This is a genomic window from Inhella gelatinilytica (assembly GCF_016093295.1).
Classification (GTDB): domain Bacteria; phylum Pseudomonadota; class Gammaproteobacteria; order Burkholderiales; family Burkholderiaceae_C; genus Inhella; species Inhella gelatinilytica.
This window is the reverse complement of sequence record NZ_JAEDAL010000006.1, coordinates 54,973-111,392: the sequence shown is the minus strand read 5'-3', so window position 1 is coordinate 111,392 and position 56,420 is coordinate 54,973. Positions and strand designations below refer to the sequence as shown.

General features: G+C 66.1%; 49 protein-coding genes (2 of these 49 only partly in view). 17 read left to right on the top strand and 32 right to left on the bottom strand.

Annotated features, from left to right (window positions below; translation table 11 throughout):
- Nucleotides 1-1,585 carry the 5' portion of a methyl-accepting chemotaxis protein gene (locus tag I7X43_RS12485; RefSeq protein WP_198101273.1) on the bottom strand. 53 nt of this gene lie to the left of the window's left edge, so only the first 1,585 of its 1,638 coding nucleotides appear in the window; it begins with the start codon at nucleotides 1,583-1,585; the stop codon falls past the left edge of the window.
- Nucleotides 1,586-1,604: 19 nt separating this feature from the next.
- Complete coding sequence (locus I7X43_RS12480; RefSeq protein WP_198101272.1) at nucleotides 1,605-3,548, bottom strand: methyl-accepting chemotaxis protein; 1,944 nt, start codon at nucleotides 3,546-3,548, stop codon at nucleotides 1,605-1,607.
- Nucleotides 3,549-3,912: 364 nt separating this feature from the next.
- Between I7X43_RS12480 and I7X43_RS12475 the strand changes: the two genes are divergently transcribed.
- Nucleotides 3,913-4,128 carry a cold-shock protein gene (locus I7X43_RS12475; RefSeq protein ID WP_198101271.1) on the top strand — a complete coding sequence of 72 codons (216 nt, stop codon included), beginning with the start codon at nucleotides 3,913-3,915 and terminating at the stop codon, nucleotides 4,126-4,128.
- 119 nt (nucleotides 4,129-4,247) lie between these two features.
- Nucleotides 4,248-4,463, top strand: a complete 216-nt coding sequence (locus I7X43_RS12470) for a hypothetical protein (protein WP_198101270.1) — start codon at nucleotides 4,248-4,250, stop codon at nucleotides 4,461-4,463.
- A gap of 22 nt (nucleotides 4,464-4,485) precedes the next feature.
- Here I7X43_RS12470 and I7X43_RS12465 read toward each other — a convergent pair whose 3' ends face one another.
- Complete coding sequence (locus tag I7X43_RS12465) at nucleotides 4,486-5,901, bottom strand: MBL fold metallo-hydrolase RNA specificity domain-containing protein (protein WP_198101269.1); 1,416 nt, start codon at nucleotides 5,899-5,901, stop codon at nucleotides 4,486-4,488.
- Between the two features lie 72 nt (nucleotides 5,902-5,973).
- Here I7X43_RS12465 and I7X43_RS12460 point away from each other — a divergent pair, with 72 nt between their 5' ends.
- The 6 genes from I7X43_RS12460 (at nucleotide 5,974) to I7X43_RS12435 (ending at nucleotide 10,926) form a co-directional block, all read left to right on the top strand.
- Complete coding sequence (locus I7X43_RS12460; RefSeq protein ID WP_198101268.1) at nucleotides 5,974-6,372, top strand: hypothetical protein; 399 nt, start codon at nucleotides 5,974-5,976, stop codon at nucleotides 6,370-6,372.
- A 137-nt stretch (nucleotides 6,373-6,509) separates the two neighbouring features.
- Nucleotides 6,510-6,860 (top strand): hypothetical protein, encoded by a 351-nt coding sequence (locus tag I7X43_RS12455; RefSeq protein WP_198101267.1) that lies wholly within the window; start codon nucleotides 6,510-6,512, stop codon nucleotides 6,858-6,860.
- A gap of 12 nt (nucleotides 6,861-6,872) precedes the next feature.
- Nucleotides 6,873-8,273: a TolC family protein gene (locus I7X43_RS12450; RefSeq protein ID WP_198101266.1), complete on the top strand. Its 1,401-nt coding sequence runs from the start codon at nucleotides 6,873-6,875 to the stop codon at nucleotides 8,271-8,273.
- Between the two features lie 12 nt (nucleotides 8,274-8,285).
- Nucleotides 8,286-9,701: a multicopper oxidase family protein gene (locus tag I7X43_RS12445; protein WP_198101265.1), complete on the top strand. Its 1,416-nt coding sequence runs from the start codon at nucleotides 8,286-8,288 to the stop codon at nucleotides 9,699-9,701.
- A 13-nt stretch (nucleotides 9,702-9,714) separates the two neighbouring features.
- Nucleotides 9,715-10,200, top strand: coding sequence for a cupredoxin domain-containing protein (locus I7X43_RS12440; protein WP_198101264.1), 486 nt, complete (start codon nucleotides 9,715-9,717; stop codon nucleotides 10,198-10,200).
- Nucleotides 10,201-10,269: 69 nt separating this feature from the next.
- Nucleotides 10,270-10,926, top strand: coding sequence for an MBL fold metallo-hydrolase (locus I7X43_RS12435; protein WP_198101263.1), 657 nt, complete (start codon nucleotides 10,270-10,272; stop codon nucleotides 10,924-10,926).
- Here the strand turns inward: I7X43_RS12435 and I7X43_RS12430 are convergent.
- Genes I7X43_RS12430 through I7X43_RS12420 form a run of 3 tightly spaced genes read right to left on the bottom strand, consistent with a single transcriptional unit; the run spans nucleotide 10,910 to nucleotide 15,232 of the window.
- The gene (locus I7X43_RS12430) at nucleotides 10,910-12,721 is read right to left on the bottom strand and encodes an ABC transporter substrate-binding protein (RefSeq protein WP_198101262.1); all 1,812 of its coding nucleotides are present in this window, start codon (nucleotides 12,719-12,721) and stop codon (nucleotides 10,910-10,912) included. The genes I7X43_RS12435 and I7X43_RS12430 overlap by 17 nt on opposite strands.
- Before the next feature lie 4 nt (nucleotides 12,722-12,725).
- Nucleotides 12,726-13,658 carry a M48 family metallopeptidase gene (locus I7X43_RS12425; RefSeq protein ID WP_198101261.1) on the bottom strand — a complete coding sequence of 311 codons (933 nt, stop codon included), beginning with the start codon at nucleotides 13,656-13,658 and terminating at the stop codon, nucleotides 12,726-12,728.
- A 14-nt stretch (nucleotides 13,659-13,672) separates the two neighbouring features.
- Nucleotides 13,673-15,232 carry an AmpG family muropeptide MFS transporter gene (locus tag I7X43_RS12420; RefSeq protein ID WP_198101260.1) on the bottom strand — a complete coding sequence of 520 codons (1,560 nt, stop codon included), beginning with the start codon at nucleotides 15,230-15,232 and terminating at the stop codon, nucleotides 13,673-13,675.
- Nucleotides 15,233-15,261: 29 nt separating this feature from the next.
- On the opposite strand from I7X43_RS12420, the gene I7X43_RS12415 reads away from it, so the two are divergent.
- On the top strand, nucleotides 15,262-15,774 hold the full coding sequence (locus I7X43_RS12415; RefSeq protein WP_198101259.1) for a flavin reductase family protein: 513 nt from the start codon (nucleotides 15,262-15,264) through the stop codon (nucleotides 15,772-15,774).
- On the opposite strand, the gene I7X43_RS12410 is transcribed toward I7X43_RS12415, so the two are convergent.
- The 9 genes from I7X43_RS12410 to I7X43_RS12370 form a co-directional block, all read right to left on the bottom strand.
- On the bottom strand, nucleotides 15,753-17,180 hold the full coding sequence (locus I7X43_RS12410; protein ID WP_198101258.1) for a hypothetical protein: 1,428 nt from the start codon (nucleotides 17,178-17,180) through the stop codon (nucleotides 15,753-15,755). The two genes, I7X43_RS12415 and I7X43_RS12410, sit on opposite strands and share 22 nt — an antisense overlap.
- 17 nt (nucleotides 17,181-17,197) lie before the next feature.
- Nucleotides 17,198-18,133 carry an ABC transporter ATP-binding protein gene (locus I7X43_RS12405; protein WP_198101257.1) on the bottom strand — a complete coding sequence of 312 codons (936 nt, stop codon included), beginning with the start codon at nucleotides 18,131-18,133 and terminating at the stop codon, nucleotides 17,198-17,200.
- The gene (locus tag I7X43_RS12400) at nucleotides 18,130-18,528 is read right to left on the bottom strand and encodes a GntR family transcriptional regulator (protein WP_198101256.1); all 399 of its coding nucleotides are present in this window, start codon (nucleotides 18,526-18,528) and stop codon (nucleotides 18,130-18,132) included. The genes I7X43_RS12405 and I7X43_RS12400 overlap by 4 nt, the downstream gene beginning before the upstream one ends.
- A 126-nt stretch (nucleotides 18,529-18,654) precedes the next feature.
- Entirely contained in the window at nucleotides 18,655-19,869 is a 1,215-nt protein-coding gene (locus I7X43_RS12395) for a hypothetical protein (protein ID WP_198101255.1), read from the bottom strand.
- A gap of 24 nt (nucleotides 19,870-19,893) precedes the next feature.
- Nucleotides 19,894-20,382, bottom strand: coding sequence for a hypothetical protein (locus I7X43_RS12390; RefSeq protein ID WP_198101254.1), 489 nt, complete (start codon nucleotides 20,380-20,382; stop codon nucleotides 19,894-19,896).
- The gene (locus tag I7X43_RS12385; protein ID WP_198101253.1) at nucleotides 20,379-21,023 is read right to left on the bottom strand and encodes an RNA polymerase sigma factor; all 645 of its coding nucleotides are present in this window, start codon (nucleotides 21,021-21,023) and stop codon (nucleotides 20,379-20,381) included. Before I7X43_RS12385 ends, I7X43_RS12390 begins: the two co-directional genes overlap by 4 nt.
- A gap of 56 nt (nucleotides 21,024-21,079) precedes the next feature.
- Nucleotides 21,080-22,885 carry an ABC transporter substrate-binding protein gene (locus tag I7X43_RS12380; protein WP_198101252.1) on the bottom strand — a complete coding sequence of 602 codons (1,806 nt, stop codon included), beginning with the start codon at nucleotides 22,883-22,885 and terminating at the stop codon, nucleotides 21,080-21,082.
- Complete coding sequence (locus I7X43_RS12375) at nucleotides 22,882-24,696, bottom strand: ABC transporter substrate-binding protein (protein WP_198101251.1); 1,815 nt, start codon at nucleotides 24,694-24,696, stop codon at nucleotides 22,882-22,884. The genes I7X43_RS12380 and I7X43_RS12375 overlap by 4 nt, the downstream gene beginning before the upstream one ends.
- Nucleotides 24,697-24,699: 3 nt before the next feature.
- Nucleotides 24,700-26,541 (bottom strand): ABC transporter substrate-binding protein, encoded by a 1,842-nt coding sequence (locus I7X43_RS12370; protein ID WP_310737564.1) that lies wholly within the window; start codon nucleotides 26,539-26,541, stop codon nucleotides 24,700-24,702.
- Nucleotides 26,542-26,808: 267 nt separating this feature from the next.
- On the opposite strand from I7X43_RS12370, the gene I7X43_RS12365 reads away from it, so the two are divergent.
- The 5 genes from I7X43_RS12365 to I7X43_RS12345 all read left to right on the top strand — a co-directional run bounded on the left by I7X43_RS12365 (nucleotide 26,809) and on the right by I7X43_RS12345 (nucleotide 34,625).
- Nucleotides 26,809-27,747: an ABC transporter permease gene (locus tag I7X43_RS12365; RefSeq protein ID WP_198101250.1), complete on the top strand. Its 939-nt coding sequence runs from the start codon at nucleotides 26,809-26,811 to the stop codon at nucleotides 27,745-27,747.
- On the top strand, nucleotides 27,744-28,799 hold the full coding sequence (locus I7X43_RS12360; RefSeq protein ID WP_198101249.1) for an ABC transporter permease: 1,056 nt from the start codon (nucleotides 27,744-27,746) through the stop codon (nucleotides 28,797-28,799). Before I7X43_RS12365 ends, I7X43_RS12360 begins: the two co-directional genes overlap by 4 nt.
- A 5-nt stretch (nucleotides 28,800-28,804) precedes the next feature.
- Entirely contained in the window at nucleotides 28,805-30,472 is a 1,668-nt protein-coding gene (locus I7X43_RS12355) for an ABC transporter ATP-binding protein (protein ID WP_198101248.1), read from the top strand.
- A 125-nt stretch (nucleotides 30,473-30,597) separates the two neighbouring features.
- Nucleotides 30,598-32,625 (top strand): tetratricopeptide repeat-containing diguanylate cyclase, encoded by a 2,028-nt coding sequence (locus I7X43_RS12350; protein WP_198101247.1) that lies wholly within the window; start codon nucleotides 30,598-30,600, stop codon nucleotides 32,623-32,625.
- The gene (locus tag I7X43_RS12345; RefSeq protein WP_198101246.1) at nucleotides 32,622-34,625 is read left to right on the top strand and encodes a tetratricopeptide repeat-containing diguanylate cyclase; all 2,004 of its coding nucleotides are present in this window, start codon (nucleotides 32,622-32,624) and stop codon (nucleotides 34,623-34,625) included. The genes I7X43_RS12350 and I7X43_RS12345 overlap by 4 nt, the downstream gene beginning before the upstream one ends.
- 152 nt (nucleotides 34,626-34,777) lie before the next feature.
- Here the strand turns inward: I7X43_RS12345 and I7X43_RS12340 are convergent, their stop codons facing one another.
- The 9 genes from I7X43_RS12340 to I7X43_RS12300 form a co-directional block, all read right to left on the bottom strand.
- On the bottom strand, nucleotides 34,778-36,469 hold the full coding sequence (locus tag I7X43_RS12340; protein ID WP_198101245.1) for an AMP-binding protein: 1,692 nt from the start codon (nucleotides 36,467-36,469) through the stop codon (nucleotides 34,778-34,780).
- Nucleotides 36,470-36,580: 111 nt separating this feature from the next.
- Entirely contained in the window at nucleotides 36,581-37,921 is a 1,341-nt protein-coding gene (locus tag I7X43_RS12335; RefSeq protein ID WP_198101244.1) for a hypothetical protein, read from the bottom strand.
- Nucleotides 37,922-38,014: 93 nt separating this feature from the next.
- Entirely contained in the window at nucleotides 38,015-39,322 is a 1,308-nt protein-coding gene (locus I7X43_RS12330; RefSeq protein WP_198101243.1) for a tryptophan--tRNA ligase, read from the bottom strand.
- The gene (asd, locus tag I7X43_RS12325) at nucleotides 39,319-40,170 is read right to left on the bottom strand and encodes an archaetidylserine decarboxylase (protein ID WP_246480392.1); all 852 of its coding nucleotides are present in this window, start codon (nucleotides 40,168-40,170) and stop codon (nucleotides 39,319-39,321) included. The genes I7X43_RS12330 and asd overlap by 4 nt, the downstream gene beginning before the upstream one ends.
- A 29-nt stretch (nucleotides 40,171-40,199) precedes the next feature.
- Nucleotides 40,200-40,535 (bottom strand): divalent-cation tolerance protein CutA, encoded by a 336-nt coding sequence (cutA, locus tag I7X43_RS12320; protein ID WP_198101242.1) that lies wholly within the window; start codon nucleotides 40,533-40,535, stop codon nucleotides 40,200-40,202.
- Nucleotides 40,525-41,340 carry an HDOD domain-containing protein gene (locus I7X43_RS12315; RefSeq protein WP_198101241.1) on the bottom strand — a complete coding sequence of 272 codons (816 nt, stop codon included), beginning with the start codon at nucleotides 41,338-41,340 and terminating at the stop codon, nucleotides 40,525-40,527. Before I7X43_RS12315 ends, cutA begins: the two co-directional genes overlap by 11 nt.
- A 10-nt stretch (nucleotides 41,341-41,350) precedes the next feature.
- A complete protein-coding gene (locus tag I7X43_RS12310) occupies nucleotides 41,351-42,127 on the bottom strand; it encodes a sulfite exporter TauE/SafE family protein (protein WP_198101240.1) in 777 nt (258 codons plus the stop codon).
- Nucleotides 42,127-42,837: a hypothetical protein gene (locus I7X43_RS12305; RefSeq protein WP_198101239.1), complete on the bottom strand. Its 711-nt coding sequence runs from the start codon at nucleotides 42,835-42,837 to the stop codon at nucleotides 42,127-42,129. Before I7X43_RS12305 ends, I7X43_RS12310 begins: the two co-directional genes overlap by 1 nt.
- Nucleotides 42,838-42,996: 159 nt before the next feature.
- Nucleotides 42,997-43,173, bottom strand: coding sequence for a hypothetical protein (locus tag I7X43_RS12300; protein WP_198101238.1), 177 nt, complete (start codon nucleotides 43,171-43,173; stop codon nucleotides 42,997-42,999).
- A 159-nt stretch (nucleotides 43,174-43,332) separates the two neighbouring features.
- Between I7X43_RS12300 and I7X43_RS12295 the strand changes: the two genes are divergently transcribed.
- Nucleotides 43,333-44,718, top strand: a complete 1,386-nt coding sequence (locus I7X43_RS12295) for a leucyl aminopeptidase family protein (protein ID WP_198101237.1) — start codon at nucleotides 43,333-43,335, stop codon at nucleotides 44,716-44,718.
- Between the two features lie 47 nt (nucleotides 44,719-44,765).
- Here the strand turns inward: I7X43_RS12295 and I7X43_RS12290 are convergent, their stop codons facing one another.
- Entirely contained in the window at nucleotides 44,766-45,392 is a 627-nt protein-coding gene (locus I7X43_RS12290; protein ID WP_198101236.1) for a MarC family protein, read from the bottom strand.
- 259 nt (nucleotides 45,393-45,651) lie between these two features.
- On the opposite strand from I7X43_RS12290, the gene rbp reads away from it, so the two are divergent.
- Nucleotides 45,652-45,996 (top strand): RNA-binding regulator, encoded by a 345-nt coding sequence (rbp, locus tag I7X43_RS12285; RefSeq protein ID WP_198101235.1) that lies wholly within the window; start codon nucleotides 45,652-45,654, stop codon nucleotides 45,994-45,996.
- Nucleotides 45,997-46,060: 64 nt separating this feature from the next.
- Here the strand turns inward: rbp and I7X43_RS12280 are convergent, their stop codons facing one another.
- From I7X43_RS12280 to I7X43_RS12250, 7 genes are all read right to left on the bottom strand, one after another.
- Entirely contained in the window at nucleotides 46,061-47,182 is a 1,122-nt protein-coding gene (locus I7X43_RS12280) for an HD-GYP domain-containing protein (protein WP_198101234.1), read from the bottom strand.
- Entirely contained in the window at nucleotides 47,182-51,678 is a 4,497-nt protein-coding gene (locus I7X43_RS12275) for a PAS domain S-box protein (RefSeq protein WP_198101233.1), read from the bottom strand. Before I7X43_RS12275 ends, I7X43_RS12280 begins: the two co-directional genes overlap by 1 nt.
- Before the next feature lie 9 nt (nucleotides 51,679-51,687).
- Nucleotides 51,688-52,644 (bottom strand): ABC transporter substrate-binding protein, encoded by a 957-nt coding sequence (locus I7X43_RS12270; protein ID WP_198101232.1) that lies wholly within the window; start codon nucleotides 52,642-52,644, stop codon nucleotides 51,688-51,690.
- A gap of 126 nt (nucleotides 52,645-52,770) precedes the next feature.
- Entirely contained in the window at nucleotides 52,771-53,565 is a 795-nt protein-coding gene (locus I7X43_RS12265; protein WP_198101231.1) for an SDR family oxidoreductase, read from the bottom strand.
- The gene (gene lptC / locus I7X43_RS12260; RefSeq protein WP_198101230.1) at nucleotides 53,562-54,260 is read right to left on the bottom strand and encodes an LPS export ABC transporter periplasmic protein LptC; all 699 of its coding nucleotides are present in this window, start codon (nucleotides 54,258-54,260) and stop codon (nucleotides 53,562-53,564) included. Before lptC ends, I7X43_RS12265 begins: the two co-directional genes overlap by 4 nt.
- 58 nt (nucleotides 54,261-54,318) lie before the next feature.
- The gene (locus I7X43_RS12255) at nucleotides 54,319-54,891 is read right to left on the bottom strand and encodes a KdsC family phosphatase (protein ID WP_198101229.1); all 573 of its coding nucleotides are present in this window, start codon (nucleotides 54,889-54,891) and stop codon (nucleotides 54,319-54,321) included.
- Nucleotides 54,888-55,856 (bottom strand): KpsF/GutQ family sugar-phosphate isomerase, encoded by a 969-nt coding sequence (locus tag I7X43_RS12250; protein WP_198101228.1) that lies wholly within the window; start codon nucleotides 55,854-55,856, stop codon nucleotides 54,888-54,890. Before I7X43_RS12250 ends, I7X43_RS12255 begins: the two co-directional genes overlap by 4 nt.
- Before the next feature lie 40 nt (nucleotides 55,857-55,896).
- Here I7X43_RS12250 and pcp point away from each other — a divergent pair, with 40 nt between their 5' ends.
- Nucleotides 55,897-56,420, top strand: the 5' portion of a protein-coding gene (gene pcp, locus I7X43_RS12245; protein ID WP_198101227.1) for a pyroglutamyl-peptidase I. Its footprint extends 118 nt past the window's final position; 524 of the gene's 642 nt are visible here — the first part of the coding sequence; the start codon lies at nucleotides 55,897-55,899; its stop codon lies beyond the right edge, outside the window.

The window sequence follows — 56,420 nt, the reverse complement described above, 5'->3', positions numbered from 1 at the left end:
GCAATTCCACGGCATCCAACTCGGACACCGTTTTTTCTCCCCGCTGCAAGCGGAAAAGGCGGGTGGAGGTGCTGACCAGGTCGATTTGCCGGGCCATGTCAGCGGTTGCCGCGGAGAGCTCTTCGACCAACGCAGTGTTCTGTTTGGTGGTTTCATCCAGCCGGGTGATGGCGTCGTTGACCTGCTGAATGCCTTGCTGCTGCTCTTGTGCGGCGGTCTGAATCTCGGCGAGGGCTTGGTGCACGCTGGCAACGGAGGCCAGCGCCGCATCGACCCGGGTGCGGGCCATGCTGGTCTGGCTGTCGCCGGTTGCGACCCGCTCGGTGGACTCGGCGATCAGGCGGCGAATTTCGCGAGCGGCCTCGGCGGCACGGCCAGCCAGCGCCCGGACTTCTTCGGCCACCACGGCAAAGCCGCTGCCGGCCTCGCCGGCGCGGGCCGCTTCGACGGAGGCGTTGAGGGCCAGCATGTTGGTCTGAAACGCCACGCCCTCCACGACTTGAACCATCTCGCCAATCCGATGGGTGGAGTCTTGAATCGCCGCCATGCTTTGGCTGACCTCTTGCACGCTGGTTTGGCTGTCTTGTGCCACGCGGGCGGTGTCGCTGGCCATGTCCGTGCCGCGCTGGGCCGACAGCGTGGTGTTGGCCACCGTGCCGGTGATCTCCTCCATGCTGGCGGCGGTGGACTGCAAGTTGGCGGCTTGCGCTTCGGTACGGCGGGCCAAGTCCTTCGCTTCGGTCTGGATCGCCTTCACATGCGACTGAATCTGCTCGATGTCGTAGCGGGCATCCAGCACCACGGTGCGCAGGTTCACGGCCAACTGGTTCAGCGCGGCCTGAAGCTGGCCGATCAAGCCTTCGGCGTCAACCTGCACCTCCTGGGTCATGTCCCCGGAGCCCAGCTTGCGGGCGTCTTCCAGCAGGCGATTCAGGGGCGCTTGGCTGATGCGCTGCACCACGGCCAAACCCAGGCCCGTGAACAGCAAGGCCGCGCCCAGCGCCCAGCCTTTGGGCAACCACCACGCGGCTGCCATGGTCGCCAACACGGGCCCCAGCAGCGCCAAATACAGCCAACTTTGCGGACCGGGCGTTAAGGCTTCGAGCGTGCGGCCGGCGCGGTCTACACGACGGAACTGGCCTTGCTGCAGCGTCAGCTTGCGCTCGCCCCGCGCCTTCTCGTCGCGCATCTGCGCGTAGGCGCTTTCCGCCTTCTGGATCAGGGTGCGTGGGCAGGGCACGCGCACCGACAAGAAGCCCGTGATGCGGTCGCCGTCCATCATGGGCGTGGCATTGGCCAGAACCCAGTAGTGGTCCCCGTTCTTGCGCCGGTTCTTCACGGGCCCCCGCCAGGGCAGGCCTTTTTCGATGGTGGCCCACAGGTCGCGGAAGGCCTCCTCGGGCATGTCCGGATGGCGCACCAGGTTGTGCGGTTGCCCCAGCAACTCGTCGATGGTGAAGCCGCTGACCTCGACGAATGCCTTGTTGCAGTAGGTGATGCGGCCTTTGGTGTCGGTGACGCTGACCAGCGTCTTGCCGACAGGAAAGGGGAACTCGCGGCCGGTGACAGGGTGGTTGATGCGCATGGTCGCTCGGTCTCAAGGCTTACACGTCGGTGCGGAACTGCGCGGCGATTTCGGACAGCGATCGCGCCCGCTCATTGAGCGTGGACGAGGTGGCGGCGGTTTGCTCCACCATGGCCGCGTTTTGCTGCACGTTGCCGTCGACTTCTCGGATGGCCGCCCCGAGCTCCCGAATCTGCTGCGCCTGCGTGTTGCTTTGACGCGTGATGTCGCCCATCAAAGCCGCCACGCGCTCAATGGCGTGCACCATTTCATTCATGGTGCTGCCGGCCTCGTTCACGTACTGCCCCCCCTCGGTCACGGTGTCGATGGAGGATTGAATCAGGGTCTTGATTTCCCGTGCCGCCCCGGCGCTGCGCTGGGCCAGGGCCCGCACCTCGCTGGCCACCACCGCAAAGCCGCGCCCCTGCTCGCCGGCCCGTGCGGCTTCCACGGCGGCATTCAGCGCCAGGATGTTGGTTTGGAAGGCGATGGTGTCGATGACCTGAATGATGTCGCCGATCTTTTGGCTGCTCTCGGTGATGCCGCTCATGGCGCGCACGGCCTGTTCGACCACGGCACCCCCGCGACCCGCCACCGACGCCGCGCTTTGCACCAACTCGTTGGCTTCGTGGGCGCTGGCCATGTTGGTGCCGACTGCATCTTCCAGCGTGGCGGTGCTGGCGCTGGTCTCCTCCACCACGGCGGCCAGCTGCACGCCCCGGTTGGATAGGTCGTTGTTGGCGGCGGCAATTTCGGCCACGGCGAGGCTGATTTCCTCCGCTGTCGAACGCACCTGCAGCACCAACAGGCTCAAGTCGCCCATGGCGTCGCTGAGTTGGTTGCCTGCGCGGGCCAGTTCGTCCTTGCCCACCAATTGGGCGTCCGTCGTGAAGTCACCCCGGCCGAGTTTGGTCAGGCGGCGGCCGAGCGCATTGAAGGTGCTTTGCGCGGCTGAGTAGAAGCCCACCAGCAAGTACATCCCCAGCACGATGAACGCGCTTGCCGCCACCAGTGCGACCGCAATCTGACGCTTGAGGCGCGCTTCCCGCGCATGCAGCAGGATCTCCAGCGCCTCGCCGCCCGCATCGTGCAACTCCTCAATGTGCTCCAACACGCCGTTCACTGACTTGCCCCATTCAGTGCCATTGGCCTTGGGGGCGGCACCCCAGGCGAATTCGGCGTCAATGCGCGGGGTAATTTGCTTTTCCACCAGATCCAAGGCCCCCAGTGGGAGGGCGGCGACCGCTTCCGGGTTTGCGGCCTTGGCTAGGGCGTAGGCCGCCTGGGCCCGACCGGTGTATTCATCCAGCAGGGCGTCGGCGTTGTGCATCGCCATGAACATCTCCGGATCGTCGGCGATCTGGCCATCGGCGAGGTAACGGCCCACGCTGCGCACGCGCGAGAGGGCGTCCATCAGCCGGGGCATCTCGCTGGTGTAGGTCAGCATCAGGGCGTAGGTGTCGGCGTCGGGGTCCAGCGCCAAGTTGGAGTTGTTGGCCACCAATTCCAAAAAACCGCGCACATCGGCGACCAGCGCGTTGGCTTGTTCGAAAGCCTCCTGCGGGTCCTTGGGGCTGCTGGCCTTGAGCGCGTCCCAGCGCTTGCGCAGCCCAGCGAAAGGCTCCGCCAGCCCGATGGGGTCGCCACTGGTCTTGAGGTAGGTCTCGAAACCGGCGAAATGCTTGTCCGCCTCGGCCGCAGACGCGTTGCGGCGCTCCAGTGCCCCGGCTTGCTGCGCCGTGGCGCCCGCAAAGGCCCCGCGCCAACTCATCACGGGGATGTAAGCGCCATCAAAGGCGCGAATGGCGGCGATCCCCAGCACTTCCTTTTCGGTGAAGGCGTGGGCCTCGCTGCGGTCGCTGACCACCGTGTACAGCAAAAAGAGCAGGGGGGCCAAAAAGGCCAGACAGACCACGGCGAACTTTTGCGCCAACGGCAAGTTGCGCATCAAGCGCACGGCGGGAGAAAAGAAGGTCGCCAGCATGGGGTTCACCCAAAGAAATACGGGGAGTCGGACTCCCCAGGATAGGGGGTGATCCTGCTGAGGGATTAAGGGGAAATGCGAATGGGCGCGGGCCGCGCAAGCCGGTGGGGTGCCGCCTGAATGCTTCGATTCAACGAATTTCTATCCGGAAGGGTGGATCGGTGGTATATTCGAAAGAGATTCGCGCAGGACCTTTTCCAAAACGGTCTTTCTGCAGCCCCGCTGGCCTTCCCCAGGCCTCATCTCGCGAGCGGCTCGCTACAGCTTCACCCCCTGATTGCTCTTGAGTGTTTCTCCCCTGTGGGCCGTTCAGCTCGTGGGGTGTTGGCTTTCATCCCCCTTTTTCAGTTTCAAAGGAAACACCATGACCCAACTCGTGACCGGAACCGTGAAATGGTTCAACGACACCAAAGGCTTTGGTTTCATCGCCCCCAGCGATGGCACCCCGGACCTGTTCGCGCACCACAGCGAAATTCAAAGCAACGGCGGCTTTCGCACGCTGGCTGAGGGCGCGCAAGTGCAGTTCGAAGTCAAACAAGGCCCCAAGGGCCTTCAGGCCTCCAACATTCGGACGATCTGACTCTTTGTTATCCCAGTGAACGGGGCGGTGCGCCGTCCCTCCCGAGCGGGCGGCCTGCCGCCCGACATCCCAATGCGCCAAGCCAGTTCCCACTGAACCTGGCGCACACCTCAAGCCACATGAAAAACAACAGCATTGAGGTGGGGCGTTTTTTTGTCTCACCCATGATCAAGCGCGATGTGGACGGCCAGTTCGTCGCATCGGTTTCCATTCGCTCGGGCCAAGGCCGGGCCACCACGGATCGCGTGACGCGCTTCGAGCCCCGCTTCGCCTGCGCCCAATCTGCCCTGCGGTTCGCGGTCGACCGCGGCATTGCCTGGGCACGCCTGCACTGAACCGGCGCTTTTTCGGCCCCACTCACAGCTCGAAACGCTGACCCGCGAGTGGGGCCTGAGCCGCCCAGCCCAAGGTTCGCTTGAGCTCGTCCGCAAAACCACAGGCGGTTGCGGCCTCACCGTGGACCACAAAGGTTTGCCGGGGCGGCGCTTTGAACTGGCGCAGCCAGGTCAAAAGCGCGGCGCGGTCTGCGTGCGCGGACAACCCTCCAATGGTGTGGATGCTGGCCCGCACGGGTACGTCGTCGCCCAGGATTCGCACGCGCTTGGCGCCGTCCACCAAGCGGCGCCCCACCGTTCCCTCCGCTTGGAAGCCGATCAACACCACGGCACATTCCGGGCGGCCCAGGTGGTGGCGCAGGTGGTGTTGAATGCGCCCGGCATCGCACATGCCGCTGGCTGCAACGATGACCGCGCCAGCCTTGATTTGATTCAACGCCATGGATTCGTCCACGCTCTGGGTGAAGCGAACGGAAAGGCCCGCGTGCGCTGTTTGGGGGCCAGCCAGCCGCTCCCGGGTGCCGGGGTCGAGTTGACGGGCGTGCTTGAGCGTGAGGGCTGTCACCTTGCCCGCCATGGGCGAATCGACAAAAACCTGGAGCGCCGGTAGGCGACCCTGCTCGTGCAGTTCCGCCAGGAGGGCCAGCAGCTCTTGGGTGCGGCCCAGGGCAAACGCTGGAATGATCACGTTGCCCTGTCGGCGCCGCAGCGTGCTTTCAATCACCTGAACCAGCTCGTCGACCGTTTCCTGCAGCGGGCGGTGCTGCCGGTCGCCATAGGTGGATTCCACCACCAGCACGTCGGCGGATTCGATGGGGGTTGGATCGCGAACCACGGGTCGCCCGGGCTGCCCCAAGTCGCCCGAAAACACCAGTTTGCGGGTGCGGCGTCGCTCCGTGAGTTCAAGCTCCAGGATGGCTGAGCCCAGGATGTGGCCAGCATCCCGAAACTGCACACGAACCTGGGTGTGGACAGCCAATGGTGTGTCGTAGGCGACGGGGCGCAGCTGCTCCAGGCAGGCCTGCGCTTGGGCCACCGTGTAGGCCAACTCGGCAGGGGCGGCGCGCGGCGGTTGACCGTGGCCGCGCCCCTGTCCGCGCTTGCGCTGAGCCCGGGCCCATTCCGTTTCTTGAATGAAGGCGCTGTCCAGCAACATCACTTCGAGCAGGTCCACGGTCGCGGGCGTGGCATAAATCGGGCCTCGGAACCCGTGGGCGCACAGGCGGGGCAACAGCCCGCTGTGGTCGATGTGAGCGTGGGTAAGCAGCACAAAGTCCAGCGCGCGCGGGTCGAAGGTCCACGGGGCCACATTGCGCCATCGAGCCTCGCGTCCCCCCTGGTGCATGCCGCAGTCGACCAGGAAGCGAACGGACTCGGTCTCGACCAAAAAACATGAGCCGGTGACCTCTTGAGCCGCACCGAGAAACGTGATCTGCATGGAGTTTCCTTCTGGATCCGGGGCCGGACACCGGGGCTGCCCCCAGGGGCCTGTTGGGATAGAGTTTGCGCCATGCACGCCACTTTCCGCTGGCTCTTGGTCGCTTGTCTGGTCCTCTCGCTGCCCTTGAAGGGGCTGGCGGCTGCGGGGCATTGGGGCTGCGGACTGCAGCATGCCCCCGTGGACGGGATGGTGACCGGGCTCGCGACGGGGCCTGTCCATGCGCACTTTCACGGGGAACCGGCGGAACACCCCTCCCCGGGTCTGTTGACTGCTGACGATGCCGGCGGCGAATCGACCTCGGTCAGCGGTTCCACCTGTACGCAATGTGAGCCCTGCTGTGGCGCGGCGGTCTTGCCGGTGGATTGGGCGTTGCCCTTGAGCGGGGCAGGGCCCGCAGCGCCCAAGGTCGCGGTTCGTCCCTTGACCGTGGGTGGGCGCGTCGGCCGCCTGGACCGGCCGCCTCGATGATGGAATGAACCCCCGAATCTTGGAGCCTGGAGCGATCCCGGGGCTTAAAGGTTCGGACGGGCCCCCGCAAAGCGCTGCTGCCGGCCGTGCGTCCGCGCAGTCTTTGGGGGGTGGTTTCTGTCAACCCAGAGGATGTCATGCCCACCCAAGCTCAACCCCCCGGCGGCCCATCGGGTGCAGGGGCGATTCATTCCCTTGCGCGCTGCCTGACGCTGGCCTGTTGGGTCGTGGCGCCCGTTGCTCACGCCCAGACGGCGCCCTTCGTAAAGCGCGCGGATCCCACCGATCCTCAGGCTGCCGTCGCCCCCTTGCATTACGTTGGCGTGCTCGCCACCTACCGGGCCTTGAAAGACTTGCCGCCCCTCACGTGGGAAGCGGCCAATGAGAAGACCAACCGCATCGGCGGCTGGCGCGCGTACGCTCGCGAACCACTGCCCGCGGCGGAGAACGTCCCCTCGCCGGGCCCCGATGGCCGAGCGTCACGCTGAGGAGGTCCAGCCATGAATCGCGTGAGTTTTTGGGCCGTCGTGCTGGGGGTGTTGGGCCTTTCGGGGTGTGCCAACCTGGAAAGCGGCCGTGCACTGGGGACTGTGCAGTCCCTGACCCAGGGGCACACCGGGCATCCGCTGATGATGGACCGCTCTGCAGACGACCTGGCTCGCACCCACAAGCGGGTGACGGAGCTGCTGCAGCGGCCTTTGGCCATGGATGCTGCCGTGCAAGTGGCGCTGTTGAACAACCGTGGGCTGCAGGCGCGGTTGCAATTCTTGGGTGTCACCGAGGCGGAGGTTCAGCAAGCCGCTCGCCTGCCCAATCCGGGCTTTAGCTTTGGCCGTGTGACGAAGGGCCACGAAGTGGAGTTGGAGCGCGGCCTGCATGTCAGCTTGGCTCGGTTGCTGGCCCTGCCCCTGGTCAGCCGCCTGGAAACGCGCCGGCTGGAGGCGGTCCAGCGTGAGGTGGCGATGGAGGTGCTGAGCCTGGCCGCGGACACGCGCAAGGCCTGGGTTCAAGTGGTGGCTGCCGGCGAATCCTTGCGCTACATGCGCCAGGTGCAAGAGGCGGCGGAGGCCAGCGCTGAATTGGCGCGCCGTTTGCAGCAAGCGGGGAATTTCAATGCGCTGGCGCGGCTGCGCGAGCAAGGCTTTTATGCGGACGCGGCCTTGGGCCTGGCGCGTGCCGATCAAGCGCACCGTGCAGCGCGCGAACGCTTGATTCGTCTGCTGGGGCTGTGGGGGGAGTCGTTGACCCTTCAGCTCCCCGACCGCCTGCCCGACCTGCCCGCGGCCCCGAAAGATCAACCCGACATCGAGCGCCAAGCCTTGGCTCAGCGGCTGGATGTGCAGGCCGCCCGATTCGCAGCCGAGCAGATGGCGAAGAACCTGCAGTTGACCCAGGTGACGCGCTTTGTCAGCGTGTTCGAGTTGGGTTTGGCGCGCAGCACCTCCAACGACGGGCCACGTCAAACCGGTTGGGAGATTGACCTGGAACTGCCGCTGTTTGACTGGGGCGGTGCCCGTGTGGCCAAGGCCGAGGGGCTCTACATGCAAGCCGTGCACCAAGCGGCGGCGACGGCAATTCAGGCCCGCTCCGAGGTGCGGGAGGCCTATGGCAACTACCGCGCCAGTTACGACATCGCCCGGCATCACCGCGACGAGATCGTGCCGCTGAAGAAGCGCATCTCCGACGAGCAACTGCTTCGCTACAACGGCATGCTCATTGGCGTGTTCGAGTTGTTGGCGGATGCCCGCTCGCAAATCGCCAGCGTGAACGCGTCCATCGAGGCCCTGCGCGACTTTTGGCTGGCGCAGGCCGATCTGGACATGGCCTTGGTTGGCCGTGTTGCCCTGAGCGCGCCCACCGCCACAGCTGCCCCGGCCCCCGAAGCCGGCGGCGGCCACTGAAGGACCTCCATCATGTTCAAACGACGATTCTTCTTGGGAACGGCGGGGGCCCTGGGCGCGGCAGCCTCGGTCAGCAAAGTCGCCCTGGCGGCGCTGCCCGAGCCGGTGCTGCAGAGCAAACCCGACACCATGCCGCCCCTCGAACCCCCCAACGGCCGGCCCTACCGACCGGTGCTGACGCTCAACGGGTGGACTCTGCCCTGGCGCATGAACAACGGCGTCAAGGAATTCCACCTGGTGGCCGAGCCGGTAGTGCGCGAAATGGCGCCAGGCTTCAAGGCCCATCTGTGGGGCTACAACGGCCAGAGCCCGGGCCCGACCCTTGAAGTCGTGGAGGGCGACCGGGTGCGTATCTTCGTGACCAACAAGCTGGGGGAGCTGACCAGCGTCCACTGGCACGGCCAGCGTTTGCCCAATGGCATGGATGGCGTTACGGGCCTCACCCAGCCCGGCATCCCCCCGGGCAAGACGTTTGTGTATGAGTTCGTGGCGCGACGCCCCGGCACCTTCATGTACCACCCGCATGCCGATGAAATGGTGCAGATGGCCATGGGCATGATGGGATTTTGGGTCACCCACCCCAAGGGGCGACACCCGCTCATTGACGAGGTTGACCGCGACATTTGCTTTTTGCTCAATGCCTACGACATTGACCCCGGAGCGGCCACCCCCAAGATCATGACGATGACGGACTTCAATCTGTGGAGTTGGAACAGTCGCATCTTCCCGGGCATCGATCCCCTGGTGGTGGGGTTCAAGGACAAGGTGCGCATCCGCATCGGCAACCTCACCATGACCAACCATCCGATCCACCTGCACGGGCATGAGTTCCAGGTCACGGGGACCGATGGCGGGCCCACGCCCAAGAGCACCCGCCGGTACGACATCACCGAAGACATTCCCGTGGGCGCCATGCGCCAACTCGAGTTCCTGGCGGATGAAGAGGGCGATTGGGCCTTCCACTGTCACAAGAGCCACCACACCATGAACGCCATGGGGCACAACGTGCCGACGCTGATCGGTGTCGACCACAGCGGAGTGGCCAGCAAGATTCGCAAGCTGATCCCCGACTACATGGTGATGGGCGAGCGGGGCATGAAGGACATGACGGAGATGGACATGCCGCTGCCGGACAACACCGCGCCCATGATGGCCGGCGAAGGCCCCTTTGGCGCGGTGGGCATGGGGGGCATGTTCAGCGTGGTCAAGGTCCGCAAGGGGCAGAAGAGGGGCGACTACACCGACCCCGGCTGGTTCCAACACCCCCCGGGCACGGTCGCCTATGAGTTCAAAGGCCCCTTGGCCGAGCCCGTACATGGCCGCGCCCAGAGCGTGGGTGCCGGCAGCATGCCGCGCGCCCAGTCGCCCAAGACCGAGGTCGAAGTGACGGTGCGAAAGCCCGGCGCCGGCGCCCATTCAAACCACTGAAGAAGGACCGCCGATGAAACCCGTTTTCCTTGCGCTCCTGTTGGCCCTGAGTGCCGGTCTTCCATCCTTCGCGCACGGCCCCAAGAGCCATGCCCCTGGGACTGTGGTCAAGCAAGAGCAATTGCCCTGGGGCATTGCCGCGGACAAGAAGACCCCGGCGCGCACCATCGAACTCAAGATGCTCGACACCATGCGTTTTGTCCCAGACCGCATCACGGTCAAGCAGGGCGAAACCGTGCGCTTGGTGCTGCGCAACACCGGCCAGGTGATGCACGAACTGGTGCTGGGGACGCGGCCCGTGCTCGACGAACACGCGGCCCTGATGGCCAAGTTCCCCGGCATGGAGCACGATGAACCCTACATGGCGCATGTCGCACCGGGCAAATCCGGGGAGATCCGTTGGACCTTCAATCGACCTGGGGAATTTGACTTCGCCTGTTTGATTGCGGGCCACTACCAGGCGGGGATGGTCGGACGGATCGTCGTGACGGCGAAGTAGCTTCCGCTGCGGGCCGGGTGGGGCGGACTCGCGATCTAATCCAGCTCAGTCGAACCCCCCAATCAGCCCATGTTGCGCTACGAAATCCTGCCGGTCACCCCTTTTCAACAAAACTGCTCGCTGGTTTGGTGCGACCAGACGCAGGAGGCGGCGCTGGTGGACCCGGGCGGCGAGATTCCTCGCCTGTTGGCGGCGGTGAAGGCCCGTGGGCTCACGCTCAAAGCCTTGTGGCTCACGCACGCCCACATCGACCATGCCGGTGCGACGGGCCAACTGGCGCGGGAACACGGGCTGCCCATCGTGGGCCCACACCCGGGGGACCAGTACTGGATTGATGGGTTGCCGGAGCAAAGCCGGATGTTTGGCTTCCCCCAGGCCGAGGCCTTTGTGCCGACGCGCTGGCTGGCTGATGGCGATACCGTCCAGTTGGGCAAGGAAACCGTGCAGGTGCGCCACTGCCCCGGCCACACACCGGGCCACGTCGTGTTTTACAGCCCCACCGCCCAGCGGGCCTTTGTGGGCGACGTGCTGTTCGCGGGCTCGATTGGGCGAACGGATTTCCCTGGCGGGAACTACGACCAACTCATTGCCTCCATCACGCAGCGCCTGTGGCCGCTGGGCGAGGACACGGTGTTCATCCCTGGGCATGGGCCCGAGTCCACCTTTGGGCAGGAGCGGCGTAGCAACCCCTTTGTGGCGGACGCCGCCCTCAGTCGAGGGCGGTGAAGCGCCACCAGTCGCGCGTGAAGGGGTGGCGCCGGTAGCCCACCACACCGGGCTGCGTCAGGTCCACCCGCAGGGCGTGAAAGTGCGGCAGGTAGGGCTGGTAGGCCAGCATCAGCCGGTTGGCTTCGCGCATTGCTGCCAGGCGCTCGGCGCCGTCGGGTAGCGCACGCTGGCGTGCATAGGCTTGGTCGTAGGCGGGCAGCACGAATCGGGCGTCATTGGCTTGACCGGCATTGGGCCCGTAGGCCAGCGCCAGGAAGAAGTCACCATCGGGCTGGCCCGTGCTCCAGCTGTAGCTCCACATCTGCAGCCGTCCGGCCAGCGAGTTCTTGATCAATTCGCCGAACTGCCCGCTCTCAAAGACGATGCGCAGCCCCACGGCCTTCATCTGCTTGAGCCACAGCTCATTGATCGCGCGCTGGCGGCTGTCGTTCAAGCCGGACATGCGCAGCGTGAGGGGCTGGCCGCTCGGGTGCTCACGCCACCCGTCACCGTCCCGGTCGTGATAGCCGTACAGGTCCAGCAGGGCCCGGGCGCGGGCCACATCGCCGCGGCCGTGGGGGCTGATCAGGGTGGGGTCGTAACCCACCACACCCGGCACCACCATGGACTGCGCCGCCACGCCCTGGCCTTTGAATACGGAACGCAGTTCGGCCTCGTTGTCGTAGGCCAAGGCGATGGCTCGCCGCAGTGCCACCCGTTCGGGGCTCAGACCGCCGAGGTCGGCGTCCTCGCAATTGAAAAACGTGTGGCGAACCGAGGCGTCCAGCTGGCTGCGAGCTTGCACCCCGCGGCGCGCGAGATGAGGGGCCAAACGCCCTCCGGGCATCACCGCCGGGGCCAAGGTGGGCGGTAGCTCCAGGACATCCAGCTCCTGACCATAAAAAGCCAGCCAACGCGGCTGCTCTTCCAAGATGACTTGCATCTCCACGGCGTCAACAAGGGGCAAGCGCCGGCCCTGCAGGCGGGCCAGGAGGGCCCGGTCCTCCTCCGACAGCGTGGTCGCCAGGGTGTCGAAGACCTGCTCGCGAAAGCGGGGGTTGCGCACCAGGCGAACCTGCGATCCGCGCCGCCAGCGTTGCAGCATGAAGGGCCCCGTTCCCACGGGGTGGGCGGGCAACTCATCTCCGTAGCGCTCCACCACCTCACGGGCCAAAGCCCCCGTGAGCCCGGGCACGGCGAAGAGTTGCACAAAGCGTGGGTCGGGTCGCGCCAGGCGCACCTCAAAACGGTACCGGTCCAGCACCCGCAGGCCCGCCACCGGCGCGTCGTAGTCCAGTCCGGCTTTGGCTTGAAGGGCGCGTGCGCGCAGCTCGTTCAAGCCCAGGATGCCTGCGTTCTCGAAGTGGAAGAGGTGTTCCGTGGGGTTGCTCGGGTCGAAATAGCGTTTGAGGCTGTAGACATAGTCTGCAGCCACCAGTTCGCGCGGTCGACCGCCAAAGGCGGGGTCGTCGGCGAAGTAGGTTCCCTCGCGGAGCGTGAACACAAAGCGTGTGAAGTCGTCGCTGACCTCGGGCAGGGCCGCCGCGGTTTGCGGGCGCAAGCGTGCGGGCCGCGCCAGCAGGTCGTAGGTCAGGGGGCTTTCGAAGATGTGGGCGTTGATGGTGACCGAGCTGCGGTCACTCACGCGCACCGGGTCGAACCCCACCTCCGCGATGTCGGTGCCCACGCGCAGCACCCGCTCGGCGGTCGGGCGGGGTGCCGCGCCAACTTGCGCGCGGGTCGCGAGTGGGGCAGCCAGCCCCCACGTGAGCCACGCCCGGCGGGTGCACAGCGGGCGCAACCGTTCACGCAAGGGGTCAGCCCTTCAAGGCTTCGGCGGGCGGGAAGCGGCGGTCCGGTTTGGGGGCCCGGGCGTACAAGCTGGCCACATCGGGCTGGTTGCGCTGGATGTCTTGAATGCGCTCCGGGCCGGCCGGGTGCGTGCTCGCATAAGTGGAGAGCAGTTGCAGGATGCGGCTGTCGGGGGATTGCTTTTTCTGTCCCATTTTTTTCCACAGGCTCACGCCGGCCTGGGGGTCGTAGCCCGCGCGGGCAGCCAGTTCCATGCCCACCAGGTCGGCTTCCGATTCATCTTCTCGACTGAACTTCAAGGTCAGCAACTGGGCCCCCAGGTTCATGGCGGCGTCGCCGAGGTTGCCCAGTCCGAGCAAGTTGGACAACACGCTGGCACCGACGCGGGTCGCGGCCGTCTTGCCCATGCGCTCGCGGGCGTGTTCACGCAGCGCATGGGCGACCTCGTGGCCCATGATGGCTGCCACTTCATCGTCACTCAGCTGCAGTTCGGCCAGGATGCCGTAATAAAACGCGATCTTGCCGGCAGGCATGCAAAAGGCATTCAGCTCTTTGCTGGCCAAGATGTTCACTTCCCATTTCCACTGGCGAGCGCGGGGGTTCCATTCCGCCGTGAAGGGCAGCATGCGCTGGGCGATGTAGCGCAGGCGTTGAACTTGGGGGTGGGTCCCGGGCAAGAGCGCCCGTTTTTGGTTGGCTTCGCCCAGCATGCGCTGGTACTGCAATGACGCCCCTTGCTCGATGTCCTCCGCCGGAACCAATTTGGTGAATTTGCTCCGTTCTCCGACTTGAACCCCTTCGCGCGCCCAAGCGGGCGCAGCCGCTCCCGCCACCAAGAGACCCGTGAACAACCGCCGGCCAGGCCGGCTGGCGGGGCCGCAGCAATCGCAGCGGCCGAAACCGTAGGTGGGGGCGTGATCCAAGTGCAGCGTTTCCATGGCGTGGATTTTCATCAATCGTCCGCAGCAACGGGGCCCGTGGGGGCATCCAGTCGCTCAATGGGCGGGCGCAGCCACCACAGCAGCAGCAACCCAGGCAGCGCAAACCCAATGCTCACGATGAAAAACACCGGCCAGCCCAGGCTCTCGGCCAGCACTCCGGCCAGCGGGCCGACCCACACGCGCCCCACCGCCGAGAGCGCTGACAAGAGCGCGAATTGCGTGGCCGAGTAGCGCTGTTGGCACAGCGCCATCAGGAAGGCGATGAAGGCCGCCGTGCCCATGCCGCCGCAGAGGTTGTCGAAGGCGATCACGGCCAGCAAGCCGCCGTCCAGCACGGTGGGCTGGGCCAGTTTGACCAGGCCCCAATCAAAGGCCGGCACCGTCAGGCTGCCCCAAGTTCCGCTGCCCCCCACGGCCAGGCCCCAGTAGCCCAGGTTACTCACCGCTTGCAGCACGGCAAACAGCCACAGCGCGCGCCACAGGCCCAGGCGCAGCATCAAGGCGCCACCCAGCAACGCGCCGGCGATGGAGAGCCACAGGCCGAAGATCTTGTTCGCCACCCCAACCTCGGCGGGGCTGAATCCCATGCCCGTCAGCAGGAAGGGCGTCAGCAGGCTGACCGAGAACGCGTCCCCCAGCTTGTAGAGCACGATCAGGCCCAACATGGCGGCGGCGCCCGGTTGCGCCAAGTAGTCGCGCAGCCCGCCCAGCAGCGTGTCGTAGCGCGCCCGGCGTGCGGCCCAGGCCGCCAGCGGGCCGACCAGCAGCAGGCCCAGCAGCAGCACCAGCAGGTCCACCCACTTGCCGCCCAGCGGCGTGGCGGGGGCGAGCACGGCTTTCAATGCGGGCTCCAGGCCCCGCTGGACCAGGAACACGCCCAGTGCCACGGCGGCGAGCACGGCGGCAAAACCCAGCAGGTCGCGCCGGGCGTCGGTTTGGGGCCGCTCCGCCTGCGGCAGGCGCGGGCTCAGGAGCAGGGTGACGACGGCAGCGCCCGCCATCAGCGCCGCGAAGCCCCGGTACACCGCCGGCCACGTCAGGCCGCCAGCGGTCGGGTCCACCCAGATGAAGGCCAGACCGCCGCTGACGATCATCGCCAGCCGGTACCCGAGCGTATTCAGGCTCGCGCCCAGCGCACGCTCGGGGGCCGGCAGCAAATCAGTCCGGTAGGCGTCGTAGGCCGCGTCTTGGCTGGCCGACAAAAAGGCCACCAGCAAGGCCAGCGCCGCAAAGGGGCCGAGCTGCTGGGCGGGGTCCAGTTGCGCCAACCCCAAGAGGGCCAGGGCCAGGAGCGCCTGGCTGAGCGCAATCCAACCCCGCCGGCGCCCGAACAGCGGCAGGTCAAAGCGGTCCAGCAGCGGTGCCCACAGGAACTTGAAGGTGTAGGGCAGCCCCACCAGGGTTAGAAAGCCAATCGTGGCCAGGCTCAAGCCCGCTTGAGTGAGCCAGGCCTGCATCGCCTGGCCAGTCAGCGCCAGGGGCAGCCCGGACGCAAAACCCAGCAGCGTGATGACCAGCAGGCGGTGGTAGCGGCCGAAGGCACGGAGTGGGGCAAGACGGTCGGTGGACAAGGGGCATTCCGGGAAAGGGCAAGCGCGCGATGCTACGCGCCCCGACAATCGGTCCCGTGAACGCCCCCAACCCCCAATCGCTGCGCGCCGCCCTGGGCCTTTTTGCCACCGGCGTGACCATCGTCACCGCCCGCGGGGCGGATGGGCGCTTGGTGGGGCTCACGGCCAACAGCTTCAACTCGGTCTCGCTGGAGCCACCGCGCGTGCTGTGGAGCCTGTCCCAGCGCGCCGGCTCCTTGCCCGTTTTTGCGCAGGGCAGCCACTACGCGATTCACATCCTGGCCGCCGAGCAAATTGAGTTGGCCCAGCGCTTTGCCACGCGTGACATCGACCGCTTTGCGGGCCTGACCTTTGACGAGGGCGCCGGCGGCGTGCCGCTGATCCCGGGCTGTGCCGCCGTGTTCGAGTGCGCCAACCGCAGCCAATACGAAGAGGGCGATCACATCCTCTTCGTGGGCGAGGTCGAGCGCTGCACCCACCGCCTGGGGGCGCAGCCCCTGATCTTCCACGGCGGGCGGTATTACACGGAACTGCCGTTGTAGGTTTGGCGGCCGGCCGGCAGCGGGGCCTGGCGCAGGCCGCGCCACAGCACCTGGGCGCCCAGGGCGCTCAGGAGGACCGAGGCGCCCAGGCTCAGCGCGGGCGGCAGGCCGATACGTTCGGCGCCCAGGGCCGGCAGGGCCATCAGCGCGGGCAGGAAGGGCGCGATACGGTCGACCCAGCCGGGGCCCTGGGTGCGGGCGCGCAGCAGGCTAAAGCCTTGCAGCAAGCCCAGCGGCAGGCAGGCGGCGACGTAGGCCGTGCCGTACACCAGGCTGGGCGGGTGGGAAACCGCCAGCAGCCCCAGCAGCATTGCACTGCCCAAGCTCCACAAGGCCAGGTGCTGGCGCCCCCAGTACAGGGCCAGGGCCTGCGCCTGCTGGGCGCCCTGCGGCACGCCGGGCAGCAAGACCAGCAGGGCTTGCTCGCGCCGCGTGCCCCACAGCATGCGCGCTCGGATCAAGGGAGCGCTGAGCAAGAAGCTGAAGGGGCCGATGGACAGACCGAGGCGGGCGCCCTGGCCGATCTCATCCCAGGGCGGGGCCTTGGGCAACAGGAGCAGTAGGCTGACGAGGGTGCCCACGAGCAGCATCAAAAAGATGCTGAAGATCCACAGCTGGCTGGCCCAGTGGCCGTTGCGGCTGAGCACATGGTCCAGCCGCGCGAGCACGGTGCGCGGGTCGGCCCGGCGCACCAGGGCGGCGCGGTGCAGGGCTTGTGGCCAGTCGAACAGGGATTCCAGGCGCCGCACCCAGGGCGCCTGGTGGCCATCGGGGCGGCCTTCGCGGGCGGCCCGGGCCGCCGCTTGAAGGGCTCGCTCGCGGGCATGCCGGCGCTGCAGGGTGGTGCCGTTGCGGGCGACACAGGCGGCCAACAGGAGGGCGTACGCCCCAAACGTCAGGGCTTGAATGCTGAACGGCGGGTTGAGCGAAATTTGTACATTGGGATTCCAGGAGTCCAGCAAAGCAAGCCAGACGGGAAATAGATAGATGGGCCAAAACAGCGTGGGCTCGCACACCATCCAAGCCAGCAGGACTACGCTCAGCCCCACCATCAACAACCAAGGACCCGGCCCTGTGGATGCGTAAAGGCAGCCGGCGCCCAACAGGGTTACGACCAGGCCCTGGATCAGCAGTTGGCGCCGTAGCGCCGCGTAATGACCTGGCACCAACTGCGCCAGGCGGGGCTGGTTTTGGCGCAGCAAGGCGGCTACCTGGTTCCACCACAGCACGACCAGCCAGACCAAGGCCAATGCTGGCAGCCAGTTGGAAGCCTGTGCCAGCAGCAGCACCGGCAGGCTGGTTCCGGCCAGGGTCAGCAGCAGGCCCAGGTGCTCGCCCGGGGTGCGGCGCTGCTGCCAGGGCTGGCGCCAGATCGCGACCTGCGGTGGCGGGAGAAAGCGGTGCATGGGAGGCTCCTCGGGGCTCAGGTCAGGGCTTCAAACAGGTCTTCCAGCGTGACCCCTTGGGCTTGCACGCCAGGGTGCGCCGCCGCCCCGCGCACCAAGGTGCGGCCACCGACCTGGGCCAGGAATTCCCCCCCGGCAGCCTGCAGCGCGGCCGGAGGGCCGCTGAGCCATTGGCATTCCTCGAGCAGCTCGTCCAGCGGCGCCTGCAGGCGGATGCGGCCGGCTTGCAAGAAGGCCACGTTGAAGGCCACGCGCTCCAGGTCGCTGAGGATGTGGGTGGAAAACACGACGGTGGTGCCGCGGTCCAGCACCTGCTCCACCAGCTCGCGCAGGAAGTCGCGGCGCGCCAGGGGGTCCAGGCTGGCCACGGGCTCGTCCAGCACCAGCAGCTCGGGCTCGTGCGCCAGGGCGCGGATGATGGCGAGCCGCTGCTGCTGGCCGCCGCTCAGGCGCCCGATGGGCTGGTCAGTGGGCAGCTGCCAGCGCTGCAGCAGGTGGTTCACGCGCGCCTCGTTCCAGCGCGGGTAGAAGCTGCGGAAGTAGGCCAGCATCTCCGTGGCCGTCAGCCCCTCGAACAAGTCGTTCTGCTGCGGCACGTAGCCGATGCGGGCGCGCACCGTGTCGTCGATCGCGGTGGCGGGCTGACCAAAGAGCCTCACTTCGCCGGCCAGCGGCTCGCGCAGGCCCAGCAGGGCCTCCAGCAGGCTGGTCTTGCCGGCGCCGTTGCGGCCCAGCAGGCCGACGACCTGGCCCGGTTGCAGGCGCCAGTCCAGCCCATTCAACACGGCGGGGCCGGCGTTGCCGTAGCGCAGGCTCAGGCCCGTGATGTGAACCGGGGCGGCGGTGTCCGGCGTTGCTGCCGTGGCATGCAGGCTGAGCCCGGCGGATGCCGGGGCGGCGGCGTGGCGCGGGGCCTTCCACCAGGGCAGGGCCAGGTTGGTGAGTCGGCTCATGAAGATTTCCCTTCCTCAAGAAGTTGGCGCAGCAGGGTCAGCACCTGCTCGGTGGGGACGGCGAGCTCGCGCGCCTCGGCGGCGGCGCGTTCCAGGGTGGGGCGCAGCGCTTCAATGCGCTCGGCTTTGGGGGCCGCGCCGGTGTGGCCGGCCGCAATCACCATGCCCAGGCCGCGGCGGCGCTCCAGCAGCCCCTCGGCTTCGAGCAGGCTGTAGGCCTTGGAGATGGTCATGGGGTTCACGGCCAGCGCGGCGGCCAGCTCGCGCACCGAGGGCAGCTCCTGCCCCGCTTGCCACTGCCCCGCGGCCACGCGACGGCGCACCTGGTCCATCAACTGGCGGTAGATGGGCTCGGTGGAGCCGGTGTGAATCAAAAAGGGAAGCGTGTCACCCATTCGACTAGTGTATCAATGCACCAATACACGTGTCCACATGGAAAAAGTCATGCAATAAAAAAAGCCACCCGAAGGTGGCTTGGGGCTGGGGAAAGGCCGGCGCCGTCCGGGCGCGGCCCCAGCCACTCAGGTCTTGGTGTTTGACGCGGCGGCACCGGGTGCGCGCGGCGCACCGGGGGCTCGGGCGGCGGGCTTCTGGTAGTCGGCGGGGACCTTCATCAGGCTGGCCTCGGGCTCGCCGCGCTTGAGCTTTTCCAAGCGGTAGCTGACCTCGCCGCTGCGCGGGTCGTGGTCACGGCTGGAGACGGTGAGCATCAGCTCCGGTGAGGTCCAGACCTCGCGGCTGATGACGATGGGCTTCTCGTTGCCGATCTTGCCGGCCTCGATGGTCCAGGTGGTGCGCTCCCCGTTGACCTTGACGCCGTCCACCTCTTTGGCCGGCAGGGCGGTTTGCACCCCTTCACCGCGCGGCATGAACTGGCGCCAGCCCATGGGGCCGTCAAAGGCGCCGGCCATGGGCGGCATCGGGGGCATCGGGGGCATGGGTGGCATGGGGGCCATGGCCGGGGCGGGGGGCAGCGGCGGCAGGTGCTTGGGCAGGTCGCTGAAGCGGTAGACCCGCACATCGCGCTGGCGCTGGGGCTCGCCCTCGCCGTGGCGGATGACGACTTCGTTCTCAATCACCACCTGGGGCTCACCGTCGGCCGCGGGCGTGCCGGGTGCGGCTGGCGCGGCGGGGGCTTTGGGGGCTTTGCCTTCTTTGCCTGGTGGCAGGGGCGGCACAGGGGGCTTGGGCGCATCGCCGGGGTGGCGCATGTGTTCGCGCAGGCGCTGGCTCAGGTCGCGTGCCCACTCGCCCCACTCGTGGCCCATGGCCTGACCCCAGGCGGCCCAGCCGGCCGGGCGGGCGGTTTTGCGCTCGGGGTCGAGCACCCAGGACTCGCGGCTCACCGGGTCGGTCAGGTACACGAGCTTGGTGCCGCCGTCGCGCTGCACTTCGCGCCGGGTGCGGCCCTCGCCATCGCGGCACAGGCGGGTGGTCTGTCGCTTGACGATGCGGTTGCCATCCGCCAGCGGCTGCACGGTTTCGTGAACAGCGTCCGCGCAGTAGGGCGCGCCCTTGACCACCCGCTCGCGGCCCATCTCGACATGAATCATGCCGGGCCCCTCCGCCAGGCTGTGTTGCACGCGGCGGACTTCGGCCAGCGCCTGCGTCACCTCGGCCTCGATCTCCTGGTGCAGCACGTGCGGGTCGGGCAGGGTGAGGTGCAAGCGGGTGGTCTGGGCGCTGGCCCCCAGGGCCAGGCTCAGGGTGCTGAGGGCAATCAGGGTGGGTTTCATGCGGGTCTCCAAAGCGGGGCGGGGTTACTGCAAAAAGCGCACCGCCAGCACTTGGCCGTTGCGGTGCATCATCAAATCGGCGCGCACGGTGTCGGCCGCACGGCTGGTGTCGTAGGGCAGGCCCATCAGGGCCAGGCGCTCGCGGGGGATGTCGGCGGGGACGACCCACACGGGCTCGTCGTCGCGGGCCAGTTGCTGCCACTGCTCCTCGCTGACCAGGCGCCAGAAGTCGCCGGCCGGTTGCGGGGCGGTGTCGGGGCGCGCCAGGTTCAGGGCCAACGCCAGCGCGGCCAGCGTCAAGATCACCCCCAACACCAGCAGGCCACGAGGGGTTTGGGGCCCTTCGTCCAGCAGCGCAGGGCCCAACGCAGCCGGACGCAGCAGCGGCAAGGCTTGCTGGCGCCGCCACTGGCGCTGCAGTTGCAGCAGCACGGCCGCATCTTGTTCGGGGCTGGGGCGTTGACGGCTGAGCCCCAAGCGAGCTTGCGACAAGACGTTCTTCAAGGTGTTCATGCGGGGGCTCCCCGGTGTGCTGCCAACCGCTGGGCCAATCGGGCCCGGGCCCGATGCAGACGCGTGCGCAACACGTCCTCGGTCACCCCGGCCACGGCAGCGGCTTCGGCGTAGCTGCGTTCTTGCAGGTCCACCAGCACCAAGGCTTCGCGTTGCGACCAGCTCAGCGCGCGCACGGCCTGCCAAACGGCCGCGTCGTCTTGCTGTTGCACCAGCAACGCGTCGGGGCTGTGGGCCAGCGGGTGCTGGGCTTCCAGCTCCTCGGTGTCCGGCAGGGGCTCGCACTGCTGACGCCACTGGCCCAGCAGGTGGTGGCGGGCGATGCCCGCCAGGTAGGCGCCGAGCCGGCCGCGGGCCGGGTCAAAGCCTTGCGGGGCGCGCAACCACTGGCTGAAGGCCTCCTGCATGGCGTCCAGCGCAGCAGCCTCGTCGCCGGCCAAGGCCAGGGCGTAGCGGTAAACGGCGCCGGATTCGCGGCGGTAGAGCAAGGTCAAGGCCTGCTCGTCTCCCTGCGTGAGCCGCGCGACCAGTGCAGCTTCGTCGTCATCCCCCACGCTCGTGCGGGGGGCCAGACGGGTCAGCCAACTCATCAGCATCAGCGGGGCGGCAGGTGCAAGGGCCAGTGAAAGGGTGGGTTGCATGCCCCGTATGGCGATTCGCCCCCGGGGTCGTTACTCCGGATAAACCCGGGGTGGGCTCAGGCTTTGGGCTTGCGCGCGGGGTCGATGTCGATCAGGTGCCAGAACTCGTTGCGGAACAGCGGGCGCCGGTAGCCGAGCACCCAGGGGTGGGCCAGGTCGTTGACGATGCGGTGCACGTGCACCTTCATGGGCATGTAGGCGACCTGGAGGCGCTGGATCTCGCGCAAGAGCGCCTGTCGCTCGGGGCCGTCCGGCAGGGTTTGGACCTTTTCGTACAGCCGGTCGTAAGCGGGGAGCTTGAAGCGCGAGTAGTTTTGATTGCCCGACTGCGGGCCGTACAGCCGCGCCAACATGCCGATGGGGTCGGGGTAATTCGCCGTGCTGCCCAGGAACCACAGTTGCAGCTTGCCGGCGCGCGCCTGCTTGAGCTGCTCGGGCCACTGGCCGTACAGCACCTTCATGCGCAGGCCCACGGCTTTAAGGTTCTTGAGCCACATCTCCTGGAAGCGGCGGGAGTAGTTGTCCGGCTGCGAGGCGTATTCCAGCGTCAGCGGCTGGCCGTCGGGGTGCTCGCGCCAGCCGTCGCCATCGCGGTCCTGGTATCCGTACAGGTCCAAAAGCGCATTGGCCTTGGCCGGGCTGAACTCGCCGTTCTCGCTCCTGAACGCCGGGTCGTAGCCCGTGGTGTGGGGCAGCAGCAGGCTTTGGGCGCGCACGGCCTGGCCCTTGCGAACCTGTTGCACCTCGGTGTCCAGGTCCAGCGCCAGGCTGATGGCGCGCCGCAGCGCCACGCGGTGGGGCTCAAACCCGCCGAGCTGCGGGTCCTCCATGTTGAAGAAGGTGAAGGCGCAGTCGGCGGCCTGGTGGCGGTAGTGCTGGATGCCCTGGCGGGCCAGGTTGGGTGCCAGCTTGTTGCCGGGGAAGGCAATGGGCGCGTACTCGCCCGGCACGCGCTCGATGAAATCGTGCTCACCCCCCAGAAAACTCAGCCAACGCGGCTGCTCTTCTTCAATGGGCGTGATCTCCACGCGGTCGATCATGGGCAGGCGCCGGCCTTTGAAACGGGCCAGCAGCTCGCGCCCCACGTCGTCGCGCGCTTCGCCGTCGTAGAGCACCTCGCGGTAGGTCGGGTTGCGCTCCAGCGCAATGAAGCTGGAACGCCGCCACTGCACCAGGCGGAAGGGGCCCGTGCCCACGGGGTGGGCCATGAGGTCGTCGCCGTAGCGCTCCACCACCTCGCGGGCCACGGCCCCGCGCAAGTCGTTCTGCGCCAGGATCTCCACCAGCCGCGGCCGCGGGGCCTTGACGCGAATCTGCAGCGTGTAGCGGTTCAGGGCGCGCAGGCCTTCGATCTCGCGGTCGTAATCGAAGGGCTTGCCTGGGGTGGCGGCGGCGCGCAGTTCGGTGAGGCCCAGGATGCCCTGCTCCTCCAGCTCCGGCCACATGGGGCTGACGTTCTTGGGGTCGGCCGAGCGTTTGAAGCTGTAGACGTAGTCCTGCGCCACCAGTTCACGCCGTTGGCCCTTGAAGGCCGGGTCGTCCTGGAAGTGAATGCCGGGTTTGAGGCGGATCGTGAACTGCGTGAAGTCCGCGTTGACCTCGGGCAGCGCGACGGCCGTGTTGGGCACGATCTTCACCGGCCGCGCGACGGGGTCGTAGCCGTACAGCGCTTCGAAGACGTGGCTGGTGACGAGGCGCGAGTAGGTGTCGCTGATGCGCACCGGGTCAAAACCCGTTTCCGCCGCCACCAGGGCCATGCGGAAGACTTTCTTTTCAGGCTTGACGTCCGCTTCGGGTGCTGCGTGCAGCGCAGCGGGCATCAGGGCCAAGCTGCCCAGGGTTTGGCGACGGTTGAGCGTCATGGGCGAGCGGCTTCGGGGGTGATGTCCACGTATTCCCACCAGTTCTGCCAGAACACCGGCCGGCGGTAACCCTGCAATTGCGGGCGTTCGATGTCCAGGTGGAAGCGGTGGCCCTTGTACTTGTAGGGCATGTAGACGTTGGCGAGGTCGCGCAGGCGGTCGAGCAGGACGTCGCGCTCAGGGCCGTCGGGCAGCACCCGGATCTGGGCGTACAGCGCATCCGCTTCCGGGTGCTTGAAGCGCGCGATGTTGTTGCCACCCGCGTGGCTGCTGGCCAGGCGCGAGGCCGAACTGCTGGCGTCCGGCAGGGCGGAGGAGTAGCCCACCATCCACATCTGCAGCTTGCCGGCGCGCGCGGCCTTGAGCTGCTCGGGCCACTTGGCGATTTTGAAGGGGATGCACAGGCCCACGCGCCGCATGTCCTTGTGGAACAGGTCGTCGATCTCGCGCTGGTTGCCCTCGGGCGCCGTGGCCATGCTCAGGTGCAGCGGGCCGCCATCGGGGGCCTCGCGGCAGCCGTCGCCGTTCACGTCGCGGTAGCCGTAGGTGTCCAGCAGGGCTTTTGCCTTCGCTGGGTTGTACTCGCTCATGTGACTGCGGTAGCCGGACCGGTAGCCCGTGGTGTGCGGCGGGTAGTTGCCTTGGGCCGGGATGGCCTGATTGCGCCTCACGAGTTGAATCTCGCGCGCCACGTTCATCGCCAAGCCAATGGCGCGGCGCAGGGCGACCTTTTCGGCGGTGAGGCCGCCCACCACGGGGTCTTCCATGTTGAAGAACATCAGAAAGACGTCGGAGCCCAGGGTGCTGTGCAGGCGCATCCCCTGCCGCGCCAAGTTGGGCGCCAGCAGGCCGCCCGGGGCGGCGATACCCGTGTAGGCCTCGGGCACCCGCTCGATGAAGTCCTGCTCGCCGCCCAGGAAACTGAGCCAGCGCGGCTGGTCCTCGGCCAGGATGCTGACTTCCACGCGGTCGATCATGGGCAGGCGCCGGCCCTTGAAGCGAGCCGCCAGAGTCTGGCCCTCGGCGTCGTCCGCGCTGGGCTGGGCGTCATAGAAGCGCTCGCGGTAGCTGGGGTTCTTCTCCAGCACGATCAGCGAGCCGCGGCGCCAGCGCGCCAGCTGGAAGGGGCCGGTGCCGACGGGGTGAGCCATGCTGTCGTCGCCATAGCGCTCGATGACCTCGCGCGCCACGGCACCGAACAGGTCCACCGCCAGCTCTTGCGCGAAGTGCGGCATCGGCGCTTCCAGCTCAAAGCGCAGCGTGTAGCGGTCCAGCACCTGCAGCCCCGGCAAGGGTTGGTCGTAGTCGAAGGGCTTGACGCCCGCCAGCGCCTGCTCGCGCAGGGCGTTCAGCCCCTTGAGCTTCCAGGCCTCGACGGTCGTCCAGTTGGGGCTGGCGGTCTTGGGGTCGGCAAAGCGTTTGAGGCTGTAGACGTAGTCGGCCGCTGTGAGCTCACGACGCTGGCCCTGGAAGGCGGGGTCGTCCTGGAAGTAGACCGCCGGGCGCACCCGAACCGTCCACTGCGTGTAGTCGGCATTGGGCTGCGGGAGTTCGGTGGCGGTCAGGGGTCTGAGCTTGACCGGCCGCGCCAGGTGGTCGTAGGTCACCAAGGGTTCGAAGAGGTGGGCGGTGACCACCCGCGAGTACAAATCGCTGATCTTGGCCGGATCAAAACCGGTCTCGGCGACTCGAAAGGCGTAGCGCAGCGTCTTGGGCGCCGCCACGCCGTCGGGGGCTCCGCTCTGGGCTTGCGCCGTCCCCAGACTCAGGGCGCAGACCACGCCCGCCACCCACAACCAACGGCCCGTCATGGCTCAGCGCCCCGCCTGCGCCTGCAGCGCCGGGTCGATGTCCAGGTACTGCCAGAAGTCGCGCCGGAAGATGTTGCGGTCGTGGCCGATCACCCAGGGTTGCGTCATGTCGGTGAACACGCGGTTCACGTGCACCTTGTAGGGCATGTAGGCCACCAGCAGCTTGTCCATGCGCTCCAGCAGGGCCTGGCGCTCGGGGCCGTCGGGCAGTTGGCGCTGGCGCTCGAACAGCTGGTCGTACTCCGGCAGTTTGAAACGTGCGTAATTGGCCTGACCAATGTTGGCGCTGTAGGCCAGGCCGAGGTGGTCCTCGGCGTCAGGGATGCTGGCGCTCCAACTCACGCCCCACATCTGCAGCTTGCCAGCGCGCGCGGCCTTAAGGTTCTCCGGCCACTTGGCGAGCTTGAATCGAATGCGGATGCCCAGCCGGTCCATGTTCTTCTGCCACAGCTCGGAGAGCGCGCGGTTCTGGCCGTCGGGCTGGGTGTGGTACGTGATCTCCAGCGGGCTGCCATCCGGGCGCTCGCGCCAGCCGTCGCCGTCGCGGTCCACAAACCCGTGTAGATCCAAGAGCGCCTTGGCCTTGGCCGGGTCGTATTCCCCCATCTCGCTTTTGAAGCGGGGCGAGAAGCCGAAGGTCTGCGGAGCGATCAGCCCCTGGGCCGCCTTGGCCTGACCCTTGCGCACGAGGCGGATCTCCTGGTCCAGGTTGGTGCCCAGGCTGATGGCGCGGCGCAGCGCCACCTGCGCCGGCTGAAGGCCACCCACTGTCGGGTCTTCCAGGTTGAAGTAGCTGACCACGGCATCGGCGCGCACGTAGCGGTTCATCTGCATGCCCCGCTTGGCCAGGTTGGGTGCCAACTGGCCGTTGGGCATGGCGATGCCTGCAAACTCGGCCGGCACTTCTTCCGTCAGGTCGGCCTCGCCCTTCACAAAGGCCAACCAGCGCGGCTGGCTTTCTTCAATGATGGCGATTTCGATGCGGTCGATCATGGGCAGCTTGCGGCCCTTGAGCTTGGCAGCCATGGCCTGCAGGTCGGGCCGGTCGGCCGGCGGCTCCTCGTTGTAGAACTCGTCGCGGAAGTGCGGGTTCTTGACCAGCACGATGCGACTGGAGCGCCGCCACTCGTCGTTCTTCAGCATCCAGGCGGCCGTGCCCACCGGGTGCTCCATGATCTTGTCGCCGTAGAACTCAACCACCTCGCGCGCCACGGCGCCCACCATGGGATCGGCCAGGCTGTGAATGAAGCGCGGGTTCGGGCCCTTCAGCGTGATCTGCCAGCGGTACTTGTCCAGCACCTTCAGCCCTTCCACCTCGCGGTTGTAGTCAAAGGGTTGTTTGGTCTTTAGGGCTTGCTCGCGCAAGGCGTCCAGGCCCAACACGCCGGCGTTTTGCAGCACGTAGAGGTTGCCGCTCTTGTTGGCCGGGTCGTAGTGGCGTTTGATGGCGTACACGTAGTCGGCCGCCACCAGCTCACGCTTGACGCCCTTGAAGGCCGGATCCGGCGCGAAATAGAGGCCCTTGCGCACGGTGAAGGTGAACACGCGGTGGTCGGGGCTGACCTCGGGCATTTCGCAGCCCGAGGGCTCCAGCTTGAACGGTCGGGCCAGTTGGGCGTAGCGCAGCGGCGCATCAAAAATGCCCGCGGTGATGGTGCGCGAGTACAGGTCCGTCACCTGGGCCGGGTCAAAGCCGGTCTCGGCCACCCGGAAGGCGTAGCGCAGGGTTTTGATCGGCGCTTTTTCAGCGGCCGGCGCGGCCGTTGTTGCGGGGCTGGGCTGCGCCAGGGCCGTACCCATACCCAGCGCTGCCGCCAGCGCACCTGCCCAATTCCATCGATTCACAGCACACCCCTCGCCACACACAACGCAAGCACAAGCGCCGCCCCCGCCGTTCGGTGACGACAGGCTGCGGCGCGCCGCGCGAGTGTAGGGATTTCGGGAAATCCCGGGGGCAGGGATGGCCCGAGCATGACCTCCGCCACCCAGGCTAACCCCAGCCCCCTGCATTAGGGTTCTCGCCTAGACTCGCGCCCGGCCACCCCGGTGGTCGGCACCCCGCCGCTGGCGGGGTTTGTTTTAGGGCCTAGACGTTTGCGAAGGAGCCGCCCCATGACGGCTTATTTGATCCGGCGCCTGTGGCAAATGATCCCTACGCTGCTGGGGGTCGTGCTGCTGGTGTTCTTCTTGTTCAAGTGGTTTGGCGGCGACCCGGCCGAAATCCTCGGTGGCCTCTCGGCCACGCAGGCCCAGATCGACGCCATTCGCGAGCAACTGGGGCTGAACCGCCCGGTGTGGGAGCAGCTCTGGATCTTCATCCAGCAGATCGTCACCTTTGACTGGGGCAAGAGCTGGGCCACGAACGAGGCGGTGAGCAGCCTCTTCATGAGCCGGGTGCCGGCCACGTTGACGGTCATGGTGCCGCTCTTGATCCTGGAAGTGGCGCTGGCCGTGCCGTTCGCGATGGCCGTGGCCTATGTGCGCGGCAGCCTGATCGACCGCTCGGTGATGGTGATCACGACCGTGATGGTGTCCATCTCGTTGCTGGTCTACGTGATCATTGGCCAGTACTTGTTTGCCTTCCGCTTGGGCTGGTTCCCGGTGCAGGGCTGGAGCGATTCGGTCTGGACCAACCTGGTCACCTACGCCCCGCTGCCCGTGCTGCTGGCGGTGTTCGTGGCCCTGGCACCGCAGACGCGCCTTTATCGCACCTTCTTCCTGGACGAGATCGGGCACGACTACGTGCGCACGGCGCGGGCCAAGGGCCTCTCTGAAAAGACCATTCTTTTCAAGCATGTGCTGCGCAATGCGCTGATTCCCATCATGACCAACGTCTCGGTGCTGCTGCCGGGGGTGTTCGTGGGCAGCTTCTTGCTGGAGATCTTCTTCTCCATCCCGGGCCTGGGCCGCGAGATCGTGCTGGCGGTGAACCGCAGCGATTACCCCGTCATCCAGGCTTTCGCCATTTACCTGTCGGTGATCACCATGCTGGTGAACCTGCTGACGGACATCCTCTACAAACTGGTCGACCCGCGGGTGGTTCTGAAATGAGCACGGCTGTGGTGCAAAGCAATTCGGGCAAGGCGGGCGTTTCGCGTTCGCAAGGCGTGTGGGCGGCGGCGTGGAAGCGCCTGCGGGCCGACCGCGTGGGCATGGTGTGCCTGAGCATCGTGGCGGCCTTCATGCTGCTGGTGGTGCTGGTGCTGGCGGGAGCCGTGGCCAAGGACTGGCAGTCGGAAGTGGGTGTGCCCAACGCCCCGCCGCACTGGGTGGGCCCCATGCCGGCGGAGGCCACGGGCAGCATTGCGGCGCCCACCGGGCCGAATGTGGATTTGTCGGACATCGACCCGCTCGCACCTCGCTACAAGGAGTGGGAAGAGGCGGCCAAGAAGTACCAGACCCTGGATGCCGTGCGCGCCGAGACCCTGGTGCTGGGCGGCGACCGCCTGGGCCGCGACATCCTGCAAAAGGTGATCAAGGGCGCCGAGGTCTCCATCGTGGTGGGCCTGCTGGCCGCGCTGGTGGCGACCTTCATTGGCACCTTTCTGGGGGCGCTCTCCGGCTTCTTCGGCGGCAAGGTGGGCGACCTGCTGGAGTGGGTCTACAACGTGTTCACCGCCATTCCTTCCATCCTGCTGATCTTTGCGTTTGCGGTGATCTTTGGCCGCGGCGTGCTGTCCGTGGTCATGATCCTCGGGCTCACGGGTTGGACCGGCATTTACCGTCTGGTGCGGGCTGAGTTCATGAAGCACCGCCAGCGGGAGTACGTGCGCGCCGCCGAGGCGATTGGCGCGAGCACCCCATCGCGCATGTTCAAGCACATCCTGCCCAACGTCTCGCACGTGGCGCTGGTGCAGCTGTCGCTGCACGTGGTGAGCTTCATCAAGTACGAGGTGATCCTGAGCTACCTGGGTCTGGGCGTTTCGGTGGACCAGGTGAGCTGGGGGACCATGCTGCAAGAGGCGCAGAGCGAGCTGATCCTGGGTTACTGGTGGCAGCTGGCGGCGGTGACGGGCTTTATGGCGCTCTTCGTGACGGCCTTTGCCCTTTTCACCGACGCGCTGCGTGATGCGTTGGATCCCAAACTCCGCGGGTTGGAGTGACCGAGATGTTGTTAAGCATTCAAGACCTCAAGGTCGCCTTCCGCCTCGGCAAAGAGGGCGGTCAGATGCAGCGGGCGCTGGCGGTCAAGGGCGTGAGCTTTGACGTGCCGGAGAACAGCACGGTGGCCCTGGTCGGCGAATCGGGCTCGGGCAAGTCGGTGACGGCCATGTCCATCCTGAACCTGCTCCCAGACAACGCCGAACGTTCGGGCCGCATCCTGTTCCAGGGGCGAGACCTGCTGCAGACGCCGCAGCGGGAGCTGCGGGCGCTGCGCGGTAAAGAAATCGCTTGTGTGTTCCAGGACCCGATGAGTTCGCTGAACCCGGTCTTCACCGTGGGCCATCAGCTCTGCGAACCGCTGATGCTCCATTTGGGATTGAAGCCTCGCCAGGCCTGGGCCCGCGCCGAAGAGCTGCTGGCCGAGGTGGGTATCCCCGAACCCAAGCGGCGCATGAAGGCGTATCCGCACGAGCTCAGCGGCGGCCAGCAGCAGCGGGTGATGATCGCCATCGCCCTGGCCTGCGAGCCCAAGCTGTTGATTGCGGACGAACCGACGACGGCGCTGGACGTGACCATCCAGCGCCAGGTCATGGACCTGATGGGCAAGCTCAAAGACAAGCACCGCATGAGCTTGCTCTTCATCAGCCACGACCTCGGCGTGGTGGGCGAAATCTCGGACCATGTGGTGGTGATGCGCCATGGCGAAATCCGCGAGAAGGCGCCGGTGGCGGACATTTTTGCCAGCCCGCAAGACGGCTACACCAAGGCCTTGCTGGCCTGCCGGCCCTCACTGACCGAAAACCCGGCCCGCCTGATGGTCATTGACGATCACATGGCCGGCAAGGCCGCGCAGGCGCAAGCCCAGGGCAAAGACCCCAGCGCGCCGGTGGTGCTGCAGGTCAAGGGTCTGAAGAAGAGCTTTTGGTTCAAGGAAGGGCTCTTCGGCAAGAAGGAGTTCAAGGCCGTCAAGGATGTGAACTTTGAGCTGCGCAAGGGCCACACCCTGGGGGTGGTGGGCGAGTCGGGCTCGGGCAAAACCACCATGGGCTTGACGCTGTTGCGCCTGCACGAGCCCACCGGCGGCGAAGTGCTGTTTGAGGGCAAGGACTTGCTCAAGATGAGCGGGCCCGATTGGCAGAAGATGCGCCGCCGCATTCAAGTGGTGTTCCAAAACCCCTACGCCAGCTTGAACCCGCGCTTCACCATCGCGCAGACCCTGGTCGAACCCATGGAGATTCACCAGATCGGCAAGGACCACGCCGAGCGCTTGGCCCGGGCCACGGCGCTGCTGGAGAAAGTCGGCATGCCCGCGGCAGCCCTGCACAAGTACCCGCACGAGTTTTCGGGCGGCCAGCGCCAGCGCATTGCGATTGCCCGCTGTCTGACGCTGAACCCCGAGATCCTGGTGCTGGACGAGTCGGTGTCGGCGCTGGACGTCTCGGTCCAGGCCCAGGTGCTCAACCTGCTCAAGGACCTGCAGGACGAGTTGGGTCTCTCCTACATCTTCATCAGCCACGACCTGGCTGTGGTGCGCTTCATCAGCGACGAGGTGCTGGTGATGCAAAACGGGGACGTGGTGGAGCAGGCTCCGGTGGAGGCCTTGATGGCCAACCCGCAGCAGGACTACACCCGCAAGCTGCTGGGCGCCGTGCCGCGCGGCTACCAGGGTTGAATTTCAGCTGGTCGTGTGTATTTTTCGAACGGGCTAGGGGTTAGCACGGGGCTGGGCGCTGGACGCAAGACTGTGGTCGCAGCGACACTTCCTTCCACCTGAATGAACCCTGGTCGTAGTCCCTCATGGATGGATTGACGCGTCGCTGCCGCTGGATGGTGTTGGCCTTGGGGCTGGCGCTGGGCGGAGCCGCGCACGCGCAGGACAGCTTGCGCCCCGAAATCACCCGCCTTGAGCGCTTGCCAAGTTCGGAGCGCAAGGACTTTGTCGAGCAAATCAATAAAGTTCGCAGTCAGGCCCGGGCCGACAGCGAAGAGCAATTTGACTTGCTCTTCCAGTTGGCCATGCACCACGCAGGACGCAAGCAGCGTACGGAGTTGGAGGCGCTGGAAGGCCCGCTGGCGGCGTGGCGTCAGTCGCCCAACGAGGTGCGTCGCGCCCAAGGTGAGTTGATGTGGGCCCTCGCCTGGACGAGCTACCACCTCAGCACCGGGCATTACGCGCTGGCCCAGAAGGAGATGGACTCCATCCGTCCGGAACGGTTGGCGGCACTCGCACCCAAGTGGCGGTACCGCGAGCGGTCGATGCGGGCGGGCGTGCGCGAGCTGGCGGGTCACGCCGATGAGGCCGTCTTGCTGCGCTTGGACGCCGTGCGCTTGGCCGCCGAGATGGACGAACCCTGGCGCCGGGCCTACGCGTTGTCGCGGCTTTCGACCGTGTACATCCAGGTCGACCAAATTGACAAGGCGAAAGAAACGATCGACGAGGCGCTGAAGCTGGCCAAGCAAAGCCCCGCGGATCACGACTTGCTGTCGGGCCTGTACAACGCGGTGGCCCTCATTTACCAGGGCGAGAGTGAACGCAGCGTCGCCCGCAAGGCACTGGAGACCGCCCTGCACCATGCCAAGTTGGCCGGGGACCGGGGGCAGCAGCTCTTGTTGATGGGCAATCTGGCGGACAGCTATTTGCAGGTGGGCGACTTTGCCCGCGCCTTGACGATCACGTCGGAGGTGATACCTCTGGCGCAAGAACTCGGGGAGCGCGACAGCGAGTTGCTCGCCTTGCACAACATGGGCATCGCAAAGATCGGGCTCAAGCGCATTGCCGAGGGCAAGGCCGATGTGATGAAAGTGATCGCGGTACATCGTCAGCAAGGCGCGATGTCTGACTTGGCCTCGTCCTGGCAAGAATTGGGGTTGTACCTGGAGAAGGCGGGTGATTACGCCGGGGCGGTCGAGGCGTACGAGGAGTACCGGCGGATCGCGGACACCTTGTCACGGGCGGACCAACGCAAGCGGGTGTTGGAAGCACAAGAAAAGTTTGATGCCGAGCGGCGCTCGCAAGAAACGCGCCTGCTCGAAGAGCAAACGAAGTTGCAAGGTGAGCAAATCCGGGCGCGCAATCTGCAGTTGGTGCAGTGGGGCTTGTTGCTGGCCAGCGCGGTCGCCGCCATGGTGTTGATGGTGATGCTGTTCCGTCGCATGCGCCACGCCAATCGGGAGTTGGCGCAATCGAATGCGGAGCTGGCCGTGCGCAGCGAACGGGATGCGCTGACGGGCTTGGCCAACCGCCGCTATTTCCAGCGTGAGGTGGGGCACCACGAACACGATGGGGTGCTCAAAGCCTCCCTGTTCTTGATTGACATCGATCACTTCAAGCGCATCAATGACACCCACGGTCACGCTGGGGGTGACGCCGTGCTGGTGGCGACGGCGCACCGCTTGCGCGCCGCTGTGCGGGAGCAAGACATCGTGGTGCGCTGGGGCGGAGAAGAATTCTTGATTCTGGTGAGCTCGCGCGAACCCTTGCTGACTTTGGGCCTGGCGCACCGCATTCTCAAAGGCTTGGGCGGCGAGCCGGTTGCCCTGCCCAATGGACAGGTGGTGCGGGTGACCGCTTCGATTGGGTACGCCAGTTTCCCCATCCCGGGGGGCGAGGGCGCTCCGGGCTGGGAGAAGGCCATCGATGTGGTGGACACCCTCATGTATCAGGCCAAAGGCCATGGTCGAAATCAAGCTTGGGGCCTGAATGGCGCTCGCTGCGAGTCGATGCAGTCTCTGCAGGAGGCGATGGCGGATTGGGGCGCCGCGCGCGACGACGGGCGGCTGAACTTGCAGGTCACCCCGGGCCCACAACGGGGGGGCGACGAATGAAAGCCCTCTGGATCGGCTTGGCTTGGGGCATGGCCTTAAGTTGGGCTGTTGCCGCGCCGCTGGATGCGGCCCTGGACAAGCGCGGTGCGCAATCCTTGGTCCATGCCTACGACTACCCGAAAGAGGGCTTGGCCAGCCTGCAAGAGCTGAAGGCGGAGGAAGAGGCTTCCTGGGGGGACTGGATTCCCTACCTGCAAGCCCGTGTGGGCTTGCTCCAAGGTCAGTTCGACGCGGCGCAGCAGTGGGTGCGACAAAGCCCGCGCAGCGTACGGGCACGCTTCGTTGAGGGCTTGTTGGAAGAGCGGCGCGGCCGCAACGCCGAAGCCGCCCTGGCGGCCAGCGACGTGATTCAGCGCCTAGAACCGAGTTGTGGTGCGTGGGCCGGCGTGCCGCCCAGCGGCGCACTCACTTGCGATTTCCGGCTGGCCCATGATGCGTGGCGCTTGCTGTCACGCACACAGCAACGGGGCGAGCAATTGGCCAACGCCCAGGCCTCGGTCGAAAAGGCGCTGCACCTGTCCCGTGCGGGTAAAGACGACGAGACCGTGGCGCTCGATTTGGCGGAGCTGGCCAGCATCCTCGAGATGCGGGACAAGGTGGACGAGGCCAAGAAAGTCTTGCAAGAAGCGTTGCAGCTGGCCCGTGCCACGCCGCGCATCTTGGTGCGCGTTAAAACTTACGAGGCCGATCTTCTCGTTCGCCGAGGAGGCGATCGCGCGGCGCATCGCGGTCTGCTGGAAGAAGCCATGGCCGTCGCGGAACGCGCGCAGCTGCCGCACCTGCGGGCGGGCCTGCAGGTCAGCTTGGCCGATGCCTACCTGCATTCTGACCAGCCGCAAAAGGCGCAGAAGGCGATGGAAGAGGCCTTGCCCGTGCTCGAAAAGTTGGGCGACCCGCGAACCATTCGAACGGCGCGCCACAACCTGGCGGTGGCGCACATTCAGCAGCGCCATTTCGATGCAGCCAAGGCCCAGGTGGCGATCTTGGATCGCATGACCGTGGGTCATGATGACCTGCGCTCTCGCACCGAGGAGATGCGGGAGCTGGGCGTGGCGTGGGCGCGCGCCGGCCAGTCTCGCGAGGCGCTGAGCCTGTACCACGCGGAACGCCAGTTGACGCAAGATGCCCAGCGTCAAGCGCGGGAAGCGGTACTGGCCGAATTGCGCGCCAAGTACGACGCTGACAAGCAAAAGTCGCAAGTTGAGCTGCTCCGCCGTGAAACCGAAGTGCGGGCCCAGACCCTGGACAACCAAGGGGCCGCCCGCAAGGTGACGGTGATTGCCGCGGTGCTGGCGGGCCTCTGTGCGGTCATTGCCATGCTGGCTCTGGTGCGGGTGCGTCAAGCCCATACGCGCTTGCGCGCCAATCAAGCGTTGTTGCAGGTGCTCAGCGAGCGCGACCCGATGACCCAACTGGCCAACCGGCGGCATTTCCTGGCTGCGATGCAAAAGCGAGGCGCTGAGCCCCTCACGGGCGCGCTGATGATGGTGGACATCGACCATTTCAAGCGCATCAATGATGGCTATGGGCATGGGGCTGGGGACGTGGTCATTCAGACCGTGGCCAAGCGCCTGCAGGGCACCATGCGCGACGGCGACCTGTTGGTGCGCTGGGGCGGCGAGGAATTCTTGGTTCTGGCACCCTCCATCAAACCGTCTCACATCCAATTGCTGGCCGACCGGCTGCTGCAAGCGGTGGGCAGTCAACCCGTGGTGGTGAACGGCAAGGAGCAACTGCGGGTCACGATCTCGGTGGGCTTTGTGTGTTTCCCCCTGCCGCCGGCTGATTTGAGCCTGCACTGGGAGCGTGCGGTGAACTGGGCGGATCTGGCGCTGTACGTCGCCAAGCACCGCGGGCGCAATCGCGCCGTGGGTGTGGGCGAGGCGCAAGCCGCCGACGAGGAGGCGCTGACCCGCATTGAGGCCGACTTTGAGGGCGCGGCGGCGGCGGCCCGCATCAAGCTGTTGCAAGTCAACGGGCCGTTGGGTTTGGAAGCCTGAACGCCCGGTATTCCTGTTATCCGGGATCGGCCGGGTTGGGCCCCGTGGGGCCTGATGCAGGTAGGCGCTGGATAAGAAAAAAGGGGGCCGAGGCCCCCTTTACATTTTGGGGTTGGCCCGCTCGTCGACGGGCCAACCCTCGGTTGACGCGCTCAACCTTCGATGATGATCTTCTGGCGGCTTTCGGCCCACTTCTCGTAGCGAGTGCCGTAGGTGTCGTCAATGACGTTGCGTTTGACCTTGAAGGTGGGCGTGATGAAGCCGTTTTCCACCGTCCACGGCTGCTTGAAGAGCACCAAACAGTCCATTTGCTCGTGCGGGTCCAGCTTTTCGTTGATGGCCTTCAGGTGGGCTTCGAGCGAGGCCTTCAGCTCTGCCGCCTGTTCCGGCGTCTCCAACTGTTTGACTGCGTCGGGGCCCAGCATGCCGAGCCCGAGCGGTTGGCCCATGTTGGCGCCCACGACCGCGCAGGCCTCAACGGCACCGTGCATCACCAGCTTGTCCTCAATGGGGGCCGGCGCCACGTATTTGCCCTTGCTGGTCTTGAACAGGTCCTTGACCCGGCCCGTGATGCGAATGCACTGCCGCTCATCGCGCGAGGCCTTGTCCCCGGTCTTGAGCCAGCCGTCTTCGGTAAACGCTTCGCGCGTGAGTTCCGGCTCCTTGTAATAGCCCTTCATGACGGCCGGGCTGGTCATTTGCAACTCGCCGGTCTTCTTGTCGATGCGAATCTGCACGCCGTCGTAGCCAGGGCCCACCGTCCCGGTCATGTCTTCGCCATTGATGGTGATGTTGCTGACCGCCAAGTTTTCGGTCATGCCATAGCCTTCGTTGATGGGCAGGCCAATGCGCCGGTACCAGCGCAGCAAGTCGGGCGGCATGGGGGCCGCACCGCCCGCGGCGAACTGACAGGCATCCAAACCCAGCGCCTTTCGGATCTTGCGCTTGACGATCCAATTCAGGATGGGGATGGAGAGCAGGCGGTTGAGTTTGGCTTGGGGCATCTTGGCCAAGATGCCTTGCTGGAACTTCACCCACAGGCGAGGGACGGAGAAGAACACGGTGGGACGGGCGCGCTGCAAATCCTGCGTGAAGGTTTCGAGCGACTCTGCGAAATACACATGCATGCCGGTGATCAACCAACCGTGCTCCACCAAACAGCGCTCGACCACGTGGGCCAGCGGCAGGTAGGAGAGCATGCGGTCATTCATGCCCATCGAAATGCGGCCCAGCCCCGCGGTCAGGGCCCAGGCAAAGTTGCCAAAGGTGTGCATGACGCCCTTAGGGGCGCCCGTTGTGCCGGAGGTGTAAATCAGCGTGGCCAGTTCATCGGCGGCCCGTACGGGGTTGCCCTGCAGGGGGGGGGTGTCCGCAATGATTTCGTCCCAGCTTTGGTAGGCCCGCTTGGCATCGTCCGGACTGAGGCTGTAGCTGACGCAGCGCATGTCGGCGGGAATGCCGGGCTTCATGCCCTCCCAACCGTCGAGCTTGCCGACGAAGCACATCTTGGCCTCGCTGTGTTCCAAGATCTGGGTGATGGTGCCGGCCGCCAGGGTGGGGTAGAGCGGGACGGAGACATAGCCGGCCATCCAAATGGCCAGATCGGTCATCAACCACCAAGCACAGTTCTTGGAGAGGATGGCCACCTTGCTGCCTTCGGGCCATCCCTGGCTCTTCAACCACTGGGCCATGCGGCGGGTTTCATCGGCCACCTGGCCCCAGGTGAAATCCCGGACCTGGCCGTTGCCCATGGGCTGGGTCAGGGTGACGTGATGGGCGTGACTGGTTTCCCAGTAGTACAGGCATTGAAGGGCCAAACGTTCCGGGGCGATGGTCGTGCTCATAAGACTGCGGTTGAAAGCGGACGGAAGATCAAGGGTGCCTGATTGGGGCCTCAAACACCACGGCGCTTTCCCCAGGGTCGACTAGAGGGGCAACCCCAGGTATTGGGCGGCTCAACGGCCAAAAATGCCTTTGAGCAAATCACCGACGTTGGGTTTCTTCTTCTCTTCCGGCTCTGCGGCCGGTTTGGGCCGGCCGGCCCCGCGCTCGGAGCCGGTGTTTTCCATCCCGAGTAAGCCCATCCAGCTGGACTTGGTGCGCACCCGAACGGACCAATCAGGGGTCCAGGGCACTTTGGGATCGGTGGGTCGCGGCGGGTGAGCGACCGCCTGCTCCGGTCCATAGGCCATCATGCGCAGCATGCCGGCGCCTGACTCGCCCGCGGTACCAAAAATCCCGGCGGGAATGGCGCACTGCAAGGTGCTGGGAGGCAGCAGTACTTTCTCTTTGACCCAGCGTTCGATGCCCGCCGGGGTCTGGTAGTCGTGCAGCGCGAAACCGGTGTCAGGGAGTTCACTGCTGCTCCACAGCACCATTTCGGCACTGTCGCTGCCGTCGGTGCCGGGCTTGGCACCCATGGCGCTGATGAAGTACGCGCGGGACTGCTCCAAGCCGGGCCAATTCAGCTGGGTAGCGCCGCTGGGCAGCGCATGGCGCTGCAGGTCCAAGGGTGGCATGAAGTCCACGTCGGGACGCAGATCAAAGCGAAAACCCTCCGGGACCCCTTGGCCACTGAATCCGTTCTCGCCGGCGATGCGGGCGCCGGCAGGCACCTTGCGATCATCCGTCTTGTTCGGCCAAGCGGGGTAGCCGGGCTGACTGCGGGCGCCCTTGGGCGTGTGGCCCCGGGCGACCATGATGCGCTGAATGTCTTCCAGGCGGAGGTTGGCGAAGTCCAACACGCGGGGCTGCCCCTCGCGAACCGACTCGCTGCAGCCCCAGTACAGCAGCAGCTTGCCCTTCGGCCGTTCGTAGTGCGGTTCGCGTGGCTCATCGTCGCGCTCCGGCACTGGAATGGGTTTGTCCGGCACCGGTGCCACCAAGTTCAGCGTCGCACCCAGCTGAAGGCCGGGCGGAATCGCTTGCTGGGCCTGGCTCAGGGAGGGGTTGGCGCGGGTGTGGACGGCTACGTCTAACCATTGGCCGCTCCCGGTCATGCCCAGGCCCTGAGTCCCGCCAAACACATTGCCACGCCCCTTGTCGCCACCGCCTCCGAACAGACTGCCCAAACCGGCGCCCCCCCCGCCCATCAGGGCCCCAGCGAAGCCGGGCAGATCGCTGTGATGGGTGGCCAGGTCCACCCAGGCCTGGGCGATGGGGGGCTTCACGACTTGTTGAACGGCGGGGGCCGGTGGAGATTTGGCTGCCGATTTGGAATGGGCCGTGGCCCCCACAGGGACGAAGAGGCCGATGGCCAAGGCCTGGATGAGAGTGGTGCGAATCAAAAGGGGCATGTCCGGGCTCCTGAGGCTGGGGACTCAGGTGTACGCCCTTCTGCTCAGCACGGCAAGCCGGGAGCGCCCGCAGGGCGCGAGGCACCGGGGGGGTCAGTCGGCCGCAGCTTGGCTGGCCTTTTTGTCGGCCTCGGCCGCCCGAAGTTGGGCCAGGGCTTCGTCCAGGCGGTCGTGAACTTGCTGGGCCGCGGTGGCCGCAACGCGGCCTTCTCGCTTGACCTGGGCCCACCACTGGCCTGCCTCCTTGCCTTGGGCAAAGCCGGGGGAGAGCAGCAGGAGTTGATCGCCCTGAACCAGCTTCACATAGAAGAGGCCGTCGGACTCCCGGTATTGCTTGGGCACCGGCAGGGCGGCGGCTTTGGGGGCGAGCGTTTGTCGACCGGGCAAAAGGCGGGAGCGTCGCAGCCCCACGGCTTCTCGCAAGCGGGCCAGCAAGGGGCGTGCAATCGCGCGGGCCCGCTCAGCGCCTTGCAACAGGATCGCCTCGATCTCGTCCGGGTGGGTCATCAAGTGCTCGTAGCGGGCGCGCATGGGGCCCAACTCGCGGTCGATCTGCGCCACCAAACGTTGTTTGGCTGCACCCCAACCCAAGCCGGCGCGCAGTTCACTGCGCAGGGCAGCTCGTTCCTCGCGGGTGGAAAAGGCGTCCCACAGCTGAATGAGGGGGGTGCCCTCGGGTTCCTTGGGCTCACCGGGTTCCCGGGAATCGGTGACGATCTTCGCGATCGCCGCTTTGAGCGCCTCCAGTCCGCCCTCAAAGAGGGGCACGACGTTGTCGTAGCTCTTGCTCATCTTGCGGCCGTCCAAACCCGGCAGCAGTTCCATTTCGGCGTCCACCTGGGCTTCGGGCAGGACAAAGAAGTCGTCGCCGTACAGGTGATTGAAGCGCTGGGCCACGTCCCGCGCCATCTCGATGTGCTGAACCTGATCCTTCCCGACCGGAATGCGGTGGGCGTTGTAGAGCAGGATGTCCGCCGCCATCAGGATGGGATAGCAATACAGACCCATCGTGACGTTGGAGTCGGGCTCTTCGCCGGCGGCGACGGACGCATCCACGGCCGCCTTGTAGGCGTGAGCACGATTCATTTGACCTTTGGCGGTGATACACGTCAGCAGCCAAGTCAACTCGCACACCTCGGGCACATCGCTTTGTCGATACAGCAGGGCCACGTCGGTATCGAGACCCGCGGCAATCCACGTCGCCGCGATCTGTAAGCGCGACGCCTCCACCCGATCCGGGTCGTCGCACTTGATGAGCCCGTGGTAGTCCGCCATGAAGAAAAAGCTCTCCACGCCGGGCTCGCGCGACGCGGCAATGGCGGGCCGGATGGCGCCCACGTAATTGCCCAAGTGCAGGGTGCCGGTGGTGGTGATGCCAGTGAGAACGCGGGTGGGGGTCATGCGAAGTCCGCCATTTTTTCGCCGAGGCGAATGGGGCGGCCAGGCGCCCAATCGGGGTTGAAGGTCAGGTCCGACTTGGGCCAGAGCATCACCACGGTCGAACCCAACAGGAAACGCCCCATTTCTTGGCCTTGCTCGAACCGGTGTTCACCGGGTGCGTAGGTCCAGGTCGTCACCGCGGGTCGGCGCGGGGGGTTGACCACGCCATGCCAGGTGGTGGCCATGCTGCCCACGATGGTGGCCCCGACCAGGACCAAGACGAATGGACCGTGTTCGGTGTCGAAGACGCAGACCACACGCTCGTTGCGGGCAAACAGGCCGGGCAGCGCTCGCGCGGTGGCCGGGTTCACGGAGTACAAACTTCCGGGTACCCAAATCATTTGTCGCAGCGTGCCGGCACAGGGCATGTGAATGCGGTGGTAATCCTTGGGGCTCAAGTACAGCGTGGCAAAGTGACCGTCTTGAAACTGCGCGGCCAGTTCGCCGTCACCGCCCACCAAGGTGCGTGTGCTGTAGCCGTGGCCTTTGGCCTGGTACACCTGGTCAGCCGCGATGGGGCCGTACGCCGAAATGGCGCCGTCCACGGGACAAATCCAATCCGCTGGCGCCAGTGGCCGGGCCCCTGACTTCAAGGGGCGGGTAAAAAAAGCATTGAAGGACGGGTAACTGGCGGGGTCGGGCTGTGCCGCTTCGGCCATGTTGACCCCATAGCGCGCGATGAAGCGTCGAATGACGCGGGTGGTCCAAGGGCCGCCCTCCCATGCGGCGAATCGTCCGGCCGCCTCCGTGAAGAAGCGCTTGGGCATCAAGCGTTGCGGCAGCAGGGTGCGGAAGTCGTCGAGGCTCATGGGTCCGCCAGGGAAAAGGGGCGGCGATTTTAGAGACCGCCCGGGGCTGGGTGGGTTTCTTGTCGGACCCACTCGGCAAATTGGGGGGGTGTCTGACTGCACGGCCAGGCCACCAAAGCGGGCACTTCGTAAGGGTGGTGGGTGTCTATGAAGGCACGCAGCGCCGCCCAGCGCTCGCTGGTGGTCTTGATCAGCAGCCGCCATTCGGGCGAAAGGCGCACTTGGCCGTCCCAGCGGTAAACCGACTCCAGGGATTCAATGTGCACACAGGCGGCCAGACGCGTTTCGACCAACTGGTGCGCCAACTGATGCGCGGCAGCGGCACTGTCCAGCGTGGTCAGTGCCAGAAGCACCTCAGCCGGCACTCGCCGCGTTCTCGAGTTGTTCCTGCACGCGGCGGGCCGCGCGCAAGGCCGCCGCCGGATCAATCTGGGCCTGCGGGCACAGGACTTGCGCGCGGGCTTCCAAGTCTGCCGGTGCGTTCATCAGCGTATGGGCCAAACCCGACAGGCAGGCAACACTGCGCCGCTGCAAGGCTTCGGGCATGTCATCCCCGGCTTGCAGGGCAATGTGGTGTCGCACACTGGCCACCGCCGCCGGGGCCACCCCCCAGCTTTCGCACAGGGCTGCGCCCAGGGCGTCGTGGCTGACCCCAAACGCGGCGGTTTCCAAGCCACACAACTCTTGATCTGATGGCGCCGCCCGCAGCATGGCAGGGTAGTGTTGCGGCGCATGGCGGTACAGCACGGCTTTGCCACATTCCTCAAACAGGCCGGCGGAATGCGCCGCCCAGGGGTCAATTCCCAGCAATTGGCCCATGCGACCCATCAAGATGCCGCGCTGCGCGGCACGGGCCCAAACAGGCTCCAGTTCCGCCGCAGGGGGGAAGGCCGCCCGCAAACTCATTTCAAAGGCAATGGCCGAAACCTCTCGCATGCCTAGGTACGTGAGGGCTTGGTGCACCGTTTGCACGCGGCCTCGCAGGCCATACAGCGAGGAATTCACGGCCTTCAGCACCGCCGCGGCCAGGGCCATATCCCCTTCCACGAGCGCAGAAATGGCCAGCAGGTCGACCTCGTCTTCGGCCATCAGCACGGACAGCTTCACCAGCACGTCCGGCTGGGCTGGAATTTCGATATCGAGGGAACGCAGTTCAGGATCGACAGACATGGTCAGAGCCTCAGGCCATTACTGTGGTCCATGTTATCGCTGCATCCCAGCCGGTTTTAACAATCAGTGCCGAGACCACCACCAGGAAAACCCCGCGCACAAAGCCCGCGCCCCGTGCCAACGCCAAGTGAGCCCCCAGCCAACTGCCCAGCATGTTCGCCACAGCCATACAAGCCGCCACACCCCACCACAGGTGACCCGTGGCAGCGAACAGCGTCAGGGCCGCCGCATTGGTGGCGGTGTTGAGTAGCTTGGCGCTGGCACTGGCGTGCAGGAAGTCGTAGCCCAGCACCCGCACGAACAGGAAAATGAAAAAGCTGCCCGTCCCAGGCCCAAAAAAACCGTCGTACAGGCCAATTCCCCCCCCGATCGCCATCGCGCGCAGGGCTTCGGCGGAGCCGCTGTAGGCCGGGGCATGGGCGCGCCCCAGGTTCTTCTTGGCGAGGGTGTAGACCAACAGTCCCAGGAGGATGACGGGCAGGGCGATTCGCCACAGGCGGGCGTCCACCTGGGTCGCTCCCCATGCGCCCAGCGTGCTGCCCAGCAGGGCTGTACCCACGGCGGGCAAGAGAGATGCCCAGCGCAATTCCACCCGGCGGGCATAACGCCAGGTGGCCAGCGCCGTACCCCAAATGGCCGCCCCTTTGTTGGTTCCGAACAATGTGGCCGGTGCAGCAGCCGGGTAGGCCGCGAACAGGGCGGGCACCAGAATCAACCCGCCACCGCCGACGATGGCATCAATGAACCCAGCCGCCAATGAGGCGGTAACAGCCAGCAGCAGTTCCACTATTTCAGCGCCTCATTGAGACGCTGCATCCAATCGGACGGCACAGCCTTGTTGCAGTACAGGTGGCGTGTGGGTCCCGCCGGGGCATCAGAAAAGCGAAGCACCTGGAGCTTCTCGCTGGCCTCGTCCATGGCGTCGAGCAACCAGCGGGCTTCTTCGTGAGCCAGGGGCATCCAATCGGCGCGGTTGGCAATCAGCATGCGCACCAAGTTGGACACCTCGCCCGTGCTGGTTTCGGGCGGTTTGAGGCGCTGGGCCAGCAGGGCATCGAACTGCGGACCGTAGGAAAAGCCTTGTTTGGTGAGAAGCCTGGCTTCTGTTCGTTGCAGCGCCTCCGTCATCGAGAGGGGGTCGCGCCAAGCCAAGGCACGACGAGCCAGCAAACTCAGGGGCTGGTCTTGGTACAGCATCGAACTGAACTGCCCTTTGGCTTCGCGGACTGGGTTTCGAAACCAGCCGATGCCACAGTGTGGCCCCACGCTGTCTTCGATCAGCAAAAGTTGGCGCTGACTGGGTGTGAGCGCCAGACGGTAGGGGAGTTGGGCCCGTTGCAGGGCCTTGACCAAGGGGTCCACCACCAAGCCACGAACCCCGTCCGGGTGCGTCTCGTAGTACGGAGGACGCTCTTGATAGTGCAGCGTCACCGGGTTGGCCCTGGCCCCAAGGGCCAGGCCGCCCAGGGCAAGTAATGAGGCAAACAGCACGCGCATGGCCGCCATTCTCAAGCCTGAACGCCGGGGCGCCAAATCGGCAAGATCGATAAAGAGGGTCCGCTTCGGGGTATGAGGGCGGCCCGCCCGGCCGCTGGGCCCAAAGGTGGATTCAGCTCAGGGGTTGATTTCAGGGGCTGACGCCCCCCGCCCGGCGGATCAGCGCTTGCGATCCAACTGCAGCAGTCGATCCAGCGCCCGTCGCCCCTGGGTGAAACCGGAACCCTCGTAAGCGCAGTGCTTGGGGCCTTTGTCCAGCAAACTGTCCAGCAAGGCCGGCGACAGTGGACTGCGGCGGGCGGGATTGGCGTGGCGGTTGGCAGTGGCGGTCAGCATGATCAGGGTCGGGCAGAGCCCTCAAAAGCGGCCGAAACCTTTCGACCGATGGCGCCGTAACGTGGGGTTTGCGCGGATGGTTGACACGTTTCTGCAGTTTTTCGCGCTTTTTTCGGTTCGTCAGAGAATGCCGGCCTTCGCGTTTCAAAAAAGCTTGCCATGACGCTCACGCTCGCCAAAAAAGTACCGGCCTCCGCCACCCCCCTGCTGTGCTCGACGGTCGAAGCGTGGCCCGAGATTCGCAAAGGCTTGCCGGTAGCGACCCAGCGCTGGCTGGATGCCGTGGGCTTCGCCGCCAAGCCGGACACCCACGTCGTGCTGCCCGATGAACAAGGGCGTCTGAGTTGTGTGGTCGTGGGCGTACGGGCGTCGGACGATCCCTATGCGTTGGCGGCTTTTCCACAGATTTTGCCGACAGGTCGCTACAAATTGGATGCCGATGGGGTGGCTCTGGATCCGCAGGCGGCGGCCCTGTCGTGGGTGTTGGGCGACTATGTTTTTGACGCCTACAAGGCCCGCGGTCGCGTGAGTGCTGAATTGGTGCTGCCAGATGGCCCTGAAAGCCAGCGGGGGCTGGCCCTGGCGACCGCCTTGTGCGCGACCCGGGATTTGGTCAATACGCCGGCTGAGCACATGGGCCCGGCGCAGTTGGCCGAAGCGGTGAAGCTGGTGGGCAAACCGCATGGCGCCAAGGTCAAGGAAATTGTGGGGGATGCCCTGCTCAAGAACAACTTCCCAGCCATTCATGCGGTCGGGCGGGCGGCGGCGCCGGACCGGGCGCCGCGCTTGATCGAACTGACCTGGGGCAACCCCAAGCACCCCAAGCTGAGCCTGGTGGGCAAGGGCGTTTGTTTCGACTCTGGGGGGTTGGACATCAAGCCGGCCGATGGCATGCGCTTGATGAAAAAGGACATGGGCGGTGCGGCCAATGCGCTGGGCTTGGCCGCGCTGGTGATGGCGCTCAAACTGCCCGTGCGCCTGCAACTGCTGATCCCGGCCGTTGAAAACGCCATCAGTGGCAATGCCTTCCGCCCGGGCGATGTGTTCCGCACGCGCAAGGGCCTGACCATCGAAATTGGCAACACAGACGCCGAGGGCCGCGTGGTGTTGTGCGACGCCATGGCCTACGCCTGTGAGTCCAAGCCCGAGTTGTTGATTGATCTGGCGACCCTCACCGGCGCCGCGCGCGTGGCTTTGGGCCCCGAGTTGCCCGCACTCTTCACCCGCGATATGGCGCTCGGACGGGAACTGGTGGATCTGGGCTTGCAAGAGCGCGATCCGCTGTGGCACATGCCCCTGTGGCAGCCGTATCAGGCCCTCATTGAAACGCCCATGGCCGATGTGAGCAACAGCGGCAGCAGCCCGATGGCTGGCGCGGTTACGGCCGCGCTGTTCTTGGACCGGTTTGTGCCCGCCGACCAAGCGTGGCTGCACATCGACCTGTTTGCTTGGACCACCTTGGCCCGCCCGGGCCGCCCGGTCGGTGGCGAAGCCCAAACCTTGCGCACCCTGATTCACTTCCTGGAGCGCCGCTTCGCGGGCTGATGGCGCGGCCGGTCGGGGGTGGCTGAGCGGCCAAGGGCCGCTCTGCTTTAGCCCTTGAGTTTGGGGGAGCCCAAGACTGGGAACAGATCAATCAACCCACTGGCCAGCAATTCAACCGCGAGTGCGGCCAGGATCAGCCCCATCAGGCGCGTCATGATGTTGATGCCGGTGGCGCCCAGCGCTTTGGCGATGCGGCCGGAGGCGGTGAAGCACAGCCACACCACCGCGCCCACCACCACGCCGTAACCCACCAGGACGCTTTGCTGCCACCAATGCTGGGTTTTCTGAGCGTAAATCACCATGGTGGAGATGGTGGCCGGGCCAGTCAGCAGGGGAATGGCCAAGGGCACGACCGCGATGTGGGTGCCCGCATCGGCGGTGCTGACACTGCCACTTTCGGCCGGCTTGGCGTTCAGCATCGCCAGCGCGTTGATCAACAGCAGCGTGCCGCCTCCAACTTGGAAGCTGGCGATTGAAATGCCGAAAAACTCAATAACCTTGAGACCGGCAAGCGCCGAGACGGCAATCACGGTAAAACAAGTAAAAGCGGCGACACGGATTGTTCGCTTCCGCTGAAACCGATCGAGATCTTGCGTGAAGGCAATGAAGAAGGGAATGACGCCAATGGGGTTGACCATGGCGATCAGGGCAACCAAGGGTTTGTAGATGTCCATGGGCCATTGTGAGCCCGGGCCCCACCCGCGGGGAGAGGCAGCCTTCGGCGTTCGGCACCCCCGTTGGACGGGTTTGGCGCGGAACTGCGGGTTTTCTCGCGCCGACAAAAAGCAACAGCTTGGGGCTTAGGGGCTGGTTTCTGCCCCGTCCACCGGAATAATGGCGCGGCCGGTTTGGTCGCGTTGATTCGTTGTCTTGCTTGGATGGGTTCAGGCGCCTCTCGGTTCTTTGTCTTAGTATCTCGTTAGGGGCCTCCCCATGAACAACAAGCTTTACGTCGGCAACCTCGCTTACAGCGTGCGCGACGACTCCCTGCAACAGGCGTTTGCTCGCTTCGGCAACGTCCAGTCCGCCAAGGTCATGATGGACCGCGAAACCGGCCGCTCCAAGGGCTTCGGTTTTGTCGAAATGGGCACGGACGCCGAGGCTCAGGCCGCGATCAGCGGCATGAATGGCCAGGCGCTCGAAGGCCGCCCGCTGGTGGTGAACGTCGCCCGCCCGCGTGAGGCGCGTCCGGCGGGCTTTGCCAGCCCCTATGGCCGTGGCCCGGGCGGCGGTGGCGGTGGTTTCCGTGGTGACCGCGGTGACCGCGGCGGCTACTGAAATCGGCGTTCAGCCATGAAAAAGCCCGCGCATGCGGGCTTTTTTGCATCCGCTGTTGCCTGGTTCACTCGTCGACCCAGCGTGCGGCGATCGCGATGAATTGATCTTGGATCTGCAGAAAGGCATCCAAGATCACGGGGTCGAAATGCGTGCCGCGACCTTCTTGCAGGATCGCCACCGCTGTGCCATGTGAGAACGCTTCCTTGTAAACACGGCGACTGATCAAGGCGTCATACACGTCGGCCACGGCCATCAAGCGGGCCGAGAGGGGAATGGCCTCGCCTTTCAACCCCTGGGGATAGCCGCTCCCGTCCCACTTTTCTTGGTGCGAGAGCGAAATCTCTTTGGCGAAACGTAGGAAATCCACCTCCTCACCGAGCAGACGCTCGGCCCGCACGATGGACTCATAGCCAATCGTCGTGTGGGTCTTCATGACCTCAAACTCTTCGGGGGTGAGCTTGCCGGGCTTGAGCAGGATGTGGTCCGGGATGCCCACCTTGCCGATGTCATGCAGAGGGGCGGATTTGTAGAGCAGTTCGATGGTGTCCGGCGTCAAATCGCTGGCGAACTGCGGGTTTGACGCCAACGCCTCGGCCAGACCCTTGACGTAATGCTGGGTGCGCCGGATGTGATTGCCGGTCTCGTTGTCGCGGGATTCCGCCATGGAGGACATCACCAGCACGGTGATGTCTTGGATGGCCTCAATCCGTTCCGTTCGCCGCTGAACCTCCGATTCCAAGTAGTCGGCCTTGTCGCGCAAAAAGTCGGCCACGACCTTGAGTTTGAGTTGCGCCGCCACGCGGGCCAGCACGATGGGGGCACAAATCGGTTTGGTGATGTAGTCCTGCGCCCCCAAAGCCAGCCCCTGGGCCTCATCCTCGGTCTCAGACTTGGCGGTCAGAAAAATGACCGGAATGTGCTGGGTGCGGGGGGCGAGTCGCAGCCGACGCAGCACCTCGTAGCCGTCGATGCCGGGCATCATGATGTCCAGCAGAATCAGGTCGGGCAGATCTCCCTGGGCCAGCAGATGAAGGGCGCGTTCGCCGTGGTTGGCCACCGTCACGTGGTACAGCGGGCGCAGCAATTCACTCATCAGCGCCAGGTTCTGGGGCGTATCGTCGACGACGAGGATGCGCGCCCCCAGGGGGGGGTTGGGCCCCGGGGCCGGGGCGGTGGGCGGGGTCATCACGACGCGGTCTCCCCTTGGCACAACTGCAAGGCCTGTTCGAAGTCGAAGTTTTCAATGGCCCGTGAAACGCTGGCAAAACGTGTTCCAAGCGCGAGGCGCAGGGCCGGTTCGTGCGTTTGCAGCCACTCGGCCGCCTCCGGGTCGCCCCGTTCGAGGCGGGCGGTCAAACCGTCCAGCGCCGATGCCCAGGCTGCCGGGCCCACCTCCGCGGCTGGCGGCGGGGGGGATTCGGCGAGATGCTGCGCGATGGCCGCCTGGACCTTACGCATTTGCGCAGCAAAAGCCGCGTGAACCGGGGCCGGCCATTGAGGCGCGGGCTGTCCCCGTTGCGCATGGAGTGCTTTTTCCAAATCGCTGGCGGCCTGTGACAAGGGCAGGGCGCCCAATTGCGCCGACACACCTTTGAGGGTGTGGGCGCGGCGCTCCGCCTCCGCTTGTCGGCTGGCGGCCCAATCGGTCTCGATGAGGCTGGGTTCGTTGGCATATTGCTGGACGAACTGGCCCAGCAGCCTTTGGTACATCGCGGTCTTGCCCAGACAGGCCCGTAAGCCCTTCGCCGTATCCAAGACCGGGAGCCCGTGTGCATCAGCCGCGCTCACGGGGTCGATCGTCGGGCCCACGGGGAGCTCGGCGCTTGGGGCGTTGGGCAACCAGCGGTGGAGGAGTGCGTAGAGCGAGTCGGGCTCGATGGGCTTGCTCAAAAAGTCGTTCATGCCGGCGGACAGGCACAGGTCACGGTCCTGCGCCAGCGCGTTGGCGGTCATGGCGACCACGGGCAAGGTCGGCCACCGCGGGTCGTTGCGCAGGCGACGCGTGGCCTCGACACCGTCCAGCACGGGCATCTGCATGTCCATGAACACCAGATCGAAAGCCGGCTCTTGCTCCAATCGCCGCAGCGCCACTTCACCGTTCTCAGCCTCCACCACCAGCGCCCCGGTTTCTTCCAGCAGCTCTTGCGCCACTTGGCGGTTGATGGCGTTGTCTTCGACGAGCAGGATGCGCCGCCCGGCCGCCCAGCGATCCTGCGGGGTGTGGTCCACCGCGGCAGGGGTCTCCAATCCCCCCATGAGCAGATCCAAGAGATCCGATGCCGTGGGGGGCTTGGCCAGCTCGTGGCACTGTGGAGGAGGCTCTTGTGACCGGCTCCCGACGTGAGGTTCGGTCAACAGAACCCAACGGGGTGCGGGTTGAGCGATCAACGTTTGTAGCGCGCGAATCAGCTCGCCACCGGAGGCATCGGGCAGCTGATGGTCCACGAAGACCCAGTCAGGCGGCAGCGACCGCGACGCCTCGGCCAACACCTCGGCCGCGCTGCCAAATGGGCGCACACGCACGCCCCAGGGGCTCAGAGTGGATTGAAGGCTGGCGCTCGCGTGGGGGGAGTCGTCGACCAACCACACGTTCAGGCCCTGGAGCTGCGTGGGATGCGGGCTGGCGGCATCGGCTGCCAGCGGCAGCCACAGGTCGACCCAGAACGTGCTGCCCTGACCGAGTTGGCTTTCGACACCGACTTGCCCCCCCATCAGCCCGGCCAGGCGCTTGGCAATGGAGAGCCCCAGGCCCGTGCCCCCGAACTTGCGTGTGGTGGAGGGGTCGGCTTGTTGAAAGGCGATGAAGAGCTGGCGTCGCTGGTCGGCGCTGAGCCCGATCCCGGTGTCCTGGACTTCAAAGCGCAGGTGCGTGTGCCCCTCGCGCAGGTCCAACTGCCGTACCGCCACCGTGACTTCGCCCGACTGCGTGAACTTGACGGCATTGCTGGTGTAGTTGATGAGAATTTGCCCCAGCCTCAGGCCATCGCCCACCACTTCGCGGGGCACATCCGCGCCCACGTCGAACACAAGCTCGAGACCCTTGGCGGCGGCGGCCGGGGCAATCAACGTGCGCAGATTGCCGAGCACCTTGTCCAGCGAGAACGGGGCGTGCTCCAACTCCAATTTGCCGGCCTCGATCTTGCTGAGGTCCAACAAATCGTTGAGCAGGGTCAGCAGGTGCTGGCCCGCGCTCTGAATGTTGTTGAGGTAGCCCCGCTGCTTGGCGCTGAGTTCGGTGCGCAGGCTCAAATGGGCCATGCCGAGTACGGCGTTCAAGGGGGTCCGGATCTCGTGGCTCATGTTGGCCAGGAAATCCGACTTCATTCGCGCCGCGGACTCGGCCAAGTCCTTGGCCTCTTGCAGGGCCTGCGCGGCCGCGTGCTCCTGGTCAATGTCTTCCAAGATGAGGAGGGCCCCCGTGCTGGGGGCGGGCAGTTCGAGCCGCTGGGCGGTCAGGCGCGCCCAGAACAGGCTGCCATCTTGGCGCGCGACATGGTGGTCCTGGCTGCTGCGCTCCCCGGCGATGCGCAGCGCTTCCAGCGGGAGCACGGATTCCACCCGACGGCCGGTGAGCGAGCCGGCCGCCGCGCGAAGCAACGTTTCCAGGCGCGGATTGCAGCGCACCAAGCGCTGGTCGGTGATCAGGGCGATGCCCACCGGGGCTGCATCGAACAGAGCGATTTGCTCGTCGTGAATGGACTGCAGGGCCGCCGTGGCACTGTGCAGTTCGGCCGTCCGCTCTTCCACCAGGGCTTGCAAGCGGGTTCGGAACGCGTCCAGCTCGCGGGCTTGGGCTTTGGCCTCGGTGATGTCGCTCCAGATCGCGGCCAAGCGGCGTTGGCCCTGGACCAGCACACTTTGTGCACTGATGCGGACGTCCCGCAAGCTGCCGTCCTTGCGGCGGTGCTGCTCCTCAAGCACCGCCGGCCGGCCTTCCACCAGGGTCTTGAGGCGTGCGACACGCGACGCCCCTTCGCCTTCGGGCACGACGTCCGCCAACCCCATGCCCCCAAACTCCTCGGCCGAGTACCCCAGCTCCTCGTGAGCCGCCCGGTTGAATTCCAGAAAGCGACCGGTGTCCGCATCGACCAGCACGATGGCTTCGCGGGCCTGATCGGCGATGGCGGTGAAGATGCCCTCGCGGGAGCGCAGCTCCGCCCGCGCCCGCTCGCGTTCCGTGACATCCCGGACGATGGCGGTGAACAGATGCTGCGTTCCGACCCGCATGTGCGAGACCGACGCTTCAATGGGGAAGCTGCTGCCGTCGGTCCGGAGGGCGTGCAGCATGCGCCCGCCCATTAGCGCGTTGCTCTCGGGTCGGGCGTCGTCCACCATCATCCGGCGCAGATGCTTGGGATGGCTGCCCCGGACGGCTTCGGGCAAAAAGATCGACAGATTGCGCCCCAGCACCTCCTCAGCCTTGCACCCAAACATGCGCTCGGCCGCCGGGTTGAAGAGCACGATGCGCTGCTCGGCGTCGGTGGAAATGATGGCGTCCATGGCGCCATTGATCAGGGAGGCTTGGCGCTGCTCGCTCGCCGCCAGCGCGGTCATTTCGTGCTTGCGCGCGGTGATGTCCAGGCCTTGAACCCAATACCCGGTCCACTGGCCCGCGTCGTTGTGGCGGGGGCTGCCCTCGCACAGCAACCACTGCGTGGCTCCGCTGGCGGTTTCGAGCTCCAGCTCGGCGCTAAACCCCCGTTGCTGTTGCCAAGCCGCTGCAATGAGCTGGGCGGCGGTGGCATTGGCGTCGTGGGCCAACAGGTGCTGCCACTGGGCCGGGGCGACCTCGCCATCGGCGGGCCAGCCCACCGCATCGCGCAGCCCAGCATTGGCATAGTCCACGGTGCCCTCCGGCGTAAGGCCCCAGACCCTGAGGTGACCGGCGTCGGCCAGCATGCGGAAATGGGCCTCACTCTCGCGCAGTTGGGCCCGCGACTGGCGGACGCTGGATTGCAAGGCATTCAGTGAGCGCCCCAGGCGCGCGGTTTCTTCCAGGCCGTGCTCGGGTGCGGCGTGGAGTTGGTCGGGCGCCGCCATGAAGGCTTCGCTGGCGCTCTGGATGGCGGCCAAGGGCCGGCTCACGTGGCGACGAATGACCCACATCAACAGCGCGAGCGCCGCCAGCGATACCCCCGCCATCGGCGCCAAGCGGTTCAGGGCTTGCAGCTGAGCCTGGCGGTACACCCCGGACAGGTCCATGACCAGCAGCAACAGTCCCCGCTGCTGGCCGCGGATCTCCTGCGCGCGTCCTTTGAGCGCAAACGAGGTTGCCACGGTCATGAGTTGTTGATCCGCCAGGTGGCGGATCTGTGGACTGTGGGCTTGGCGCGCCGCTGCGATTTGAGGGGGACCGAACGCGGGCCACACGGCATCCAGGGATTGGCCCCGCCACGCCCGACGGTTCGCGGCCAGGACGCGCAGGTCGGGGTCGGTCAGCAACAGCGCGTCGATGCGCAAATCGGTGGCGCTGAGCAACAAGTCGGCTTCAACCTTGGCGGGGTGTTCGGCCTGTTCCAGTTCCGCCAATCGAGACAGGCGCTCCACCAGGGCCAAACCATCGCGTCGCGCACTGTCCAACAGCCAGTCGCGGCTGTCGGTCAGGCTCAGCCTATAGCCGATGGCCATGGCGGAGAGGGCCGTGGCGGTCATCAGCAGGGGCACCAGCACGCGCAATTTCACGGCGGCGTCCTAGTCCAGAAAACGGGGGTCGAACAGGGTGCCCGTGGGCACGCTGCGGCTTAGGAGCCCGTCGCGCACCATTTGCTGCTGCAGGGCCTCCACCTGCCGGGCCAGTTCGCTGCCCGGCTGAAACCACCGCCGCGTGGTGTCCAAGTCGGGTTGGATCAGGCCGCGCAGGACGGTCGCAACCTGTTCGACGGGGAGGTCCAGTCGCGGGGCGACCCGACGCGCCGCTTCTTCGGGCCGGCGCTGCCAAAACCCGAGGGCCGAGTAATGGCTGTGGACCGCATGGCGAATGTGATGGCCGTGGGAAGTGAGCACATCGGCACGGACGGCCAACAAGTCAATGATGCGCCAGGGGATGGCCCGGCTGTCAAACAGGCGCCGGGCCCCAAAGGCCTCCAACTGGCTGAGCCAGGGCTCGCCCGTGACCACCACGTCGGCCGAGCCACTGCGCAAGGCGGCGGCTGATTCCATCAGCGTGGTCGGTACGCGCTTGAAGTGCTCGGGTTTGAGCTTGTGCGCCCGCAGAAACTCCGCCAGCATCAGCGCCCCGACGGCGCCTTCCTCGTAGGCCAGCGTGAGGCCGGCCAGTGCGGCGTCGTTGGGCACCCGGGGATGGACCACCACAGCATCTGCGCCTTCCGAGCGGTCCAGGATGGCGACCACGCGCAGGTCCAGGCCTTCGCTGATACCGCTCAGCACCTCGTCCAACGTCAACATCGCGGCCTCGAGTTGCTTCGAGGCGAGGGCCCGCAGACTGTCTTGGCTGGACAGCAGTTCGATCAACCGCACCTGGTCGCTGTGCAGCCAGCCCAGATCCCGCGCCAGAAAGAGGGGCTCGTAGCCTGGAAAAACAATGCTGCCGACCCGCAACGGCGGCGGGGCGCTCACACAGCCCGCGAGGCCCATCGCTCCGCCCAGGGCGAGGGTTTGAAGCAGCAAGCGGCGGTTGGGTGAGTGCATGGAGGCAGGGAAAACAGACCCGCCGGAGAGTGTGCCCCAGCTTGCTGGCGTCGCTCGACCCTTGAAAGGAACGATTGCACGCAGAGCCGGTTTTGATGCAGACCCGGGGTGCGCCGCTGGCGCCGCTCAACCTTGGCGAGGTTTTCGCCCGCGGCCGCTGAAGAGCCGATCGAACAGCGGATTGGGCAGCACCCGCATGAGCTTGGCCACCCAGCCCATTTGCCACGGAATGACGCGGTAGCTGCAGCCGGACTCAATGCTTTTGAAGGCCCGGTCGGCAAACACCGAAGCGGGCATCAGGAACGGCATGGAGTAGCTGTTCACGCGGGTCAGCGGGGTGTCCACGTAGCCGGGCACGAGGGTGACCACTTGCACCCCGCTGCCCCGGCACTCAAGGCGCAGGGCTTCGCAGTAGCTCACCACGCCCGCCTTGCTGGCGCAGTAGGCGCCATGGCCGGCCAAGCCCCGGATGGCGGCCACACTGGCCACGCCAACGAGTCGGCCGCTGCCGCGCCGGCGCATGGGTTCAATAAACGGTTGAAAGCTGACCGCTGTGCCGTACAGGTTGGTGTCGAGCACTTGCTTGAACACCGGCAAATCTTCTGCCAGGGCGGTGTCGACCCCGATGCTGACCCCTGCACTGGCAATCACCGTGTCCGGTAAGCCTTGGGTGGTCACGCAGTGGGCTGCTGCGGTCTGAAGGGCTTGCGCGTCGACGACGTCGGCCTCGTACACGGCCCAGCGTGCCGCGTCCAACCCCTCGGCCTGCGCCCAAGTCGTGACGACCTCGGTGCGCCGCGCGAGCAGTGCCAAGCGCCAGCCCGCCTGGTAATACCGCAGTGCCAAGGCTTGTCCGATGCCACTGGAGGCGCCGGTAATGAAAACCAGCGGTGCGCTGGGGTTGGCGGCGAGCGTGCTCATCGGGTGCGACGCGGTTGAAGTTCGGTGCGGTTGGGGCCTTGGAACATCACGTGACCTGTGCGGTGTTGGTACTCAAAGCCGGTGGCCTGCAGTTGCAGGCTCTCGGTCTGGAATTGGGTTGGGCGCCGACTGAAAAGTCGCTGCTCAGGCCCCCAGGCCTCCAGCGACTCGGTGTTCAAGACCCACTCCGCGGCCGCCCCCTCCGGTGCGTCCGCCGCGAAGCGCTGAACCTGTACCGCCCCGTCCAAGCGCAGCCGCTCGCCCTTGGCGGGGCCACTGCCGCGCTGGGCCAAGGCCACCATCACCCGACCGGCTTCGTCCACCCAACGCAGGCGCAACTGGTCGACCTCGATCGTGTCGTTGTGGGGAAAGTGCCGCAGGGTTTCCCCACTGAGCCAAGCTTGTTGCCGTCCGTCCGGCCAAAACCGGTGAATTTCAAACCCCGACATCGTGTAGTCCGGATCGGTCCGTACCGCGCGCTCGACGGTTGGGGCACCAACCGGCGGTGTTTGCCGCGCCAGCCAGGCGGTGAAGAGCGCCCCCAGCGCCAAGAGCGCCAGCGGCAGGTAGTGGCTGAGCCAGGCCTGTAGACGCCACACCCACAGCCCACGGGGGGGCTTGCTGCGCCCCGCGAGGGGCGGTAAAGGTGCCAGCGGGGCCCCGGACCCGGTGCCTTGCGGTCGTGCGGCGTTCATTGGACTGCCCTCCGCGCCAAGCGCTGCGGGATTCGCACTCGGGAGCGGCCCGGCATGCTCATGCGCCGTCCAGCGTCTGACAGGCGATTTCAAACTGGGCGTGATAGTGACCGGCCGCCATTAGCAGCAGGTCCGCGGCCTCCCGTGCGGCACCATGGCCGGCCGGGGCACGCGTCACGTGGTGCGACACGGCCAAGACTTCGGGGTGGGCGCCGGGCGGCGCAAAGGCCATGGCGGCGCGGGTCAACAGGGGCAGGTCGGGCCAGTCGTCGCCCATGGCGGCCACCTCGGACCAATCCAACCCGAGTTCGCTCAGCAGCGCGTTGGCGGCCGCCAGCTTGTCCTTGATCCCGAAGCGGGCATGGGTCAGCCCCAAGTCGGCAAGTCGGCGGCGCACCGCGGCCGAGTCCCGTCCCGTGATGATGATGGGCACGATGCCGACGCGTCGCAGCAAAACCAGCCCATGGCCATCCAGGGTCGAGAAGGCCTTGACCGTTTCCCCGTGCTCCCCGATGTAGATGCGCCCGTCGGTCAGAACCCCGTCGACATCGAAGATCACGGCCTTCATGCCGGGGCCTCGCCCTTGGGCGCGAAGCAGGAGCTCGGGCGCGTGCGTCAGCGCCGCCCTCATATGACCTTCGCCCGCATCAAATCGTTGCTGCTCACGGCGCCTTGCAGGTGGCCTGTGTCATCGACCACCAGCACAACCGTCACCCGGGCTTGCTCCATCAAGTCGGCGGCGTCGACTGCGAGAGCCTCGGCGCGAACGGTGTGCGGCTGGGTGTGCATGACATCGGCCGCGCTCAGCGCCCGGAGGTCTGCACCCCGCTCGACCAGGCGGCGCAAGTCACCGTCCGTAAAGATGCCCAGCAGCCGCCCATCGCCGTCGACGACCGCCGCGCACCCCAGGGCCTTGGCGGACATGACGCGCATCATGTCAATGAAGGGCGTGTCGGGGGCGACGCAGGGCAGGGCCTCACCTTGGCGCATCAGATCGTGGACGTGGGTGAGTAACTTTCGGCCCAGGGCCCCCCCTGGGTGGGAACGGGCGAAATCCTCGGGGCGGAAGCCTCGCGAATCCAGCAGCGCGACGGCCAACGCATCGCCCAAGGCCATTTGGGCGGTGGTGCTGGCGGTGGGCGCCAAATTCAAGGGGCAGGCTTCTTGATCGACGCGGCTGTCCAGTACGCAGTCGGCATGCCGCGCCAGGGTGGATTGCGCACCGCCGGTGATGGCGATGAGGGTGACCCCGAGCCGTTTGATGACTGGCAGGATGACCGCGAGTTCATCGCTCTCACCACTGTTGGACAACGCCAAGATCACATCCTGTGGCGTGATCATGCCCAAGTCGCCGTGGCTGGCTTCGGCCGGATGGACAAAGAAGGCCGGGGTGCCGGTGCTGGCCAACGTGGCCGCGATCTTGCGCCCCACATGGCCACTCTTGCCCATGCCCATGACGATGACCCGACCCTGACACGAAAGCACCGCCGCGACGGCCTGAGCCATGCGCTCATCGATGCGATCCACGAGGGCCTGCAGCGCAGAAGCTTCGATGCGCAGGGCTTGGCGGGCAGATTCCACAGGGTTCACTGACATGGGCGCCAGTTTCTCTCAGTTTTTGGCGACACTAAGCCCCATGCAAGCTCAGGCCCCCTTGCTCATCACTGGTTTTGAGCCCTTTGACGGGGACTCGATCAACAGTTCTTGGCTGCTGGCTCAGGCGCTGGCGGATTCGCCCCTGCAGGGGTGTGCCGTGGTGGCGCGCCAACTGCCCGTGAGCTTTGGCCGCTCGTTGGCCGCGCTGACGGAGGCCGTTCAACAAGTACGGCCTCAGCTCGTTTTGGCGATGGGCCAGGCCGCCAACCGGGACGTGCTCTCCTTTGAGCGGGTGGCACTCAATCTGATTGATGCACGCATTCCTGACAACGACGGGGTCCAGCCCATTGACAGCCCGGTCGTGCCACGCAGCCCCTCCGCCTATTTCAGCACTTTGCCCCTCAAGACCATGGTGCGAGCGGCTCAGGCTGTGGGGGTTCCGGCGGAGTTGTCGCTGACGGCGGGCAGCTATGTGTGCAATCAGGTCTTCTATGGGCTGCAACATCGCTTGCGTCGCAACGCCGCCGTTCGCAGCGGGTTTTTGCACGTCCCCGCACTTTCGGG

Bases quoted from the DNA above. Each gene is read 5' to 3' on its own strand.
- I7X43_RS12435 (WP_198101263.1), top strand. From the start codon at position 10,270: ATGTTGCGCTACGAAATCCTGCCGGTCACCCCTTTTCAACAAAACTGC.
- I7X43_RS12295 (WP_198101237.1), top strand. From the start codon at position 43,333: ATGACGCTCACGCTCGCCAAAAAAGTACCGGCCTCCGCCACCCCCCTG.
- I7X43_RS12300 (WP_198101238.1), bottom strand. From the start codon at position 43,173: ATGCTGACCGCCACTGCCAACCGCCACGCCAATCCCGCCCGCCGCAGT.
- I7X43_RS12250 (WP_198101228.1), bottom strand. From the start codon at position 55,856: ATGTCAGTGAACCCTGTGGAATCTGCCCGCCAAGCCCTGCGCATCGAA.
- I7X43_RS12465 (WP_198101269.1), bottom strand. From the start codon at position 5,901: ATGCAGATCACGTTTCTCGGTGCGGCTCAAGAGGTCACCGGCTCATGT.
- I7X43_RS12265 (WP_198101231.1), bottom strand. From the start codon at position 53,565: ATGAGCACGCTCGCCGCCAACCCCAGCGCACCGCTGGTTTTCATTACC.
- I7X43_RS12340 (WP_198101245.1), bottom strand. From the start codon at position 36,469: ATGAGCACGACCATCGCCCCGGAACGTTTGGCCCTTCAATGCCTGTAC.
- I7X43_RS12480 (WP_198101272.1), bottom strand. From the start codon at position 3,548: ATGCTGGCGACCTTCTTTTCTCCCGCCGTGCGCTTGATGCGCAACTTG.
- I7X43_RS12305 (WP_198101239.1), bottom strand. From the start codon at position 42,837: ATGCGCGTGCTGTTTGCCTCATTACTTGCCCTGGGCGGCCTGGCCCTT.
- rbp (WP_198101235.1), top strand. From the start codon at position 45,652: ATGAACAACAAGCTTTACGTCGGCAACCTCGCTTACAGCGTGCGCGAC.
- I7X43_RS12400 (WP_198101256.1), bottom strand. From the start codon at position 18,528: ATGGGTGACACGCTTCCCTTTTTGATTCACACCGGCTCCACCGAGCCC.
- I7X43_RS12395 (WP_198101255.1), bottom strand. From the start codon at position 19,869: ATGAAACCCACCCTGATTGCCCTCAGCACCCTGAGCCTGGCCCTGGGG.
- I7X43_RS12475 (WP_198101271.1), top strand. From the start codon at position 3,913: ATGACCCAACTCGTGACCGGAACCGTGAAATGGTTCAACGACACCAAA.
- I7X43_RS12410 (WP_198101258.1), bottom strand. From the start codon at position 17,180: ATGCACCGCTTTCTCCCGCCACCGCAGGTCGCGATCTGGCGCCAGCCC.
- I7X43_RS12315 (WP_198101241.1), bottom strand. From the start codon at position 41,340: ATGTCTGTCGATCCTGAACTGCGTTCCCTCGATATCGAAATTCCAGCC.
- I7X43_RS12450 (WP_198101266.1), top strand. From the start codon at position 6,873: ATGAATCGCGTGAGTTTTTGGGCCGTCGTGCTGGGGGTGTTGGGCCTT.
- I7X43_RS12350 (WP_198101247.1), top strand. From the start codon at position 30,598: ATGGATGGATTGACGCGTCGCTGCCGCTGGATGGTGTTGGCCTTGGGG.
- I7X43_RS12380 (WP_198101252.1), bottom strand. From the start codon at position 22,885: ATGACGCTCAACCGTCGCCAAACCCTGGGCAGCTTGGCCCTGATGCCC.
- I7X43_RS12460 (WP_198101268.1), top strand. From the start codon at position 5,974: ATGCACGCCACTTTCCGCTGGCTCTTGGTCGCTTGTCTGGTCCTCTCG.
- I7X43_RS12355 (WP_198101248.1), top strand. From the start codon at position 28,805: ATGTTGTTAAGCATTCAAGACCTCAAGGTCGCCTTCCGCCTCGGCAAA.
- lptC (WP_198101230.1), bottom strand. From the start codon at position 54,260: ATGAACGCCGCACGACCGCAAGGCACCGGGTCCGGGGCCCCGCTGGCA.
- I7X43_RS12375 (WP_198101251.1), bottom strand. From the start codon at position 24,696: ATGACGGGCCGTTGGTTGTGGGTGGCGGGCGTGGTCTGCGCCCTGAGT.
- I7X43_RS12360 (WP_198101249.1), top strand. From the start codon at position 27,744: ATGAGCACGGCTGTGGTGCAAAGCAATTCGGGCAAGGCGGGCGTTTCG.
- I7X43_RS12330 (WP_198101243.1), bottom strand. From the start codon at position 39,322: ATGACCCCCACCCGCGTTCTCACTGGCATCACCACCACCGGCACCCTG.
- I7X43_RS12270 (WP_198101232.1), bottom strand. From the start codon at position 52,644: ATGCACTCACCCAACCGCCGCTTGCTGCTTCAAACCCTCGCCCTGGGC.
- I7X43_RS12365 (WP_198101250.1), top strand. From the start codon at position 26,809: ATGACGGCTTATTTGATCCGGCGCCTGTGGCAAATGATCCCTACGCTG.
- I7X43_RS12445 (WP_198101265.1), top strand. From the start codon at position 8,286: ATGTTCAAACGACGATTCTTCTTGGGAACGGCGGGGGCCCTGGGCGCG.
- I7X43_RS12385 (WP_198101253.1), bottom strand. From the start codon at position 21,023: ATGCAACCCACCCTTTCACTGGCCCTTGCACCTGCCGCCCCGCTGATG.
- I7X43_RS12335 (WP_198101244.1), bottom strand. From the start codon at position 37,921: ATGCCCCTTTTGATTCGCACCACTCTCATCCAGGCCTTGGCCATCGGC.
- I7X43_RS12280 (WP_198101234.1), bottom strand. From the start codon at position 47,182: ATGACCCCGCCCACCGCCCCGGCCCCGGGGCCCAACCCCCCCCTGGGG.
- I7X43_RS12470 (WP_198101270.1), top strand. From the start codon at position 4,248: ATGAAAAACAACAGCATTGAGGTGGGGCGTTTTTTTGTCTCACCCATG.
- I7X43_RS12345 (WP_198101246.1), top strand. From the start codon at position 32,622: ATGAAAGCCCTCTGGATCGGCTTGGCTTGGGGCATGGCCTTAAGTTGG.
- I7X43_RS12440 (WP_198101264.1), top strand. From the start codon at position 9,715: ATGAAACCCGTTTTCCTTGCGCTCCTGTTGGCCCTGAGTGCCGGTCTT.
- I7X43_RS12390 (WP_198101254.1), bottom strand. From the start codon at position 20,382: ATGAACACCTTGAAGAACGTCTTGTCGCAAGCTCGCTTGGGGCTCAGC.
- I7X43_RS12415 (WP_198101259.1), top strand. From the start codon at position 15,262: ATGCTACGCGCCCCGACAATCGGTCCCGTGAACGCCCCCAACCCCCAA.
- I7X43_RS12425 (WP_198101261.1), bottom strand. From the start codon at position 13,658: ATGGAAACGCTGCACTTGGATCACGCCCCCACCTACGGTTTCGGCCGC.
- I7X43_RS12405 (WP_198101257.1), bottom strand. From the start codon at position 18,133: ATGAGCCGACTCACCAACCTGGCCCTGCCCTGGTGGAAGGCCCCGCGC.
- I7X43_RS12455 (WP_198101267.1), top strand. From the start codon at position 6,510: ATGCCCACCCAAGCTCAACCCCCCGGCGGCCCATCGGGTGCAGGGGCG.
- I7X43_RS12290 (WP_198101236.1), bottom strand. From the start codon at position 45,392: ATGGACATCTACAAACCCTTGGTTGCCCTGATCGCCATGGTCAACCCC.
- I7X43_RS12255 (WP_198101229.1), bottom strand. From the start codon at position 54,891: ATGAGGGCGGCGCTGACGCACGCGCCCGAGCTCCTGCTTCGCGCCCAA.
- asd (WP_246480392.1), bottom strand. From the start codon at position 40,170: ATGAGCCTCGACGACTTCCGCACCCTGCTGCCGCAACGCTTGATGCCC.